The 57671-nt window shown below is 62.9% G+C and carries 46 protein-coding genes and 4 pseudogenes (1 of these 50 running past the window's edge); 26 read left to right on the top strand and 24 right to left on the bottom strand.

The features are described 5' to 3' along the window. The 3 genes from M1B35_RS20585 to M1B35_RS20575 all read right to left on the bottom strand — a co-directional run. Positions 1 to 1290 carry the 5' portion of a RecQ family ATP-dependent DNA helicase gene (locus tag M1B35_RS20585; protein ID WP_268262902.1) on the bottom strand. Its footprint begins 642 nt before the window's first position, so only the first 1290 of its 1932 coding nucleotides appear in the window; its start codon is at positions 1288 to 1290; its stop codon lies beyond the left edge, outside the window. Between the two features lie 152 nt (positions 1291 to 1442). After that, entirely contained in the window at positions 1443 to 2573 is a 1131-nt protein-coding gene (locus M1B35_RS20580; protein WP_268262901.1) for a polysaccharide deacetylase family protein, read from the bottom strand. Positions 2574 to 2641: 68 nt separating this feature from the next. Next, a complete protein-coding gene (locus M1B35_RS20575) occupies positions 2642 to 3583 on the bottom strand; it encodes a tetratricopeptide repeat protein (protein WP_268262900.1) in 942 nt (313 codons plus the stop codon). A 334-nt stretch (positions 3584 to 3917) separates the two neighbouring features. Here M1B35_RS20575 and M1B35_RS20570 point away from each other — a divergent pair, with 334 nt between their 5' ends. Next, positions 3918 to 4271, top strand: coding sequence for a DUF1493 family protein (locus M1B35_RS20570; RefSeq protein WP_268262917.1), 354 nt, complete (start codon positions 3918 to 3920; stop codon positions 4269 to 4271). Positions 4272 to 4539: 268 nt separating this feature from the next. Here the strand turns inward: M1B35_RS20570 and M1B35_RS20565 are convergent, their stop codons facing one another. Then, positions 4540 to 6081, bottom strand: coding sequence for a phosphoenolpyruvate carboxykinase (locus M1B35_RS20565; RefSeq protein WP_123329061.1), 1542 nt, complete (start codon positions 6079 to 6081; stop codon positions 4540 to 4542). A 179-nt stretch (positions 6082 to 6260) separates the two neighbouring features. Further along, complete coding sequence (hslO, locus tag M1B35_RS20560; protein WP_123329059.1) at positions 6261 to 7163, bottom strand: Hsp33 family molecular chaperone HslO; 903 nt, start codon at positions 7161 to 7163, stop codon at positions 6261 to 6263. 101 nt (positions 7164 to 7264) lie between these two features. On the opposite strand from hslO, the gene M1B35_RS20555 reads away from it, so the two are divergent. After that, complete coding sequence (locus M1B35_RS20555; protein WP_268262899.1) at positions 7265 to 8077, top strand: phosphatase PAP2 family protein; 813 nt, start codon at positions 7265 to 7267, stop codon at positions 8075 to 8077. Positions 8078 to 8154: 77 nt separating this feature from the next. Here the strand turns inward: M1B35_RS20555 and M1B35_RS20550 are convergent, their stop codons facing one another. Continuing rightward, a complete protein-coding gene (locus M1B35_RS20550) occupies positions 8155 to 8559 on the bottom strand; it encodes an RNA-binding S4 domain-containing protein (RefSeq protein ID WP_123329056.1) in 405 nt (134 codons plus the stop codon). Between the two features lie 115 nt (positions 8560 to 8674). Between M1B35_RS20550 and rimA the strand changes: the two genes are divergently transcribed. From rimA to rimK, 3 genes are read left to right on the top strand one after another with little or no spacing between them, the layout of a single operon-like run. Continuing rightward, a complete protein-coding gene (rimA, locus tag M1B35_RS20545) occupies positions 8675 to 9454 on the top strand; it encodes a S6 modification regulatory phosphodiesterase RimA (RefSeq protein WP_268262898.1) in 780 nt (259 codons plus the stop codon). 17 nt (positions 9455 to 9471) lie between these two features. Beyond that, positions 9472 to 9954: a retropepsin-like aspartic endopeptidase RimB gene (gene rimB / locus M1B35_RS20540; protein ID WP_123329052.1), complete on the top strand. Its 483-nt coding sequence runs from the start codon at positions 9472 to 9474 to the stop codon at positions 9952 to 9954. Then, on the top strand, positions 9951 to 10856 hold the full coding sequence (gene rimK / locus M1B35_RS20535) for a 30S ribosomal protein S6--L-glutamate ligase (protein WP_106696253.1): 906 nt from the start codon (positions 9951 to 9953) through the stop codon (positions 10854 to 10856). Before rimB ends, rimK begins: the two co-directional genes overlap by 4 nt. A gap of 78 nt (positions 10857 to 10934) precedes the next feature. Here the strand turns inward: rimK and M1B35_RS20530 are convergent, their stop codons facing one another. Further along, positions 10935 to 12248: an ATP-binding protein gene (locus tag M1B35_RS20530; protein ID WP_123329050.1), complete on the bottom strand. Its 1314-nt coding sequence runs from the start codon at positions 12246 to 12248 to the stop codon at positions 10935 to 10937. A gap of 107 nt (positions 12249 to 12355) precedes the next feature. Further along, positions 12356 to 13096, bottom strand: coding sequence for an osmolarity response regulator transcription factor OmpR (ompR, locus tag M1B35_RS20525; RefSeq protein ID WP_123329048.1), 741 nt, complete (start codon positions 13094 to 13096; stop codon positions 12356 to 12358). Positions 13097 to 13454: 358 nt separating this feature from the next. On the opposite strand from ompR, the gene M1B35_RS20520 reads away from it, so the two are divergent. The 7 genes and pseudogenes from M1B35_RS20520 to tauD all read left to right on the top strand — a co-directional run bounded on the left by M1B35_RS20520 (position 13455) and on the right by tauD (position 21746). Next, positions 13455 to 15779, top strand: a complete 2325-nt coding sequence (locus M1B35_RS20520) for a Tex family protein (protein ID WP_268262897.1) — start codon at positions 13455 to 13457, stop codon at positions 15777 to 15779. Further along, positions 15779 to 16162: a PaaI family thioesterase gene (locus M1B35_RS20515; protein WP_123329044.1), complete on the top strand. Its 384-nt coding sequence runs from the start codon at positions 15779 to 15781 to the stop codon at positions 16160 to 16162. The genes M1B35_RS20520 and M1B35_RS20515 overlap by 1 nt, the downstream gene beginning before the upstream one ends. Positions 16163 to 16377: 215 nt before the next feature. Next, the gene (gene gshA, locus M1B35_RS20510; RefSeq protein WP_268262896.1) at positions 16378 to 17961 is read left to right on the top strand and encodes a glutamate--cysteine ligase; all 1584 of its coding nucleotides are present in this window, start codon (positions 16378 to 16380) and stop codon (positions 17959 to 17961) included. A 172-nt stretch (positions 17962 to 18133) separates the two neighbouring features. Beyond that, positions 18134 to 19110 (top strand): annotated as a pseudogene (gene tauA / locus M1B35_RS20505) (taurine ABC transporter substrate-binding protein). A gap of 27 nt (positions 19111 to 19137) precedes the next feature. Continuing rightward, positions 19138 to 19932, top strand: a complete 795-nt coding sequence (gene tauB, locus M1B35_RS20500) for a taurine ABC transporter ATP-binding subunit (RefSeq protein WP_123329038.1) — start codon at positions 19138 to 19140, stop codon at positions 19930 to 19932. Beyond that, positions 19929 to 20768: a taurine ABC transporter permease TauC gene (gene tauC, locus M1B35_RS20495; protein WP_268262895.1), complete on the top strand. Its 840-nt coding sequence runs from the start codon at positions 19929 to 19931 to the stop codon at positions 20766 to 20768. The genes tauB and tauC overlap by 4 nt, the downstream gene beginning before the upstream one ends. 144 nt (positions 20769 to 20912) lie before the next feature. Beyond that, positions 20913 to 21746 carry a taurine dioxygenase gene (gene tauD, locus M1B35_RS20490; RefSeq protein WP_268262894.1) on the top strand — a complete coding sequence of 278 codons (834 nt, stop codon included), beginning with the start codon at positions 20913 to 20915 and terminating at the stop codon, positions 21744 to 21746. Between the two features lie 161 nt (positions 21747 to 21907). Here the strand turns inward: tauD and mgrA are convergent, their stop codons facing one another. From mgrA to M1B35_RS20475, 3 genes and pseudogenes are all read right to left on the bottom strand, one after another. After that, positions 21908 to 22945 carry an L-glyceraldehyde 3-phosphate reductase gene (gene mgrA / locus M1B35_RS20485; protein ID WP_268262893.1) on the bottom strand — a complete coding sequence of 346 codons (1038 nt, stop codon included), beginning with the start codon at positions 22943 to 22945 and terminating at the stop codon, positions 21908 to 21910. A gap of 42 nt (positions 22946 to 22987) precedes the next feature. Continuing rightward, on the bottom strand, positions 22988 to 24313 hold the full coding sequence (locus tag M1B35_RS20480; RefSeq protein WP_268262892.1) for an LLM class flavin-dependent oxidoreductase: 1326 nt from the start codon (positions 24311 to 24313) through the stop codon (positions 22988 to 22990). Between the two features lie 46 nt (positions 24314 to 24359). Continuing rightward, a pseudogene (locus M1B35_RS20475) lies at positions 24360 to 26617 on the bottom strand (TonB-dependent receptor). Between the two features lie 208 nt (positions 26618 to 26825). Here M1B35_RS20475 and M1B35_RS20470 point away from each other — a divergent pair. Next, complete coding sequence (locus M1B35_RS20470; protein WP_268262891.1) at positions 26826 to 27872, top strand: LacI family DNA-binding transcriptional regulator; 1047 nt, start codon at positions 26826 to 26828, stop codon at positions 27870 to 27872. Positions 27873 to 27928: 56 nt separating this feature from the next. On the opposite strand, the gene M1B35_RS20465 is transcribed toward M1B35_RS20470, so the two are convergent. Continuing rightward, positions 27929 to 28819, bottom strand: coding sequence for a LysR family transcriptional regulator (locus M1B35_RS20465; RefSeq protein ID WP_268262890.1), 891 nt, complete (start codon positions 28817 to 28819; stop codon positions 27929 to 27931). Between the two features lie 134 nt (positions 28820 to 28953). Between M1B35_RS20465 and M1B35_RS20460 the strand changes: the two genes are divergently transcribed. After that, complete coding sequence (locus M1B35_RS20460; RefSeq protein ID WP_268262889.1) at positions 28954 to 29694, top strand: SDR family oxidoreductase; 741 nt, start codon at positions 28954 to 28956, stop codon at positions 29692 to 29694. Positions 29695 to 29830: 136 nt separating this feature from the next. Here M1B35_RS20460 and betT read toward each other — a convergent pair whose 3' ends face one another. Further along, positions 29831 to 31795: a choline transporter BetT gene (gene betT / locus M1B35_RS20455; protein ID WP_185039134.1), complete on the bottom strand. Its 1965-nt coding sequence runs from the start codon at positions 31793 to 31795 to the stop codon at positions 29831 to 29833. A 384-nt stretch (positions 31796 to 32179) separates the two neighbouring features. After that, a complete protein-coding gene (gene epsC / locus M1B35_RS20450) occupies positions 32180 to 33106 on the bottom strand; it encodes a serine O-acetyltransferase EpsC (protein ID WP_123329022.1) in 927 nt (308 codons plus the stop codon). Between the two features lie 191 nt (positions 33107 to 33297). On the opposite strand from epsC, the gene M1B35_RS20445 reads away from it, so the two are divergent. From M1B35_RS20445 to M1B35_RS20395, 11 genes are all read left to right on the top strand, one after another. Next, the gene (locus M1B35_RS20445) at positions 33298 to 34293 is read left to right on the top strand and encodes a D-cysteine desulfhydrase (protein WP_268262888.1); all 996 of its coding nucleotides are present in this window, start codon (positions 33298 to 33300) and stop codon (positions 34291 to 34293) included. A gap of 285 nt (positions 34294 to 34578) precedes the next feature. Further along, a complete protein-coding gene (gene tcyJ, locus M1B35_RS20440; RefSeq protein ID WP_123329018.1) occupies positions 34579 to 35376 on the top strand; it encodes a cystine ABC transporter substrate-binding protein in 798 nt (265 codons plus the stop codon). Beyond that, positions 35376 to 36092, top strand: coding sequence for a cystine ABC transporter permease (gene tcyL / locus M1B35_RS20435; protein WP_425273431.1), 717 nt, complete (start codon positions 35376 to 35378; stop codon positions 36090 to 36092). The genes tcyJ and tcyL overlap by 1 nt, the downstream gene beginning before the upstream one ends. A 4-nt stretch (positions 36093 to 36096) precedes the next feature. Further along, complete coding sequence (gene tcyN / locus M1B35_RS20430; RefSeq protein WP_268262887.1) at positions 36097 to 36858, top strand: L-cystine ABC transporter ATP-binding protein TcyN; 762 nt, start codon at positions 36097 to 36099, stop codon at positions 36856 to 36858. A gap of 387 nt (positions 36859 to 37245) precedes the next feature. Further along, positions 37246 to 38487, top strand: coding sequence for an SfnB family sulfur acquisition oxidoreductase (locus M1B35_RS20425; RefSeq protein ID WP_123329014.1), 1242 nt, complete (start codon positions 37246 to 37248; stop codon positions 38485 to 38487). A gap of 24 nt (positions 38488 to 38511) precedes the next feature. Then, positions 38512 to 39705, top strand: coding sequence for an SfnB family sulfur acquisition oxidoreductase (locus M1B35_RS20420; protein ID WP_268262886.1), 1194 nt, complete (start codon positions 38512 to 38514; stop codon positions 39703 to 39705). Beyond that, a complete protein-coding gene (locus tag M1B35_RS20415; protein ID WP_123329010.1) occupies positions 39705 to 41072 on the top strand; it encodes an LLM class flavin-dependent oxidoreductase in 1368 nt (455 codons plus the stop codon). Before M1B35_RS20420 ends, M1B35_RS20415 begins: the two co-directional genes overlap by 1 nt. A gap of 55 nt (positions 41073 to 41127) precedes the next feature. Beyond that, the gene (locus tag M1B35_RS20410; protein ID WP_123329008.1) at positions 41128 to 41937 is read left to right on the top strand and encodes a MetQ/NlpA family ABC transporter substrate-binding protein; all 810 of its coding nucleotides are present in this window, start codon (positions 41128 to 41130) and stop codon (positions 41935 to 41937) included. A gap of 1 nt (position 41938) precedes the next feature. Continuing rightward, positions 41939 to 43063 carry a methionine ABC transporter ATP-binding protein gene (locus tag M1B35_RS20405; RefSeq protein WP_268262885.1) on the top strand — a complete coding sequence of 375 codons (1125 nt, stop codon included), beginning with the start codon at positions 41939 to 41941 and terminating at the stop codon, positions 43061 to 43063. Beyond that, positions 43053 to 43697: a methionine ABC transporter permease gene (locus M1B35_RS20400; RefSeq protein WP_123329004.1), complete on the top strand. Its 645-nt coding sequence runs from the start codon at positions 43053 to 43055 to the stop codon at positions 43695 to 43697. Before M1B35_RS20405 ends, M1B35_RS20400 begins: the two co-directional genes overlap by 11 nt. Before the next feature lie 97 nt (positions 43698 to 43794). Next, a complete protein-coding gene (locus tag M1B35_RS20395; RefSeq protein ID WP_268262884.1) occupies positions 43795 to 44421 on the top strand; it encodes a class I SAM-dependent methyltransferase in 627 nt (208 codons plus the stop codon). Between the two features lie 452 nt (positions 44422 to 44873). On the opposite strand, the pseudogene M1B35_RS20390 reads toward M1B35_RS20395, so the two are convergent. The 3 genes and pseudogenes from M1B35_RS20390 to M1B35_RS20380 all read right to left on the bottom strand — a co-directional run bounded on the left by M1B35_RS20390 (position 44874) and on the right by M1B35_RS20380 (position 50096). After that, positions 44874 to 47938, bottom strand: a pseudogene (locus M1B35_RS20390) (efflux RND transporter permease subunit). After that, a complete protein-coding gene (locus M1B35_RS20385; RefSeq protein ID WP_268262883.1) occupies positions 47938 to 49005 on the bottom strand; it encodes an efflux RND transporter periplasmic adaptor subunit in 1068 nt (355 codons plus the stop codon). The pseudogene M1B35_RS20390 and the gene M1B35_RS20385 overlap by 1 nt, the downstream one beginning before the upstream one ends. After that, the gene (locus M1B35_RS20380; RefSeq protein WP_123328996.1) at positions 49002 to 50096 is read right to left on the bottom strand and encodes an efflux RND transporter periplasmic adaptor subunit; all 1095 of its coding nucleotides are present in this window, start codon (positions 50094 to 50096) and stop codon (positions 49002 to 49004) included. Before M1B35_RS20380 ends, M1B35_RS20385 begins: the two co-directional genes overlap by 4 nt. 169 nt (positions 50097 to 50265) lie before the next feature. On the opposite strand from M1B35_RS20380, the gene M1B35_RS20375 reads away from it, so the two are divergent. After that, positions 50266 to 51441 (top strand): AAA family ATPase, encoded by a 1176-nt coding sequence (locus M1B35_RS20375; RefSeq protein ID WP_268262882.1) that lies wholly within the window; start codon positions 50266 to 50268, stop codon positions 51439 to 51441. Positions 51442 to 51573: 132 nt separating this feature from the next. Here M1B35_RS20375 and M1B35_RS20370 read toward each other — a convergent pair whose 3' ends face one another. The 7 genes and pseudogenes from M1B35_RS20370 to M1B35_RS20340 form a co-directional block, all read right to left on the bottom strand. After that, a complete protein-coding gene (locus tag M1B35_RS20370; protein WP_268262881.1) occupies positions 51574 to 52458 on the bottom strand; it encodes a transporter substrate-binding domain-containing protein in 885 nt (294 codons plus the stop codon). Further along, positions 52455 to 53237: an amino acid ABC transporter ATP-binding protein gene (locus tag M1B35_RS20365; protein ID WP_123328990.1), complete on the bottom strand. Its 783-nt coding sequence runs from the start codon at positions 53235 to 53237 to the stop codon at positions 52455 to 52457. Before M1B35_RS20365 ends, M1B35_RS20370 begins: the two co-directional genes overlap by 4 nt. Continuing rightward, positions 53234 to 53893, bottom strand: a complete 660-nt coding sequence (locus tag M1B35_RS20360; RefSeq protein WP_123328988.1) for an amino acid ABC transporter permease — start codon at positions 53891 to 53893, stop codon at positions 53234 to 53236. The genes M1B35_RS20365 and M1B35_RS20360 overlap by 4 nt, the downstream gene beginning before the upstream one ends. Further along, a complete protein-coding gene (locus M1B35_RS20355) occupies positions 53874 to 54539 on the bottom strand; it encodes an amino acid ABC transporter permease (RefSeq protein WP_268262880.1) in 666 nt (221 codons plus the stop codon). The genes M1B35_RS20360 and M1B35_RS20355 overlap by 20 nt, the downstream gene beginning before the upstream one ends. A 423-nt stretch (positions 54540 to 54962) precedes the next feature. Next, positions 54963 to 55745, bottom strand: a complete 783-nt coding sequence (locus M1B35_RS20350) for a MetQ/NlpA family ABC transporter substrate-binding protein (protein ID WP_123328984.1) — start codon at positions 55743 to 55745, stop codon at positions 54963 to 54965. A gap of 177 nt (positions 55746 to 55922) precedes the next feature. After that, positions 55923 to 56855, bottom strand: a complete 933-nt coding sequence (locus tag M1B35_RS20345; protein ID WP_268262879.1) for a sigma 54-interacting transcriptional regulator — start codon at positions 56853 to 56855, stop codon at positions 55923 to 55925. 57 nt (positions 56856 to 56912) lie between these two features. Further along, a pseudogene (locus M1B35_RS20340) lies at positions 56913 to 57493 on the bottom strand (alpha/beta hydrolase). Positions 57494 to 57671 lie beyond the last annotated feature (178 nt).

Genomic DNA, 57671 nt, shown 5'->3' with positions numbered 1-57671 from the left:
GTCCCGTCGTTCGCCTTCAAAACGGGCGAGCAGAGCGTCAGGCTCCAGCAGAAACTTGAAACGGTACTCGGCGAAGTAGGCATAGCGCGGAGCGATCAGGCCCTGCAGTTCCAACTGCACCAGCAAGGTCTTGAGGGGCAACTGGCGGATATTGCTCTGATCCGCCAAGGGACCGAGGAGGAACTCCCATTGGCCGTCGGGCGCTGCGGCTTGCAGCTCATCGAGCACACAGCGAATCCCCGCCAGTTCGGGGGTGTCGCCGTAAACGAAGTTCTCCAGCACATTCAGGCTGTCGCGGTTGGCCAGCACCAGGCAATCCGAGGGCGCGCCGTCACGTCCGGCACGGCCGATTTCCTGGCTGTAGTTTTCGATGGATTTGGGCAGGTCGAAGTGCACCACGTTGCGGATATCGCTCTTGTCGATGCCCATGCCGAAGGCAATGGTGGCGACGATGCAGTTGCTCTGCCCACCCATGAAGCGGCGCTGGATGGCTTCACGCTGCTCGTGGGGCAAGCCGGCGTGATACGCCTCGGCAGCCAGGCCGTGCTGGCTCAGGTGCTCGGCGATCTGCTCGGCGGTTTTCTGCAGGGTCACGTAGACGATGCTCGGTTGCCCGGCGCGCTCCCCCAGCCACTGCACCAGCCGCCGACGCTTGTCCTGTCCGCGTACAGGTTCCACCAGCAAGTTGAGGTTGGGCCGGTAGAACCCGGTGGTCACCACGTCCGCCGCCGCAATGGAAAACTTGGCCTGCATATCGGCAATCACCTGGGGCGTCGCCGTGGCGGTCAGCAACAAGGCCTGGGGAATATTGAACTGGCGCTGGTAGTCCGGAAGCTTCAGGTAATCGGGGCGAAAGTTATGGCCCCATTCGGATATACAGTGGGCTTCGTCCACCACCAGCAGGGAAATCTGCACCTGCTGCAGGAAGTTGCGAAAGCGCTCGTTCTTCAAGCGCTCCACGGAAATCATCAGGATTTTCAGCTCGCCGGAACGGGCCCGAGCCATGACGTCATTGGCCTCCTCCCGGCTCTGTGCCGAATCGATGCTGGCCGCGGCAATGCCATGGCGTTGCAGAAACGCCAACTGGTCCTGCATCAGCGCCAGCAGCGGCGAAACCACCAACGTCAGGTGCGGCAGTAACAGCGCCGGCAATTGATAGCACAGGGACTTGCCGGAACCGGTGGGAAAGATCGCCGCCGCCGAACGCCCGGCCAGCACCGCGCTGACGGCGGCCTCTTGGCCCGGGCGGAACTGTGGATAACCGAAGACCTGTTCGAGGGTGTTGTGCATAAGCTGTCACTCCTTTGACCGCTGGCCTGCCCTAAAGCCTAGCGGGGCGGGCCGGCGGGTCGAGAAAAGGTCGGGAGGAAAAGGGCTACCGGATGATACAGCGCTGAACCCCGCGCAGTACTCGCGGGGCCATCGGCACCTGACAAGAGCGCCTAGTGAGCCATGCGGCAATCCACCCACTGCACGCCGTTGTCTCGATTGGCCTCGAACAGAGTCGGCAACGCCTTGGCGGCTTTGTCGTGGGTGTCATGAAACAGAATCACCCCGCTGCGCCACAGCAGCATCAGGGTCTGCACCCGCTGGCTCGCGGCGTGGCCATCAATGGCCTTGCTCCAATCCTGGGAGTCGATGTTCCACAACATCACCTCCAGCCCTTGGGCCTTGAAGAACGTCGCACTGTCGCTGCGGCGCTGGCCATAGGGCGGGCGAAACAATGGCTGGTATTCCTCTGGCAGGGTCTTGCTCACCAGGCTCGCCGAGCGGCTGATGGAGCCCTGCCAATCGCGCCAGGAACTGTGGGATTTATGCTCCCAACCGTGCAAGGCAACGCACTGATCGTTGTAAAGATTGGCCATGGCCTCTGCGGAGGATTGCTCCAGGCGTTGCTGAAAAGAGCTCCCCAGGACAAAGAACAGACCGTGCCGGTCCTCGGATCGCAACACCTCCAACAGCCGCTCCGTGGAGCCGCCCCGGGCGCTCGGGCCGTCATCGAAGGTCAGCAGGAACTGCCGGTCCTGCAATTCATCACCGAGTATTTCCCCCTGGCTGAAACGTCGAATTTCACTGCTGACCATCGGAAACAACGCCGCCAACCGCAGTTGCTCCGACAGGTATTGCCGATGGAACACCTCACTCGCTGCGGCCCAGGCGCCATAGCGGGTGGTGCTCTGTGCCGTGAAGCCAGCCACCAGTTGGCGCAGCTCCGGCAAGGTGCGCACCGGCAGGCAGAACACCGAACCTTCGCAGTCCTGGCTGGCCAGTCGGTAGTTGCTCAGCAAGCGCAGCCAAAAAGCGTCGCGTACCTGATTCAGGGAGGCCAGGTCGATCTGCTTGACCCCCAACGTCTGCTTCAAGGCCTGCTCATCCAGGGCCTCACTGGCCAGCAGCGCCTTGCCAAACATCAGGATTTCCCCCCGGGAGGCGGTGTCGAAGGCCTCCGGGCTGTCCAGGGCATTCGGCCAGCCGCTGCGATCAATGGTGGCAAACACCCGCGGCCCCGCCGCCTGCGCCATGCCGCTGATCAGGCAAAGCGCTAGCAACCCAGGGAATACCCGTAACCACATATCAACCTCCTTAAATGCACAACGCGCCAGGACAAGGCGCGTTGTGAATACCATTGCGGCGTGCACCGTCAGCGGTTTTTCATCCGTTCGATGGCGTTGTCATACACCGGATTGAGCTTCTGCTCACGGGCGCGCTGGTACTGCTCCAGGGCCTTGGACCATTGCCCGGCCTCTTCATAGATGCGCCCCATGTCGTAATAGGCACTGGCCCGCACACTGGCCGCGGACGGGCCATGGGCCAGGGCGATGGCTTGGCGATCCGCCTCGAGCGCATCGCCGATACGGCCGTCCTTGTGGGCGGCCAGAGCGAGGTTGCTGTAGGCCTGGGCGTAATGTTCATCCAGCTCGATGGCTTGGCGATAGAGCTGCATCGCCGTAGAGAAGATTCCGGCGCGGTAGGCCGCTTCGCCCTGTTGGTTGAGGGTTTTGGCATTCAACACCGGGGCGGCGCTCTTCACCAACGACTCCACCGCCACCTGATCATCCAGCAACGGGGTCAGCTCATCGAAGACCGCTTCCGGCTCCACCGCCACACTGCTGAACCCATTGATGTCCTGCAACTCGCCGCTGCCGGTCAGGCGGAACACCGTCCACAGATTGCCTTCGCGGTTCTGTGGCACCGAGTAGCTGCGCAACAAGGCCGTACCGCGATAGACCTCGACCTTGGCCTGGCTGCGAGCCAGTTGATAGGAGCTCAGGTTGCTGCTGTGGGTGAAATCATGCACGGCATAGAGATAGCTCTCACCGGCCCGCAGCGGCGCAACGCGCAGGGTTTCAGAGGCGCTCTGGCTATCGCCTTGCCACTGCGCATCAGGGGCTTGCGGGGACGCGAAATACAGGTGATGCCCGGGGTACATCAAGTGGGCATCCAGGTCCTGGTTAGCCGTCGTCCAGCTCAACACCACTCGCAGACTCTCAGCATCATCCGGCGCGGCTTCGCTGGGCAGCGCCTGCGCCGGACACATCACAACCCATAGCCACATCAGCGCAGCCAGGCGAAGAAAACCCATCGCTAATTCCCTTTAAATCGGGGCTGGCCCAGACCATCCGGCGCCCACCCAACCAGCCGCGCACCATACACAGGTTTGCCGGCCAACGCTCGGCCAGCGGGCCGAAAAGTAAGTGAATCAGATGCCCCCTGAGCGGCTGCTCAGCTGATCCGGAAAGGGGCTGCCAACACTCAGGAAAAACCTTATACGAACGGCGAGCGACCTAACAATCATGCTCGAAGCAGCGAGGGCAAGATCGCTGTGATTCGTTGCAGGCGATGCGGCTGAAAGGGCCGCCGATGAATGCCCGAACAAATCGCCGTACACTTTCGCCTCCAGCCTTCCCGCAGCGGACATTCACCATGCACCTGGCTTCCCCGACGACCCGACCATGCGCCAACTGATGCAGTTGCTGCACGAAGAGATCGGCCTGCCCGAACGCAAGGGCATCCGCCTCACCACCGCCATCAACCTCGACCTGGGCTGCGATGGCGCAGACGCCGAGCACTTCATGCTGGCGCTGGAGCAACTGTTTGACATCGACTTCATCGACTACGACGCCTACCGCTACTTCCAACCCGAAGGCTTCGACGTCTTCCTCAAGCGCCGCGCCAAAGGCCGAGGCGACAAACGACCGCTGACCATCGGCATGCTGTACCAGGCGATCAAGACGCGGCGCTGGGAGACGCAGGTGCTGGAGGGGCTGTAGACAGAGCGCCGAAAAGACCCGGACCAGCACGTCAATGTCTTGGACGTGTTTACCAACTCAGGCCCGGATCGCCGGGGCCATGCATAGATGCAAACGACGGTTGGAGCGAGGCATTCGCTCGCCCACTGACTCTGGTACGTGCATGAACCTTAGGTAGCAACGTCCATGTGTTGCCCCCCTTTTGCAAGCACCCTGATTCGCCTCCCCCCTGAATCCCAGGCACAAAAAAGCCGCCCCGAAGGGCGGCTTTTTCATTGCAGGCCGAGGCTTACAGCTTCGGACCAGCAGCCTTGATAGCGTCGCTCACTTCGAACTTCTTGAAGTTCTCGATGAACAGGCCAGCCAGGGCTTTGGCTGCTTCGTCGTACGCCGCTTTGTCAGCCCAGGTGTTGCGTGGGTTGAGCAGTTCGGTGTCGACGCCTGGAACGGCCAATGGCACGTCCAGGTTGATGGTGTCCAGGTGCTCGGTTTCGGCACCGATCAGCGCGCCGCTCTGGATCGCTGCAATCACGCCACGGGTGGTCGGGATGTTGAAGCGTTTGCCGACGCCGTAGCCACCGCCGGTCCAGCCGGTGTTGACCAGGTACACCTTGGAGCCGAAGCCACGGATGCGCTTGATCAGCAGCTCTGCGTATTCGCCAGCCGGACGCGGGAAGAACGGTGCGCCGAAGCAGGTGGAGAAGGTCGACTTGATGCCAGCGCCCGAGCCCATTTCGGTCGAGCCCACCAGAGCGGTGTAGCCAGACAGGAAGTGGTAGGCCGCTTGTTCTTCGCTGAGGATCGACACCGGCGGCAGTACGCCGGTCAGGTCGCAGGTCAGGAAGATCACAGCGTTTGGCTCGCCACCGAGGTTTTTCGGTGCGCGTTTTTCGATCAGCTCACGCGGGTAAGCCGCGCGGCTGTTCTGGGTCAGGCTGTCGTCGGCGTAGTCGGCCTTTTTGTTGGCATCCAGAACGACGTTTTCCAGGACCGCGCCGTGCTGGATGGCTTTCCAGATCACCGGCTCGTTTTTCTCGGACAGGTCGATGCACTTGGCATAGCAACCGCCTTCGATGTTGAACACCACGCCCACGCCCCAGCCGTGTTCGTCGTCACCGATCAGGTAACGGCTTTCGTCAGCCGACAGGGTGGTCTTGCCGGTACCCGACAGGCCGAAGAACAGGGTCACGTCGCCCTCTTCGCCCATGTTGGCAGCGCAGTGCATCGGCAGCACGTCGGCGGCCGGCAGCAGGAAGTTCTGTACCGAGAACAGGGCTTTCTTCATTTCGCCGGCGTAACGCATGCCAGCGATCAGCACTTTTTTGGCCGCGAAGTTGATGATCACGGTGCCATCGGAGTTGGTGCCATCACGCTCTGGCTCGCACACGAAGTTCGGTGCGTTGAGGATCTGCCACTCGTCCTTGCCGCCGGCGTTGTACTGCTCCGGGTTGATGAACAGGCAACGGCCGAACAGGTTGTGCCAGGCGGTTTCGGTGGTCATTTTCACCGGCAGGTAGTGCGCCGGATCGGAACCTACATGCACATGGGAAACAAAACGCTCACGCTCGCCCAGGTAGGCAGCAACGCGGTCCCACAGGGCGTCGAACTTGTCGGCCGGGAACTTGCGGTTGATCGGGCCCCAGGCGATGGCAGCCTGGGTGCTCGGCTCTTCAACGATGAAACGGTCGACTGGCGAGCGGCCGGTACGGTGACCGGTACGAACAACCAGCGCGCCGGTATCGGCAAGCTCGCCTTCACCGCGGCTCAGGGCTTCTTTGACCAGATCATCCACACTCAGATCGGTGTACACGGCGTTATTGGCTTGCGTCATGAGGTTCCCCGTCGGCCATTGGCCGAGTGCTCCAAACGTTTTGTAGTAGAAACTCGCGCACTACTACCGCGAAAAAAGTGCGCCGGATTATGCCAGAAAAGCCCAAAAAGAGTAGGGCCCTCCCGTCAGTACGGCGTAAATCCGGCGTTTGCCAGGTAATTTACCTGCGCTGAACCGTTTTAGTGACGAGTATCTGACGGTGTGTCGACACCCGCTCCCGCAAACAATTGAGCGATATCGGCAGCATCGAACAGGTAGCGTTCGTTGCAGAATTGGCAGTCGATCTCGATGCGGCCACCGTGTTCAACCACCAGTTGCTGGGCATCTTCCAGACCCAAACTGACCAGCGCATTGCCGGAACGTTCGCGTGAGCAGCTGCAACGGAAGCGCAGGCTTTGCACGTCGAACAGGCGCACGGCCTCTTCGTGGTAGAGGCGATGGAGCACGGTTTCGTTGTCCAGGCTCAGCAATTCATCGGCGGTCAGGGTGCTGGCCAAGGCGGTGATGTGCTGCCAGCTGGCGTCGCGTTCTTCCTGGTCGCGCAGGCGATCAGCCGGCAGTTGTTGCAGCAGCAGGCCACGGGCGTGGCGGCCGTCGGCGTAGAGCCAGAAACGGGTGCCGGTCTGCTGGGACATGACGAAATAGTTGGTGAAGCATTCCGACAGGGTGGCGCCGTCCAGGTCGACGATGCCCTGGTAGCGCTGGCCCTGGGTCGGGTCCACGGTCAGGGCCAGGACGCCGTTGGGCATCAGGTCGGCGAGGGTCGCGTCGGGGGTGATCTGCTCGGCGTCGTAACGGGCCAGGCCGCGAATCTCACGTTCGCTGGAGCACTCGATCATCAGCAACGGCACCGGGCCTTCGGAACGCGCCTGGAGGATCAGCAAGCCATCGAACTTCAAGGTGCCCACCAGCAACGACGCGGCCGCCATCAGTTCGCCCAGCAGCTGCGCTACCGGCTCCGGATAGGGGTGTTTGGCGAGGACTTCGGCGTAGCTACGCTCCAACGCCACCAGCTCGCCGCGGGCGTCGCTGTCATCGAAGATGAAACGTTGGGAGTAGTCGGTATCCGGCAAATCAGTCATAGGTCTGGGTATCTGAAGTGATGACAAAAAGGTTACAAAAACCGAAAATTCGCTTTTTTGCACCATGACGGTGCGCTTTTTTCGGCCAATGGAGGCATTTTATGAACAATCCGGGTTTGTTCCAAGCAAGGTGGAACCTCGGCGGCTTGGCTCTGTGCAATTTACTCCCTTTGGCGCTCCTGGGTTTCTGGCTGTGGCCCACCGGCCAGATGCTCTGCACGATGTTCGACGAATGGCTGTTCGGCCTGCTCAATACGCCGCTGGCCAGCCACGCCACCTGGCTGCATATCTGGGCCGTGGCCAGTTTGCGTCCGTTCGACGTGGTGGTCGGGATCATCATGCTGAGCCTGTTGATTCGCGGTGACTGGGTGTTCAAGGCGGTGGATGTGCGACGGGCGTTCTTCGGTTTCCTGTCGATCCTGATCCTGATGCTGATCATCCGTGTGCTGTTTTCCAAGCTGGTCGGCGTCATGGGCTGGCAACACCAAAGCCCGTCGATGGTGATCAAGGGGGCGGTGCACATGAGTGACTATTTCCCGACCTGGGAAAAAGCCTGGGAATTGAAAGACCGCTCCAGCCAGAGCTTTCCGGGCGACCACGCTTCGGTGCTGCTGATCTGGGCCCTGTTCCTCGGTAAATTCAGCCGCAGCCTGGGCCAGTTCCTGGTGATCTGGGGCCTGACCCTGCTGTTCATGATGCCGCGCCTGGTGGCCGGTGCGCATTGGGGCCAGGACGACTACATCGGCGGCGTGCTGCTGGCGGTCTGGGCCCTGGGCTGGGGTTACTACACGCCGTATGCAGCCAGGATGTCGAACGCCCTGCTGTGGCTGACCCACCCGCTGTTCAAGCTGATGACCCGGATGCCGGTGCTCTCGCGTATGAGCGTGGTCCGTTCCAGCAGCCTGCTGCGCTAAAACAGCCCTGTTGGAGCCGGCTTGCCGGCGAAGGCGTCCTCAAGGGCCCATTCGCCGGCAAGCCGGCTCCTACGGTTTCACTCGTGACTGCTGCCGTGAAACTTGAATAGATCACGGCGCTGTTTCTTGCTCGGTTTGCCATCGGTGCTGACCCCCAGAGCGCCAGCCTTGCGCTGGGCCGCCGCGGTTTCACGCTTGGCGATGCTGGCTTCGGTTTCCGCGTAGAGCGTCTGTGCCTCGGGAGCGCCACGACGGACGATGGAAAGGGCCTGGACCACCACGGTACGTTCGTCGAAGCCAGCGCGAATCTGGTATTCATCGCCGATCCGCGGCTCCTTCCCCGGTTTGCAGCGCTCACCGCGATGGTGCACTTTGCCACTCTCGATGGCCGCCTTGGCCAGGGCACGGGTTTTATAGAAGCGTGCCGCCCATAGCCACTTGTCCAGCCGGACCTTGTCGTCTTCTTCCTGTTTCTGCGCCACTGGAATTCCTCTTTCTGAAAAATGTCGCAACTGTACAACCCGAGCGCGGCCCCCGCCAAAAGCTGCGCGTCACCTAAAATACCCCAGGTTCACCCCCTACCAGCGAGGCGTCCTTGTGACTGATTTTCCTACTGCACTGACCTCGCCCAACGCCCGTTGCGAAGGTTGCCAGCAAAGCCAGCCCCTGGGCTTTGATTTTGCCTTCGCCTATCAACCCATTGTCGACCTGCGTGACCAATCGATCTTCGCCCATGAGGCCCTGGTCCGCGGCATCAATGGCGAAGGTGCATTGACCGTGCTGAGCCAGGTGGACGATCACAATCGCTACCGCTTCGACCAGCGTTGCCGCACCCAGGCGATTGCCGGGGCGGTGCAACTGGGGATGCCCCATCATCTGTCGATCAACTTCATGCCCAATGCGGTGTACCGCCCAGAGTTGTGCATTCGCAGCACCCTGGAAGCGGCGCGCACCCACAACTTTCCCCTGGATCGACTGATTTTCGAGACCCTGGAAAGCGAGCACGTAGATAACTATCGCCATTTGACCCATATTCTGCGTGAATACCGCGAATTCGGCTTCAAGACCGCCATCGACGACTTCGGTGCCGGTTATTCGGGGCTGAACCTGCTGGCAGATTTCCAACCCGACTTGATCAAGCTCGACATGGCCCTGATCCGCGATGTGGACCAGGATCGCGTGCGACAGGTGATCGTGCGAGGGATTGTCACAATCTGTGCGGAATTGGGTATTACAGTCATCGCCGAAGGCATCGAAAGCGCCGGCGAACGGGACTTTCTCGCCGACTGCGGAATTTTTCTGATGCAGGGCTACTGGTTCGCCAGGCCTGCATTCAATGCGTTAGCCGAGGTTCCCACCACGGCCTGGAAACGTTAATCACGGGTTACCCAAGTTTGAAGACATTTGACCATTTGACCGTTGTCGGTCTGCGCGAGTGGGTGGCGCTCCCGGATTTGGGAGTAGCCGGCTTGCGCGCCAAGATCGACACCGGCGCCAGCACCTCCAGCCTGCACGCCACCGAGATCGAGCCATTCGAGCGCGACGGGCAGCAATGGGTGCGTTTCAACGCACACCTGGGCAGCGTGGTGCAGTTGCGTCATCGGCGTTGTGAAGCACCGCTGGTGGCGATGAAGACCATCAAGAGTTCCAACGGCCAGGCCCAGGTGCGCTACGTCATCAGCACCACCCTGGCCCTGGGTGATCGGGTATGGCGAGTGCAGTTCACCCTCGCCTGCCGCAAGGCCATGCGCTATCGCCTGCTGCTCGGTTCCAAAGCCCTGATTGACGGCCAGTTGGTGGTCAACCCAGGCATTAAATACGTTCAAGACAAGCCGGTGTTTCCGGTATCCACTACCTCTGCCACAGGTGTTGCATGAAGATCGCTGTGCTGTCGCGTAACCCGCGTCTGTATTCCACTCGTCGTCTGGTTGAAGCCGGCATCGAGCGTGGCCATGAAATGGTAGTGGTCGATACCCTGCGCGCCTATATGAACATCGCCAGCCACAAGCCGCAGATCCACTACCGGGGCAAGCCCCTGGAAGGCTTCGATGCGGTGATTCCGCGCATTGGCGCGTCAGTGACCTTCTACGGCTGCGCGGTGCTGCGCCAGTTCGAAATGATGGGCGTGTTCCCGCTCAACGAATCGGTGGCCATCGCCCGCTCGCGGGACAAGCTGCGCTCCCTGCAATTGCTGTCACGCCGAGGCATCGGCTTGCCGGTGACGGGTTTTGCCCACTCGCCGGACGACATCCCCGACCTGATCGAAATGGTCAACGGCGCGCCGCTGGTGATCAAGGTACTGGAAGGCACCCAAGGCATCGGCGTGGTGCTGTGCGAAACCGCCACGGCGGCGGAATCGGTGATCGAGGCGTTCATGGGCCTGAAGCAGAACATCATGGTCCAGGAGTACATCAAGGAAGCCGGTGGTGCGGACATTCGCTGCTTCGTAGTGGGGGACAAAGTGATCGCCGCCATGAAGCGCCAGGCCAAGCCGGGGGAGTTCCGCTCCAACCTGCATCGCGGCGGCAGCGCCAGCCTGATCAAGATCACCCCGGAAGAACGCATGACCGCGCTGCGAGCGGCCAAGGTCATGGGCCTGAGCGTGGCCGGCGTGGACATCCTGCGTTCCAATCACGGGCCACTGGTGATGGAAGTCAACTCCTCGCCGGGCCTGGAAGGCATCGAGACCACCACCGGTAAAAACGTGGCGGGGATCATCATCGAACACATCGAAAAAAATGGCGGCCCGAACATGACACGGACGAAGGGCAAAGGTTAAGAACAGCGGCAAGTTTCCAGCTTCAAGCGGCAAGTAGAAACGCTGATTCTCACTTGCCGCTTGAAGCTTGCAGCTGCTTTAGTCTGCGTCGCGTGGCAGCAACAATCCCAACGGCAAGCGCACTCGCGCTTCCAGGCCGCCTTCCGGCCGATTACGCAATTCCACGTTGCCGCCATGCATGGCGGCAATGCGCTTGACAATGGCCAGGCCCAGGCCCGTACCCTTGCCACCCCGGGCTCGATCACCGCGGGTGAAGGGGTTGAAGATCGCCTCAAGTTCCGAAGGATCAATCCCTGCGCCACGGTCCAGCACGCTCAGCACCACGTAAGGCGCATTGGTGTCACCCGACACATAGGCCGCCACTTCCACTGCTGTTCCTGCGTGATTGAGGGCGTTGCCGATCAGGTTGTTGAGCAGGCGCTTCATCGACACTCGACGCAGCGGGAACGGCTGGATCGCCTGCAAACGCAGGTGCACGCGCTCCTCATTCTGGTTGTAGGGCGCCGCCACTTCGCGCACTAGGTCGATCAGGTCGACTTCTTCCACCGACTCGTCGCGACCATCGCGGATAAAGGCCAGGAACTGATCGAGGATCGCGTCCATGTCTTCGATGTCACGCACCATGTCGTCGGTCAGGTCGGTGTGTGCGCCCATCAACTCCAGTGACAGGCGCAAGCGGGTCAGGGGCGTGCGCAAGTCGTGAGAGACCCCCGCCAGCATCAACTCGCGCTCGCGCCCTGCCTGTTCCACGTCCTCGGCCATCTGGTTGAAGGCGCGGTACACCTCGGTCATCTCGCTCGGGGTGTCGCTGATGGGCAAGCGTACGCTGCGGCCCTGGCCCAGTTGCCGAGCGGCGTACACCAGACGCTTGAGGGGCTGGTTGAGCTGGCTGACAAAAATCCAGGCCGAGGCTGTGGATAACAGGCCGATGGCCAGGAACCAGCCCAGCACGCTCCAGATTTTCTGCCCGCGCAGCGGGTGCGGGTACAGCGGCACCTTGAGCCAGCCATCCCCCAGGCTCGGCGCCCGTACCCAGAGCGCGGGCGGTGCATGCATGCGCAGGCGGACTTCGGTATCAGCGCCCAGCTCAGCCTGCATCTGCCGCTGATAGATCTCGCTGTAGGGCCAATGCTGTTCACCGGCCGGCACACCGCTGCCCACCACTTTGATCAGGCCTGCGGCTTCGGCGATCTGGTCGCGGTTGGATTCATCGGCAGCCCAATAGGCGCGCAGGGTCAGGGCCACACCGTGGCTGTACTGCCGATCCACCAGAACGTCCTCGTTCATCAACAGATAAACCAGGGTCAGGGCCTTGGAGAACAGCACCACGATCAGCACCAGCCACAGGGTGCGGGAGAAGAAACTCTGGGGGAACCACAGCGGGGTTTTCATAAACAGCCATTACACACTTTGCAGGAGCGAGTCGCGCTCGCAGCGTTGCGGAATGCGAACGCCCGGGTCGTTGACCGGCCCGGGCGTTCGCTCCTACAAATCATCCATCACTTGGTGGCGGTGCCATCCGGCACAAACACATAACCCACGCCCCAAACGGTCTGGATATAACGCGGCTTGGACGGATCGGGTTCGATCATCCGGCGCAGACGGGAAATCTGCACGTCGATGGAACGCTCCAGGGCATCCCATTCACGGCCACGGGCCAGGTTCATCAGCTTGTCGCGGGTCAGCGGCTGGCGGGCATTCATCACCAGGGCCTTGAGCACCGCGAACTCACCGGTGGTGAGCATGTGCACTTCTGCGCCGCGCTTGAGTTCGCGGGTGGCCAGCGACAGCTCGTAGTCGCCGAAGCTCACGCTTTCGTCTTCGCTGCCCGGGGCGCCCGGCACTGGCGCGGACTGGCGACGCAATACGGCTTTGACCCGGGCCATCAGCTCGTCCGGGTTGAAGGGCTTGGCCAGGTAATCGTCGGCGCCCAGTTCCAGGCCCTTGATACGGCTCAGCTCGTCGCCCTTGGCGGTGAGCATGATGATCGGGATCTGGTTGTTGGCGCTGCGCAGGCGGCGGCAGGCGGTCAAACCGTCTTCGCCGGGCAGCATCAGGTCCAGGACCACCAGGTTGAACACTTCACGACCCAGCAGGCGGTCCATTTGTTCAGTGTTCGGAACTGCGCGGGCACGGTAGCCCTTGCTGACGAAAAAACGCTCCAGCAGGCTGCTCAGCCCTGGATCGTCGTCAACAATTAGAATTTTTTCGCCTTCAGCAGGTTGTGCAGTGCTGCTCATTGGATGCTCCTTTTATCTCGGTGCGCATTATGGCGTAGCTGCCGTTATACGCACCGTGTGCATTGTTAGCAGATTTTTCCCCCGTCGCCAGCAAACCCGCCGTCGCCATGAAGGGCGCTATCGCCCCCAACCGCAGAACGCTGGTTATAATGCGCCGCCTTTTGTGTTGGGCAATATCTGATCAGTACGACTTTGGCCGGCTTATTTATTTCCTTCGGCCGGCAGTATTTTTTCGATTTCGCGGGTCAACAGGCTGCCTGTTGATCCAGGTGGCGGCGCTGGCCAGGCCGCTCAACCAGGCTCGCGGGCCTTATCGAACTCCCTGCGAGCCTGCTTTCACATTTTGTCAGGTGGTTTTATGGACAGCATCAACAGCCGCATTGCCGAGGAACTCGGCGTACGCCCACAACAGGTCGAAGCGGCCGTGGCCCTATTGGATGAAGGCTCCACCGTGCCCTTCATCGCCCGCTACCGGAAAGAAGTCACCGGCAGCCTGGATGACACCCAACTGCGTCATCTGGAAGAGCGCCTGCGCTACCTGCGTGAACTCGACGAGCGGCGGATCAGCATCCTCGCCAGCATCGAAGAGCAAGGCAAACTGACCCCCGAGCTGGCCCGCGACATCAAGCTGGCCGACACCAAGACCCGTCTCGAAGACCTCTACCTGCCGTACAAACAGAAGCGCCGCACCAAGGGCCAGATCGCCCTGGAAGCCGGCCTCGGCGAGCTGGCGGACGGCCTGTTCAACGACCCGACCCTGACTCCGGAAGCCGAAGCCGCACGCTTCGTCGACGCCGAAAAAGGCGTGGCCGACGTCAAGGCAGCCCTGGAAGGCGCCAAGTACATCCTCATGGAACGCTTCGCCGAAGACGCCAGCCTGCTGGACAAGCTGCGCAGCTACCTGAAGCAGGAAGCCACCCTGAGTGCCCGGGTGATTGCCGGCAAGGAAGAAGAAGGCGCCAAGTTCCGCGACTACTTCGAACACGACGAACCGCTGAAAAGCATGCCGTCGCACCGGGCCCTGGCGATTTTCCGTGGCCGCAACGAAGGCATCCTCAGCTCCGCGCTGAAAGTCGGTGACGATCTGCCGGGCACCATGCACCCGTGCGAAGGCATGATCGGCCAGCAATTCGGCATCCAGAACCAGAACCGCGCCGCTGACAAATGGCTCGGCGAAGTGGTGCGCTGGACCTGGAAGGTCAAGCTCTACACCCACCTGGAAACCGACCTGCTGGGCGAGTTGCGCGACGGCGCCGAAACCGAGGCGATCAACGTGTTCGCCCACAACCTGCACGACCTGTTGCTGGCCGCGCCAGCTGGCCCGCGTGCCACCCTGGGCCTCGACCCGGGCCTGCGCACCGGCTGCAAGGTGGCCGTGGTCGACTCTACCGGCAAGCTGCTGGACCACGCCACGGTCTACCCCCACGTGCCGCACAACAAGTGGGACCAGACCCTGGCCATCCTGGCCGCCCTGTGCGCCAAGCACGCCGTGGACCTGATCGCCATCGGCAACGGCACCGCCAGCCGGGAAACCGACAAGCTGGCCGCCGAGCTGATCAAAAAATACCCAGCCATGAAAATGACCAAAGTCATGGTCTCCGAGGCCGGCGCTTCGGTGTACTCGGCCTCGGAACTGGCGGCCAAGGAATTCCCGGACCTGGACGTGTCGATCCGTGGCGCGGTCTCCATTGCCCGTCGCCTGCAGGACCCGCTGGCGGAACTGGTGAAGATCGATCCGAAGTCCATCGGTGTCGGCCAGTACCAGCATGACGTGTCCCAGTTGAAACTGGCCCGCGGCCTGGACGCCGTGGTCGAGGATTGCGTGAACGCCGTCGGCGTGGACGTCAACACCGCTTCCGTGGCCCTGCTGGCACGGATCTCCGGCCTCAACGCGACCCTGGCGCAGAACATCGTCAGCCACCGCGATGAAAACGGCGCGTTCAAGACCCGCGCGGCCCTGAAAAAAGTCGCACGCCTGGGCGAAAAAACCTTCGAACAGGCGGCCGGCTTCCTCCGCGTGATGAACGGCGACAACCCGTTGGACGCCTCAGCCGTTCACCCGGAAGCCTATCCGCTGGTGCAACGCATCGCCGCCGAGACCGACCGTGATATCCGTTCGCTGATCGGCGACAGCGGCTTCCTCAAGCGCCTGGACCCGAAAAAATTCACCGACGAAACCTTCGGCCTGCCGACCGTCACCGACATCCTCCAGGAACTGGACAAGCCGGGCCGCGACCCGCGTCCGGAGTTCAAGACCGCCGAGTTCCAGGACGGCGTCGAAGACCTCAAGGACCTGCAACTGGGGATGATCCTCGAAGGCGTGGTGACCAACGTCACCAACTTCGGTGCCTTCGTCGACATCGGCGTGCACCAGGACGGCCTGGTGCACATCTCGGCGCTGTCGGAGAAGTTCATCAAGGACCCGCGTGAAGCGGTCAAGGCCGGCGACGTGGTCAAGGTCAAGGTCATGGAAGTCGATATCCCGCGCAAACGCGTAGGCCTGTCGATGCGCATGGGCGACACCCCCGGCGAGAAAATCGACGGTGCCCGTGGCTCCCGCCCAGGCTCGGCGCCACGCCAGTCGCAGAACACCGCGCCGCGCAAGGAAACCACCGCCGCTGCCCCGAGCAACAATGCCATGGCCTCGCTGTTCGCCAACGCCAAACAGTTGAAGAAACGCTGATGGAAATCCCCGCCGGCTTGACCGAAAGCGCCTTCAGCCAGTTGCTCGGCTGCCGTTTGCAACGCCTGGAAACCGGCGAAGCGGACGTCGCCCTGGAGCTGACCCCGCAGTTGCGCAATCGCGGGCAGAAGCTCCACGGCGGGGCGATTTTCAGCCTGGTGGACATCGCCATGGGCCTGGCTTGCTCCAGCTCCCATGGCTTCGACCAACACAGCGCCACCATCGAGTGCAAGATCAACTACATCCGCGCCGTGTCCGAGGGCGACGTGCTGTGTCGCGCCCGGGTCATCCACCCCGGCCGCCGCACCTTGGTGGTCGAGGCGGACGTGGTACAAGGCGACAAACTGGTCGCAAAAGCGCAAGGCACCTTCGCAGTCCTATAGCTCCCCGTCATGAATTTGGGTTAATTTCGACGCTGCGAAAGCGGCGTCGGCATTTTCCTGCCTGCGCCACGGCCAGATTCAGGGATGCATGTTGGCATTTGCGAATGAGTCGGCATGACTCCCAAACCAGGCGAAAACGCCAGTTTTAACTTCACCCTTGTAGACCGTCCTGCCCACCCCCATATTGGGGCGACTGACGCGTGAAGGAATCCAACTTGAGCGAACTTCTCAACCGCCGCCTGGCCTTGCTTGGCGAGCGCGCTAACCTCTCCCTGCTCGAGCAGTGCCTGCACGGCATCGAACGTGAATGCCTGCGTGTGACCGGCGAAGGCCGCCTGGCACAGACTCCGCACCCGGAAGAACTGGGTTCCGCGCTGACCAACGAACAGATCACCACCGACTATTCCGAGTCGCTGCTGGAGTTCATCACTCCGGCCCTGCCCGACCCGGCAGACACCCTCAGCAGCCTCGACAAGATCCACCGTTTTGCCTACAGCAAGCTCGGCAACGAGTACCTGTGGAGCCCATCGATGCCGTGCCCGTTGCCGGCCGAGGAAGACATCCCGATTGCCTATTACGGCACTTCCAACATCGGGCAGCTCAAGTACGTGTACCGCAAGGGCCTGGCCCTGCGCTACGGCAAGACCATGCAGTGCATTGCCGGGATTCACTACAACTTCTCCCTGCCGGAAAAGCTTTGGCCCCTGCTCAAGGAAGCCGAGGGTTTTGTCGGCAGCGACCGCGACTACCAGTCCTCGTCCTACATCGCACTGATCCGTAACTTCCGCCGTTACAGCTGGTTACTGATGTACCTGTTCGGCGCCTCGCCGGCCCTGGACGCAGGCTTCCTGCGTGGTCGCTCGCACCAGTTGGAACAGCTGGACGCCGAGACCCTGTACCTGCCCTACGCCACCAGCCTGCGCATGAGCGACCTGGGTTACCAGAGCAACGCCCAGGCTGGCCTGACCCCTTGCTACAACAACCTGAGCAGCTACACCGACAGCCTGCGCCAGGCCGTGGCCACGCCGTATGCGCCGTACGTGGAAGTCGGCACCCACAAGGATGGCGAGTGGGTGCAACTCAACACCAACATCCTGCAGATCGAAAACGAGTACTACTCCAACATCCGCCCGAAACGCGTGACCTACACCGGCGAGCGGCCGATCCAGGCGCTGATGGCCCGGGGCATTCAGTACGTTGAAGTGCGTTGCCTGGACATCAACCCGTTCCTGCCCATGGGCATCGACCTGCAAGAGGCGCGCTTCCTCGATGCGTTCTTGCTGTATTGCGCGCTCAACGACAGCCCGCAACTGGAGCACACCGAGTGCGGCAACGCCACCTCGAACTTCCTCAGCGTGGTCAAGGAAGGCCGGCGCCCGGGCCTGCAATTGCAGCGCAAGGGCCAACCAGTGGACTTGAAGCAATGGGCTGGTGAACTGCTGGAGCAGATCGCCCCACTGGCGGCCCTGCTCGACCACAGCCACGGTGGCGATGCCCACAGCAAAGCGTTGGACGCCCAGCTGGCCAAGGTCAAGGACCCGTCCCTAACCCCTTCCGCCCAAGTGCTGGCGGCCATGGCCGAGCACAAGGAAAGCTTCACCCAGTTCTCCCTGCGTCAAAGCCAGGCCCACGCCGAGTTTTTCCGCAGCCCCGGGCTGAACAAGGAAGAGCAAGCGGCGTTCGAGGAAGCAGCGCGTAAATCCCTGGCCCAGCAGACCGAGCTGGAACAGAACGAAGTCGGGGATTTCGACGTCTTTGTCGGCTCCTACCAAGCCAGCATCCTGGCTATCAGTAACTGAGAATCGCCAGCCAGACGGCTCCTGCACCTTCCCGTAGGAGCCAACTGGCCGACGAACAGCGCCGACGCATTTCCCCTCATAAGCTAATGCAAAAAAGTTATTTATTTCTGCATTCTTAGATCATTTAGTCTCCTCTCACGCCGATCTCCGGCCGCCCATGAGGAGCTACCCGATGAAACTGCACTTCCCCCTTCGCCTCCTGGCGGCCGCGTCCCTGGCTGCAGCGAGCTTCTTTGCCCAGGCGGCCGACGTCACCGTCGCCTACCAGACCACCGTCGATCCAGCCAAGGTCGCCCAGGCCGACGCGCCTACGAAAAAGCCACCCAGGCCAAGATCGATTGGCGCAAATTCGACAATGGCGCCGACATCATCGCCGCCATCGCTTCCGGCGACGTGCAGATCGGTTACTTGGGTTCCAGCCCGCTGACCGCGGCAATCACCCGCAAGGTGCCGGTGGAAACCTTCCTTATCGCCACCCAGATCGGTGCAGCCGAAGCCCTGGTGGCCCGCGAGGGTTCGGGGATCAAGACCCCGCAAGACCTGATTGGCAAGAAAGTCGCTGTGCCGTTCGTGTCCACCGGTCACTACAGCCTGCTGGCCGCCCTCAAGCACTGGAACATCGACCCGTCGAAAGTGCAGATCCTCAACCTGGCACCACCGGCGATCATTGCGGCCTGGAAACGCGGTGACATCGACGCCACTTACGTATGGGACCCGGCCCTGGGCGTAGCCAAGGAAAACGGCAAAGTGCTGATCACTTCCGGCGAACTGGCCAAGTTCGGCGCGCCGACCTTTGACGCCTGGATTGTGCGCAAAGACTTCGCCGAGAAGCACCCAGACATCGTCAAGGCCTTCGCCAAGGTCACCCTGGACGCCTACGCCGACTACCGCAAAGACCCGCAAGCCTGGCTGGCCAACCAGGGCAACGTCGACAAGCTGGTGAAACTCTCCGGCGCCAAGGCCAGTGACATCCCCCTGCTGCTGCAAGGCAACGTCTACCCGCTGGCGGCCGATCAAGTCATCACCCTCGGCGCGCCGACCACCAAGGCCATCACCGACACCGCCGTGTTCCTCAAGGAGCAAGGCAAAGTTGAAGCCGTGCTGCCGGACTACGCCCCCTTCGTCAGCGCCAAGTTCATCACCAACTGACGCCCACCCACAAAGGAGATAGCCGTCATGGCGTTGCTACAACTGGAGCGCATCAGCGCACAGTACCCCGGTGCCGCCGAGCCGGTGCTGGCGGATATTTCCCTGGACCTGGGGCCCCAGCAATTGCTGGTGGCCCTTGGGCCTTCCGGCAGCGGCAAGACCTCGCTGCTGAACCTGATTGCCGGTTTTGTCGAACCCAGCGCCGGGCGCATCACCCTCGACGGCGTGCCGGTCAAAGGTCCCAGCGCCGAGCGTGGCGTGGTGTTCCAGGACGATGCGCTGCTGCCCTGGCAGGACGTGCTGGGTAACGTCGCCTTTGGCCTGGAACTGGCCGGCGTGGCCCGCGAACAACGTGAAGCCCGCGCCCGGGACATGCTCTCGCTGGTGGACCTGAACGGCTTCGACAAGCGCCGGATCTGGCAATTGTCCGGTGGCCAGAAACAGCGTGTAGGCCTGGCCCGCGCCTTGGCCGCCGACCCACGGGTGCTGCTGATGGACGAACCCTTCGGCGCCCTCGATGCCTTCACCCGGGAACAGATGCAGGAACTGCTGCTGCAGGTCTGGCGTCGCACCGACAAGCCGGTGTTCCTGATTACCCACGATATTGAAGAAGCCGTATTCCTCGCCACCGACCTGATTCTGCTGGCCCCCAATCCAGGGCAGATCGTCGAGCGCCTGAGCCTGGATTTCGGCCAGCGCTACGCCGCCGGCGAATCGGCCCGGGCCATCAAGTCCGACCCACGCTTTATCGAAACCCGCGAACACGTGCTGGCTCGAGTGTTTTCCCAACGCAGCGCCGTCCAGCGCCAGGAGCAGGCATGAGCAGCTACGAGATTCCGGCGACCGGCACCCAGCCCGCCACACCCAAAGCCGCAGCGCCTGTGCGCCGTAGCCTGAGCACCCGCTGGATCAGCCTGCTGACCCTGGTCACCTTGCTCGCCCTGTGGTGGGCAGTGACCGCCAGCGGCTGGATCGAGCCCCTGTTCCTGCCGCCGCCTGCTGCTGTCCTGCAAAAAGGCTGGCTGCTGGCGACCAGCGGCTACATGGATTCCACCCTCTGGCAGCACCTTGCGGCGAGCCTGCAACGCATCGGCCTGGCCCTGGGCTTTGCCGTGCTGACGGCGATTCCGGTGGGCATCGCCATCGGCGCCAACCGCATCGCCCGGGGCATCCTCGACCCGCTGATCGAGTTTTACCGGCCGATCCCGCCCCTGGCCTACCTGCCGCTGATCGTCATCTGGTGCGGCATTGGCGAGCTGTCCAAGGTGCTGCTGATCTACTTGGCGATTTTCGCCCCGATTGCCATTGCCACCGCCACCGGCGTGCGCACCGTGGACCCGGCCAAACTGCGCGCCGCACAGTCCCTGGGCGCGACCAAGGCGCAACTGATCCGCCACGTGATCCTGCCCAGCGCCTTGCCGGACATCCTCACCGGCGTGCGCATCGGCCTGGGCGTGGGCTGGTCGACCCTGGTGGCCGCCGAGCTGATTGCCGCCACCAGCGGCCTGGGCTTCATGGTGCAGTCCGCGGCCCAGTTCCTGGTAACCGACGTGGTGGTCCTGGGGATCCTGGTGATCGCCCTGATCGCCTTTGCCATGGAGATGGGCTTGCGCGCCCTGCAGCGCAAGCTGGTGCCCTGGCACGGCCAATCCCACTGACCAAGACAGCCCTCTGTATCCCTGTGTAGGAGCTGGCTCGCCAGCGAAGAGGCCCGCAAGCCTCATACCCAGCGCTCGGCCGCCTTCGCCAGCAAGCGGAACGCCGCCCGGCCGCGCCTACCCACAACGAATTCGAGAATGACCATGAGCCTGACCATTACCCCTTTAAGTTCTGCACTGGGTGCCCAGATCCGCGGCGTCGACATCAGCCAGCCGTTGAATGCGGAGCAACGCGATGCCATCGAGCAGGCGCTGCTCAAGCACCAGGTGCTGTTCTTCCGCGAACAGCCCATTACGCCCCAGCAACAGGCGCGCTTTGCGGCGAATTTCGGTGACCTGCACATCCACCCGATCTACCCCAATGTGCCGGAACAGCCGGAAGTGCTGATCCTCGACACCGCCGAAACCGACGTGCGCGACAACGCCATCTGGCACACCGACGTGACCTTCCTGCCGACCCCGGCCCTAGGCGCGGTGCTCAGTGCCAAGCAACTGCCGGAGTTCGGCGGCGACACCTTGTGGGCCAGCGGCATCGCCGCCTATGAAGCGCTGTCGGAGCCTATGAAAGCCCTGCTCAAGGGCCTGACCGCCACCCACGACTTCACCAAGTCCTTCCCCCTAGAGCGCTTCGGCAGCACCCCCGAAGACCTGGCCCGCTGGGAAGAAACCCGACGCAAGAACCCGCCGCTGTCGCACCCGGTGATTCGTACCCACCCGGTGAGCGGGCGCTTGTCGCTGTTCGTCAACGATGGCTTCACCACCCGCATCAACGAACTCTCCGACAGCGAAAGCGAGGCCATCCTCAAACTGCTGTTCGCCCACGCCACCCGCCCGGAGTTCACCATTCGCTGGCGCTGGCAGGAAAACGACGTGGCCTTCTGGGACAACCGCGTGACCCAGCACTACGCCGTCGACGACTACCGCCCACAACGCCGGGTCATGCACCGTGCAACCGTACTCGGCGACGTGCCGTTCTAAGGCCGAACCCACGACGCCGCCCTGGCCACGCGTCATATCAAAGACTTCGAGGAGCCCAGCGGCAGCCTGATCAATCCCTGGCAACCGCTGGAGATTTGAACCATTCGCCGGCAACCCCGCCCCTGCAGGAGCCGGCTTGCCGGCGATGACGCCCTAGCGCCTTACTCCGCCGTCGATGGTTTTTCCCACAAGTTGATCCCGCCTTCCTGGGCAAAGCGATCGATTTCCGTCAGCTCTTCGGCACTGAAGCTGAGGTTGTTCAGGGCTCCGACGTTTTCGATGATTTGCTCCGGCCGGCTGGCGCCGATCAGTGCCGAGGTCACACGAGGGTCCCGCAGGGTCCAGGCCAGGGCCAGTTGCGCCAGGCTCTGGCCACGGCGCTTGGCAATCTCGTTGAGGGCGCGGACGTGGGCAATATTGGCCTCGGACAAATGCGCCGCCTGCAGCGAACCGCCCCCCGGACGGTTGACCCGCGCGTCTTGCGGAATGCCATTGAGGTATTTGTCCGTCAGCAGGCCCTGGGCCAACGGCGTGAAGGCGATCACCCCGGTACCCAGCTCCTCGGTGGTGTCCAGCAGGTCTTTTTCCACCCAGCGGTTGAGCAGGTTGTAGGCCGGCTGGTGAATCAACAACGGCACCTTCCAATCCTTGAGCAACGCGGCGATCTCGCGGGTTTTCACCCCGGAGTAGGAAGAGATGCCGATGTACAGCGCCTTGCCTTGCTGCACAGCGGTAGCCAGGGCGCTGGCCGTTTCTTCCAGCGGGGTGTCCGGGTCGAAGCGGTGGGAATAGAAGATATCCACGTAGTCGAGGCCCAGGCGCTGCAGGCTCTGGTCGAGGCTGGCCAAGACGTATTTGCGCGAACCGCCGCCCTGGCCATAGGGGCCGGGCCACATGTCCCAGCCGGCCTTGCTGGAGATAATCAGCTCATCGCGGTAGTGCTTGAAGTCTTCACGCAGCAAGCGACCGAAGTTGATCTCGGCGCTGCCGTAGGGCGGGCCGTAGTTGTTGGCCAAGTCGAAGTGGTTGATGCCCAGGTCGAACGCGGTGCGCAACAGCGAGCGCTGGGTATCGATCGGCGTGCTGTCGCCGAAGTTGTGCCACAGGCCCAGGGACAATGCCGGCAGCACCAGGCCGCTGCGTCCGACGCGGCGGTAGGGAATGGAGTCGTAGCGGTTTTCGGCAGCCAAGTAAGTCATCGAATCCTCTCTCGTTTACGCTCAAAAAATAGGTGAAGCGAATCAGGCAAAGCGATGTTTCGGCCGCGCCAACCCGAGGTTCTCGCGCAGCGTCTTGCCTTCGTACTCTGTTCTGAACAACCCGCGACGTTGCAGTTCCGGAACCACGCCCTGGGCAAAATCCTCCAAGCCGCCAGGCAGATGGGGCACCAGCACGTTGAAGCCGTCGGCCGCGCCTTGCTCGAACCAGGCCTGCAACTCGTCGGCGATCTGGCTCGGCGTGCCGATCAGGCTGTAATGCCCGCGCCCGCCGGCAATCTTGCGCCCTAGTTCGGCCAGGCTCAGGTTGTCCTTGCCCGCCAGCTCGGTCAGGAGTTTCTGCCGGCTTTGCTGGCCGCTTTCAGTCAGTGGCAACTCAGGCAAAGGCCCGTCCAGCGGGTACTGCGACAAGTCGAAGTTGCCCAGCATACGCCCCAACAAGGCCACGCCCACTTCAGGCTCGATCAGTTGCTGGAAGGACTCGAATTTTTCCCGGGCCTGGCTTTCGGTCTGCCCTACCACCACGAACACCCCGGGCATGATCTTCAAGGAATCGGCGCTGCGTCCGTACCGGCCCAGGCGCCCTTTGAGGTCGGCATAGAAGGCTTGGGCACTGGCCAGTGACGCCTGGGCAGTGAACACCACCTCGGCGGTTTGCGCCGCCAGCTCGCGCCCGGCTTCCGATGAGCCGGCCTGGACGATCACCGGGTGCCCCTGGGGTGGCCGAGCCACATTCAACGGCCCCTTGACCCGAAAGTGCTCGCCCTGGTGATTCAGCACATGCAGCTTGGCCGGGTCGTAGTACTGGCCGCTGGCTTTGTCGCGGACAAAGGCGTCGTCCTGCCAGCTGTCCCAGAGTCCAGTGACCACCTCGTGGAACTCCTTGGCCCGGCTGTAGCGCTCGGCGTGGCCAAGGTGCTGGTCCCGGCCGAAATTCTGCGCTTCAGCAGCGTTATCGGAAGTCACCAGGTTCCACCCGGCCCGGCCACCGGACAGATGGTCCAGGGACGCGAATTTACGTGCTACATGGTACGGTACGTTATAGCTCGTAGTGGCGGTGGCAATCAGCCCAATATGGGCCGTAACCGCACTGAGGGCAGCGAGCAGCGTCAGGGGTTCAAAGTGATCAGAACGGGCCATTCGACTGGCGATCTCGCTGCTATCTGCAGCGATACTGTCGGCAACGAACAGGGTATCGAACTTCGCTGCCTCGGCGATCAACGCCAGCTGTTTGTACGCTTCAAAGTCTAGTCCAGCATCAGCCGGTACGTACGGGTGGCGCCAGGCGGCAACATGATGCCCAGTGGCCATTAAAAAGGCGCCGAGCTTGAGCTGTCTTGGGCGAGTCATAAGCACTTTCCTTTACGAATCATTGAGGGTTGTTGCACGCAACGGCTCAAAAATCCTTACGCAGCTGCACACCGAAATAACGTTCGTCGTCCCGTGGCACGGCGCGGTAGATGTAATTGCCACCACTGGCCAGCAAAGGCGAATAGGACTTGTCGGCGAGGTTCTTGCCCAGCAGCGCTACGCGCCAACCCTGGTTGTAATCGGCCAGGGCGATGCTGGCGTTCCAGATGCCATAGGCGCCCTGCTTGGTGTCGAGGTTCTGGCTGATGTCGTACTGCACTTCGCTCTGCCAGCTGTAATCGGTGCCCAGCTCGATATCCAGGCCGTTATCCAGTGGAATGCTGTAGTCGGCACGCACGTAACTCTTCCAGTCCGGGCTGAACGGCAGCGGCTTGCCATTGACGTTGCAGGTGGCCGCCGCGCCCGCCGGGCAGGCGAATTCGTCGATGCGCGCACGGGTATAGGCCAAGGCACCGGAAAGCTTGAGTTGCTGGGTGGCCTGCAGGGCGTAATCCAGCTCGACACCTTCGGTACTGACGCTGCCGGCATTGATCAGGCGGGTCACCACCTGACCGGCCACGGTGTCGAAGAAGTTGGCCTGGTAGTTGTCGTAATCGCTGTGGAACACCGCCAGGTTGGTGGTCAGGCGATTGTTCCAGCTGGTGGCCTTGATCCCGGCCTCCCAGGTGCTGGAGGTTTCCGGCTTCAGCGCGTCGGTGTCCCGCGGCTGCATGTTGAAGAACACGTTGTAGGCCGGGCCTTTATAGCCGCGGGAATAAGTCAGGTAAGTGGTGACCGCGTCGCTCAGGTCGTACTGCACGCCCAGGCGGCCGGACCAGCCATCCTCATCCACCGAACCGGAGCTGCTGGTACCGGGCTGGATGCCGGCCACCTGCACGGCCGAGGTGGAAACCCGACGGTGGTCGTATTTCAGGTCGTCGTGGGTCCAGCGCAGGCCGGCGATAGCGCGAAAGTCCGAGGTGAAGTTCAGGGTGCTTTCACCAAACACCGCGTAGCTGTCGTTGGTGGTGCTGTAGTCGGCGATGCCCCGGTTGGTGCTGGTGGTCGTGGTGAGGGTGCGCTGATAGGTCTCCTCATCCTTGCCGTGCATGTAAAACAGGCCACCGACGTATTCCAGGAACTCGCCCTTGGGCGACGCCAGGCGCAGCTCCTGAGAGTACTGGTTGTAATCCAGCTCACCTTTGTCCGCTGTGCTCGGGAAGGCCGCGGTGATGGTGCCGAGGCGGTCGCCATCCTGGTATTGGGTGTTGTTCCAGCCACGCCAGGCGGTGATCGACGTCAGGGTGTAGTCGCCCAGGTTCCAATCCAGTTGGCCCGACAGTCCCTTATTGACGTCCTCCACATGGGAGCGGGTATCGGTGTTGATATCCCGGTTGTCGCTGCTCGGTCGCACCGGGTTCAAGGCATTGGCAAAGGCCGGGGTCAGGGCCTTGCTGACCACGCCGTTGGGCGCGTCGTCGTGGGCCTGCATGTAGTCCGCTGCCAGGGTGAACGTGAGGTCGTCGCTGGGGGTGAACTCCAGCTTGCCGCGCACGCCTTTGCGGTTGTAGCCGTTGACCTCCTGGCCGTTGTGCTGGTTGTCGACGTTACCGTCATAGCTGCCGAACAGCGTGGTCACGGAGCCCTTGAGGGTGTCGGGAATCAGGCTGCCGCCAATGCCGAAGCGGGTGCGACTTTCATTGCCACTGTAATAGGACTGGTCGATGTAGCCGTGGGTCTCGGCGCTGGGCGCCTTGGTCACGATATTCAGCACACCGGCCGAGGAGTTCTTACCGAACAGGGTGCCCTGGGGCCCCGCAGCACCTCGATGCGCTCCAGGTCCAACAGGTCCAGGGTGGCCTGGCCCGGGCGGCCATAAACCACGCCGTCGATCACCGTGGCCACTGTCGGCTCGACGCCCGGCGAGGTGGAAATGGTGCCCACGCCGCGAATGAACAGCGAGGTGTCTTTGTTGGAAGCACCGGTTCGAAAGTTCAGCGACGGCACCTGTTGCACGATGCTCGCCACGCCGTTGCGGTTGTCCCGCTCCAGTTGCTCGCCGTCCACCACCGAGACCGCTACCGGCACCTTCTGCAGCGACTCTTCGCGGCGGGTGGCGGTGACCGTGACTGACTTCAGGGTCGGTTCCTGGTCTTGCGCGGTGGCGCTGCTGTCGGCGGCAAACGCCCCCGGGACCAGCAACGCGGCCAACCCTGCCAACAGCCAGCCCAGGTGCTGCCGACGAGCACCGGCGGCGCGGATCGAACGCGCCAGTTTCTGCTGTTCCCCAAAAATCTTCTGCATGCTGCACCTGCTCGAAATAAGCCCTGAACCGCCGCCGATCTACGCCGGCCGCGCCTTGAAAATCTGTCGTGGGCATTCGCTCGAGCGAGTAGCAGACATCGCGCTTTGTTAGCGCTAACATCGCCAGTATCGACAAGCCGTACATAGACCGTCCAATACTGAAAAATTACTTTTATATGCCTTTTTGTTCGTTAAAAGGATCAGGCTTTTGACTGCTGAAAAAATCCCCGGGCGCAAACGCCGCGGCGCCGGACGCGTGACCCTGAACACCGTCGCCAAGCAAGCAGGTGTTTCGGCGATCACCGTGTCGCGCTATTTCAACCAGCCCGACAGCGTCTCCCCGGAGCGACGGGAACGCATCGCCGAGGTGGTGGCGCAACTGGGTTATGTGCCGAACCTGGTGGCCGGTGGGTTGGCGTCAGCCCGGGGCAAAATCGTTGCCATGGTGATCCCCAACATCTCCGGGCCGATCTTCGCCAACACCATCCAAGGCTTCAGTGACACCCTCAGTCGCCACGGCTATCAGCTGTTGCTGGCCTCCAGCTATTTCGATGTGCAGCAGGAAGAAAGCGCCGTGCGTGCCTTCCTCGGCTGGTCGCCGGCGGCCCTGGTGCTGACCAGCCATTTCCATAGCCCAGCGACGGAAAAGATGATCGCCGAGGCGGACATCCCGGTGATCGAAACCTGGGATTACCAACCCCACCGGGAGCCCGTGCAGATCGGTTTTTCCCATTACGAGGTGGGCGTCACCGCCGCCCGCTACCTGCACGGCAAGGGTTATCGGCGCATCGCCTTTGTGCAAAACAGCGCCCCCGGCGACTTCAGCGCCCTGGAGCGGCGAGACGGTTACGCGGCAACAGCCCGCGAACTGGGGCTGGAGCCCTGGGTATTCGCCCCGGATGCGGATCGGGCGCCGTTCGAGGCCGGCAGACAGGCGATGGAGGCCCTGATGAACGCCACACCGCGCCCCGACGCCATCATCTTCGCCAACGATAACCTGGCGGCCGGCGGCTCCCTGGCCGGGCAAAGAGCCGGCTTGAACATCCCCGAAGACTGCGCAGTGCTGGGCTTTGGCGACTACCCCTTCGCCGAGATGCTGTTGCCGAGCCTGAGCACCATCAAGCCGCCGGCCCTGGAGATCGGCGTGCTGGCAGCAACCCGAGTACTGGAGAGCCTCGGGGTGCTGCCGGTGGAGGACGAGGTGCAGCGCTTGAACCTGCTGCAGTGCCAGCTGATCGAGCGTGAGAGCGCTTGAAGGCTGGCTTACAGGCGCTTGGGGGGAGGCTTCAGGCCGACAGCTCTCGCAACGCCTCAGCGGGCCTCGGTGAAGACTTCACTCAGCCAGTCGACAAACACCCGTACTCGCGGCGACATCTGTCGGTTGTGGGGGTAAAGCACTGAGACAGGCATGGGCGGCGGCGCGGTATCGGTGAGAATTTCCTGCAACTGGCCCTGGGCAATCTGCTGCGCCACGCCGTAGTGGGGGCATTGGATAATGCCCAGCCCGGCCACGGCGGAGGCCTTGTAGATCTCCGCGCCGAAGACCGTCAGCGCGCCGTCGATGGGCACTTCCTGCAACTCGCCATTGACCATGAACTGGAAGGGGAACAGCGCGGCCGTGGTCCGCGAAACGTAGTTCACCGCACGGTGCTCGCTGAGCTCGGCCAGGCTTTTGGGTTCACCAAAGCGCCGCAGGTAATCCGGGCTGGCGCACGTGACTTGGCGCAGGTTGGCGACCCGACGCCCGATCAGCGACGAATCCCCCAGCGTCCCGGCCCGCAGTACGCAGTCCACGCCTTCGGCGATCAGGTCGACAAAACGATCCGCCTCGCTGATGGACAACTCGATCTGTGGATAACGCGCCATGAACGTCGGCAAGGCGGGGATCACGAAGTACTTGGCCAGGGTGCCGTGCAGATCCACCCGCAGCCGGCCTTTGGGCGCCACGCTGCGAAACGCCAACTCGGCCTCTTCCAGCTCTGCCAGCAACTGCACACACCGCAGGTAATAGGCCTCGCCATCCAATGTGGGCCGCACCCGACGGGTACTGCGTTCCAGCAGGCGAGTGCCGAGCCAGGCTTCAAACTGGTTGAGGCTGTGGGTCAGGGTGGCCCGGGGCAGGTTCAGGTCGTCGGCGGCCTGGGTGAAGCTGCTGCGCTCGTAGATCCGCACAAAGATCTTCATCGCTTTGACTTGATCCACGTAAGGCTCCTGGCGCTGGATTGTTGGCGATTTTTGAACAGTGAGGGCAACTCTGGGGCATTTATCGATTTGGGTAAACAGGTGAATCTGCATCCACCCTAAGCCCAGCACCTCCCTCGAAAAGGAAACCCTCCATGACCCAACAGACCTGCAAAGTCGCCATCGTCACCGGCGCGTCCCGCGGCATCGGCGCAGTGATTGCCAAGCAACTGGCCAGCGACGGTTTCGCCGTGGTCATCAACTACGCCAGCAGCGCCACCGAAGCCTCCAGGCTGGTGGTGGAACTGCGCCAGGCAGGGCACCAAGCCATAGCGATCAAGGCCGACGTGGCCAACGCCGCCGACGTGCGCCGGCTGTTCGATGAAACCGAAGCCCAACTGGGCAAGGTCGATGTGCTGATCAACAACGCCGGCATCCTCAAGGTCCTGCCCCTGGCCCAACACAGTGACGAGCTGTTCGAGCAGACCTTCGCCATCAACACCCGCGGTACTTTCAACACCCTGCGCGAAGCCGCCACTCGCCTGAATGACGGCGGGCGCATCGTCAACTTTTCCAGCAGCACCGTCGGCCTCAACCTGCCGGGTTATGCGGTGTACATCGCCAGCAAGGCGGCGGTGGAATCCTTGACCCAGGTGTTCGCCAAGGAACTGCGCGGACGCCAGATCACGGTCAACGCCGTGGCACCGGGACCGGTGGCAACCGAGTTGTTTATGCAGGGGAAAAGTGAGGAGCAGGTCCAGGGCTTTGCCAAGATGCCGCCCCTGGAACGCCTGGGGCAGCCGGAAGACATCGCACAGATCATCGGCTTTCTGGTAAGCCCGGCCGCAGGCTGGGTCAACGGGCAAATCCTGCGGGCCAATGGCGGGCTGGTGTAACGCCCGCACACGATAAAAATCACCCTTGCAGGAGCCGGCTTGCCGGCGATCAGGCCACCCAACTTGGCGGCCGCCATCGCTGGCAGCCAGCGCCTGCAGCGAACATCGTTTTGTGGGGCAGGTCCTTGTTCGAGCCTTAACGCACCAGATGCAAAAACTGCATGTGGCGTTCGTACTGGTCGAGGATGTCGTTGATGATCTGCTCCTTGGTGTAGCCCATCAGGTCGTAATCCTGACTGCCCTCGGCCAGGTGCACCTCGGCCCGGTAATAGCGGCGGTTGCGCAGCTCTTTCGGGCCCATGCCGCCACGGGCGAAGGACGGGGTGAAGTAGCCGCGCATCTGCACCTGGTAGATGAACGGATGCTGGTCACCGTGGCCGATCTCCAGGCTGACGTTGTCGTTGGCCGGGTCCGGCTGAGTGACCACGTTCAAGCCCTTCTCGACGAACACAGCCGTCACTTCCTCAATGGCCGGGCGCACCGTCTGGTCGAGGAAGCGATACACCTCATCCCGGGACGGGAAATGCACCGCCTGGCTCAAGCGCTGACGCCAGCCGCCCTTGCCTCGCCGTGACGACGCCGACACTGGCGCCAGGGAATGCAGCTGGGCAATGCGCTTCTGCGATTCCAGGTAGAAGGCCTTGTGCAGCCCCCACATCATCAGCAGCAAGATCATCGAGAACGGCAGCGAGGTCAGCACCACCGCGGACTTCAGCGAGTCGATGCTGCCAGCAAACAGCAAGGCACTGGTGACCAGCGCAGTCATCGCGCCCCAGAACACCCGCAGCCATTTCGGCCCATCTTCATCGGCATTGCCGCCACGGGCCGACAGGGTCGAAAGCACCACGGTGCCGGAATCCGCCGAGGTGACGAAGAACACAAAGCTGATGAACACCGTGACCGCGATCACCGTCTTGCCCCACGGGTAGGTTTCCAGCAGCAGGTACAGGGTCATCGAGGGGTCGTTGAGGGCGCTCATGCCCAGCGCGCTCATGCCGTGGTTGAGCACCTGGTCGATGGCGCTGTTACCGAAAATCGACATCCAGGCCAAGGTGAAACCCAGGGGAATCAGCAGCACGCCGAAGACGAACTCACGGATGGTCCGGCCACGGGAAATACGCGCGATAAACAGCCCGACAAAGGGCGACCACGCGATCCACCAGGCCCAATAGAACACCGTCCAGCCGCCCAGCCAGTCACTGGGTTTGTCATAGGCGTAGACGTCGAAACTCTTGACCGGCAGCGCCCCCAGATAGTCCCCAAGGTTCTGGATCAGGGTGTTGAGCAGGTGCTGGGTGGGCCCAGCGAACAACACGAACAGCAGCAGCGCCACCGCCAGCAGCATGTTGATGTCGGACATGACCCGCACGCCCTTGTCGACCCCGGACACCGCCACCAGGATCGCCGCGCCCATCATCAAGGTGATCAGGCCCACCTGAATCCATTGGGTGTGGGCGATGCCGAACAGGTAGTCCAGCCCGGAGTTCAAGTGCAGCACGCCAAAGCCCATGTCGGCGCCCAGGCCGAACACCGTGGCGATGATGCCGAAGCCGTCCACCGCATAGCCGATGGGGCCGTTGATGCGCTTGCCGATCAGTGGGTAGAGCGCCGAGCGCAAGGCCAGGGGCAGGTTATGCCGGTAGGCGAAATAGGCCAGGGCCATGCCGACGAAGGCGAATACGCCCCAACCGTGCAGACCCCAGTGCAGGAACAGCAGCTGCATGGCCTGGCGCGCCGACTCCGCCGTGCCCGCCTCGCCTTGTGGCGGCTGCAACATGTGGGTCAGGGGTTCGGAGACACAGAAGAAGAACAGGGTGATGCTGATCCCGGCGGCAAACAGCATGCCGGCCCAGGACAGGTAGCTGAACTCGGGTTCGTCGTGGTCGGCACCGAGCTTGATCTTGCCGTAGCCGGACAAGGCGGTGACCACCACGAAGACCAGGTACAGGGTCATCGCCAACATGTAGTACCAGCCGACCGTATTGGCCGCCCAGTTTTGCGCTGCCAGCAACCAAGCACCGGCTTGTTCCGGCATGGAAATAACCACCAGGCCGAAGATCAGGATAAAGCTCGCGGCGAAGTAGAACACCGGAGGGTTCATGCGGACCAGGCCGCTAGCGGGGGTAGACGATGCACTCATGAACGGTGCACCTCGAGGGGGTAAAACATGGCTGAAAGACACGGACTCAGCAAAGGCAAGCCTCCTGTTGTGAGCGGGCGGCGAACCACCGGTTTAACTTGAACAAGCGTTCAATTTAAACATGGATGGGGGTTCAGGACTAATCGCAGGGCTCAGCGGTACTGTGCGTACGCTAGCTCAAGGAAGGGTATGACGTAGCCCTGCGAAAATCGTTCAGCCAAAAAACGCCCCTGGGCGCCCCACAAACACCACCCCCCGTAGGAGCCGGCTTGCCGGCGATTGGGCCTCAAGTCTTGCACAGCCCTTGCGACCGCCATCGCTGGCCAGCCAGCGCCTACAGGCCGGTTATTTTTGTGTGCCGTCGTCGTGCTGCAGGTTGGCCTGGGTCAGGTTGCAGCCGGCCGGTACGCTGCGGGTCAGCCAGACGTTGCCGCCAATGGTCGAGCCCTGGCCGATGGTGATGCGCCCGAGAATGGTCGCGCCGGCGTAGATCACCACGTCGTCCTCGACGATCGGATGCCGAGGGTGGCCCTTCTGCAATTGCCCGTCCTCATCCGCCGGGAAGCGCTTGGCGCCCAGGGTCACGGCCTGGTAGATGCGCACGCGCTCACCGATGATCGCGGTCTCGCCAATGACCACGCCCGTGCCGTGATCGATAAAGAAGCTGCGGCCGATCTGCGCGCCCGGGTGAATGTCGATGCCCGTGGCCGAGTGAGCGATTTCCGAACTGATCCGTGCCAGCAACGGCAGGCCGGCGCGATACAGGTGGTGGGCCAGGCGGTGGTGAATCACCGCAAGGATCCCCGGGTAGCAGAGCAGCACCTCATCCACGCTGCGCGCCGCCGGGTCGCCGTGGTAGGCCGCCAGCACGTCGGTGTCCAACAACACCCGTAAACCAGGCAGGGCCAGGGCGAAATCCTGGATCAGGCGAATGGCCGTGGCATCCACCTCGGCATCGGACTGGCCACTCTGCCGGGCCGCGTAACGCAACTCCAGGCGGGTCTGGGCAAGCAAGGCGTTGAGGGCCACATCCAGGGTATGGCCGACATAGAAGTCTTCGCTTTCCTCACGCAAGTCCACCGGCCCCAGGCGCATGGGAAACAGCGCCCCGCACAGGGCTTCGAGGATCTCGGCCATCGCCGCCCGCGACGGCAACTCCCGGCCGCCCTGCTCACCGCTGACCCGGCCGTTGCGGGTACGCCACTGGTCACGGGCATCACGCAGTTGGCCAACGATGGTCTGCAATTGCCAATGGCTGGAACGCTCGCTCACGATAAGACTCCTTACTCAAGCGGCCGGACGATCGGGCCGCGGAAACGGCCCTCACTTTACGGTATGCGCCGGAGGCCGAATTAAGAACTAATTGTGCTGGCTTAAGCACTTTTCGGCATAAGGCAACAACGGTTGCCCGGGCAAATATCGCTGCCTATAGTCCATCCACTTCTACTAACCCGTGCGGCCCCATGATCAAACAACAGCTCGACCGTTTTAATCGCCTGGACCTTCTCGGTCACGCCACCGCCCTGGAAAAACTCGAACGCCTGTCGGCCTGGCTGGGCCGCGATGTCTACGTCAAGCGCGACGACACCACCCCACTGGCCATGGGCGGCAACAAGCTGCGCAAACTCGAATACCTGGCCGCCGATGCCCTGGCCCAGGGCGCCGACACCCTGATCACCGCCGGTGCCCTCCAGTCCAACCACGTGCGCCAGACGGCCGCCCTGGCCGCCAAGCTCGGCTTGGGTTGCGTGGCCCTGCTGGAAAACCCCATCGGCACCGACGACGCCAATTACCTGGGCAACGGCAACCGCCTGTTGCTCGACCTGTTCGACGCCAAGGTCGAACTGGTGGACAACCTGGACAACGCCGACGAGCAATTGCAGGCCCTCGCCGCGCGCCTGCGCAGCAACGGCAAAAAGCCCTACCTGGTGCCCATTGGCGGCTCCAACGCCCTCGGCGCCCTGGGTTATGTACGCGCCGGCCTGGAGCTGGCCCAGCAAATCGAAGACAGCGGCCTGACCTTCGCCGCCGTGGTCCTGGCGTCAGGCAGCGCCGGCACCCACAGCGGCCTGGCCCTGGCCCTGAGTGAAGCCCTGCCCGAGCTGCCAGTGATCGGCGTCACCGTGTCACGCAGCGACGAAGCCCAGCGGCCCAAGGTCGAAGGCTTGGCCGAGCGCACCGCCGAGCTGCTGGGCATGCGGTTGCCGGAGCATTTCAAGATCGAACTGTGGGACGAATACTTCGCCCCGCGCTACGGCGAGCCGAATGCCGGCACCCTCGCAGCGATCAAGCTGGTGGCCAGCCAGGAAGGGCTGCTGCTGGACCCGGTCTACACTGGCAAAGCCATGGCCGGCTTGCTCGACGGCATCGGTCGCCAGCGTTTCGACGACGGCCCGATCATCTTCCTGCACACCGGTGGCGCACCGGCGCTGTTTGCTTATCCGGAGGCTTTTGCCTAAGCGGTGGGGAGCCTGGGTCTTGTAGGGGGGCTTGGGGCGTTATCGCTGGCGAGTCAGCCCCTACAGAACGTGCCATTGCAGGGGAATAATTGATAAAAAAGGAATAACAAAGTGAATTTATATTATTTTTAAACCTATGCGTGGCGCTTTATAGTCGCGCCGCAGGCTCATTTGTCGCGAGACGCACAGCGCCGATTTAGGGCAGGATATTGCGTTCGCTCCCGCTCACCGATTGACCTGCATCTCCCACCCGCAACTCCCATAAAAAACCCACAGGGGCTTGTCATGAATTTTTCCGTTCTACGTCGCAATCTGCTTATCGGCACACTGGGATTGGCACTGGGTGCCGGGATGCTGGGGCAGGCGGTTGCCGGTGAGCAGCTGCAAAAAATCAAAACCGCTGGCGTGATCAACATCGGCCTGGAAGGCACCTACCCGCCCTTCAGCTATGTCGATGAAAACGGCAAGCTGGCCGGCTTCGAAGTGGAGTTCTCCGAAGCCCTAGCACAGAAGCTCGGGGTCAAGGTCAAACTGCAGCCGACCAAATGGGACGGCATTCTCGCAGCCCTCGAATCCAAGCGTCTGGACGCCGTCGTCAACCAGGTGACCATCTCTGAAGAGCGCAAGAAGAAGTACGACTTCTCCACGCCTTACACCGTTTCCGGCATCCAGGCCCTGACCCAGAAAAAGGACGAAGGCAAGTTCAAGACCGCGGCCGACCTGGGTGGCCACAAGGTCGGTGTCGGCCTGGGCACCAACTACGAACAATGGCTCAAAGAGAACGTGCCAACAGCGGTGATCAAGACCTACGACGATGATCCGACCAAGTATCAGGACCTGCGCGTCGGCCGTATCGAGGCGATTCTGGTGGACCGTCTGGCGGCCCTGGAACTGATCAAGAAAACCAAGGACACCCTGGTGGTTTCCGGCGAACCGTTCTCCCGCCAGGAAGCCGGTATAGCCCTGCGCAAAGGCGAGCCGGAACTGCTGGCTGCGGTGAACAAGGCCATCGACGAACTGCGCGCTGACGGCACCTTGAAGAAGCTTTCGGAAAAATACTTCGCCGCTGACGTCACTCAATAATGGAGGCAAGTGTTCAGTTCGGACTGCACTTTCCGCAGTTGAGCCAGCAACTGGCCGAGACCGTCCAGTTGCTGGTGGAATCCGCGCCCTTCCTTCTCAAGGGCGCGTACTACACGGTAGTCCTCAGCCTGGGCGGCATGTTCTTCGGCCTGTTGCTGGGCTTTGGCCTGGCCCTGATGCGCTTGTCGCGCTTCAAGCTGTTGAGCTGGATCGCCCGGGTCTACGTGTCGTTCTTTCGCGGCACGCCGCTGCTGGTGCAGCTGTTCGTGATCTATTACGGCCTGCCGCAACTGGGGATTGAAATCGATCCCCTGCCCTCGGCGCTGATCGGCTTCTCGCTGAACATGGCCGCCTACGCGTGCGAGATCCTGCGGGCCGCCATCAGCTCCATCGAACGCGGCCAATGGGAAGCCGCGGCCAGCATCGGCATGACCCGGGCCCAGACCCTGCGCCGGGCGATCCTGCCACAAGCCATGCGCACCGCCCTGCCACCGCTGGGCAACAGTTTTATTTCCCTGGTCAAGGACACCGCCCTGGCCGCTACGATCCAGGTCCCGGAGCTGTTCCGCCAGGCCCAATTGATCACCGCCCGCACCTTTGAAGTGTTCACCATGTATCTGGCCGCCGCCCTGATTTACTGGATTCTGGCCAGCCTGCTGGCGCACCTGCAGAACCGGCTGGAAGAACGGGTCAATCGGCACGACCAGGAGTCTTGAAAGCATGATTGAGGTTGAAAAACTGACGAAGCAGTTCAAGGGTCAGACGGTGCTCAACGGCATCGACCTCAAGGTCGAAGCCGGGGAAGTGGTGGCCATCATCGGCCCCAGCGGATCGGGCAAGACCACCTTCCTGCGTTGCCTGAATTTTCTCGAAGAACCCAGCAGCGGGCGGATCAAGGTCGGCGACATCGCCATCGATGGCAGTCGCCCCTTGAGCCAGCAGCAGGGCCTGATCCGCCAATTGCGGCGCCAGGTGGGCTTCGTCTTCCAGAACTTCAATCTGTTCCCCCATCGCACCGCGTTGGAGAACGTCATTGAAGGCCCGCTGGTGGTGAAGAAGACCCCGCGCCACCTGGCGCAAGCCCTGGGCCGCAGCTTGCTGGCCAAGGTCGGCCTGGCCGGCAAGGAAGACGCCTACCCACGGCGCCTGTCAGGAGGTCAGCAACAACGGGTGGCGATCGCTCGGGCCCTGGCCATGGAACCGGAAGTGATCCTCTTCGACGAACCGACCTCGGCTCTCGACCCGGAACTGGTGGGTGAAGTACTGGCGACCATCCGCGGCCTGGCCGAGGAAAAGCGCACCATGATCATCGTCACCCACGAGATGGGCTTTGCCCGCGACGTGGCCAACCGAGTGATCTTCTTCGACAAGGGCGTGATCGTCGAACAAGGCGAAGCCAAGGCCCTGTTCGCCAACCCCAAGGAAGAGCGCACCCGGCAGTTCCTCAGCAAATTCATCAGTGCCAGCCACACCCCGGCCTGATCCCCTGAACAGCGGGACGCAGAGCGTCCCTGACGGGGTTGCCACGCAGAGCGCGGGAACCAGAACCGCATATCCCCCACACACCCTCGTTCCCACGCTCTGCGTGGGAACGCATCCCACGACGCTCTGCGTCCAGCCCTGACCCGCTCGGCCAAGACAGAAGCGCTTCAGGCTCCGATTCAACCCTTCTATTCATATTCCTAAAAGTTAGTTTATTTAATTTTTATACACGTTTAGGGTATATGAACCGGACCACCGGACATTCTTGATTCTGATTTCGCCGCACTCTCGCGGCCTATCCAAAAGAGATGAGGTAGGTATGGTCCGGAACACAATCACCCCAGTGCAGATCGCCAGGGCATTGCGTGTAGCCAAGGAGTGGCGCTGATGTCCAGCTTGACCGACGCACAGGTCCAGAGCGACCTGGATATCGCCCCGCTGTTGTTGCCCGCCCAAGTGCTGCACAACGACGCCCAGGCCCTGCAAGCCGCCCATGAATTGGCCGCCGTGGCCCGCCAGCAAGCAGCCCGCCGTGATCGCCAGCGCAAGTTGCCTTGGGCCGAGATCGAGCAGTTCACCCGCAGCGGCCTCGGCAGCATCGCCATCCCCCGTGAATACGGCGGCCCCCAGGTGTCGTTCGTGACCCTGGCAGAGGTGTTCGCCATTATTTCCGCCGCCGACCCGGCCCTGGGACAAATCCCCCAGAACCAGTTCGGCGTGATCAACCTGATTCTCGGCAGCGGCACCGAGCGGCAGAAAAAACAACTGCTGCAAAGCGTGCTGGACGGCTGGCGGATTGGTAACGCCGGCCCCGAACGCGGCACCAAGCACACCCTGGAACTCAAGGCACGCATCACCGCGGACGGCGATGGCTACGTCATCAATGGCCAGAAGTTCTACTCCACCGGCGCCCTGTTCGCCCATTGGGTGGCGGTCAAGGCGCTCAACGATGACGGCAAGCAAGTGCTGGCCTTCGTCCGCCGCGGCACGCCGGGCCTGCGCATTGTCGACGACTGGTCGGGCTTCGGTCAGCGCACCACCGCCAGTGGCACCATCTTGCTCAACAACGTGCGGGTCGAGGCCGAGCTGGTCCTGGATAACTGGCGGATCAACGAATCGCCGAACACCCAGGGTGCGGTGTCGCAGTTGATCCAGGCGGCCATCGACGCCGGCATCGCCCGCGCGGCCATCGACGACGCCATTGAATTCGTTCGCGAACGTTCGCGGCCCTGGGTCGATGCCCAGGTCGAGCGGGCCAGCGACGACCTGTATGTGATCGCCGACATCGGCAAGCTGAAGATCGAGTTGCACGCCGCCGAAGCCCTGCTGCGCAAGGCCGGCCAGGTGCTGGACCAGGTCAGCGCCGCGCCGCTCACCGCCGAGTCCGCGGCCCGTGCTTCGATTGCCGTGGCCCACGCCAAGATCCTCACCACCGAAATTTCCCTGCTGGCCAGCGAGAAGCTGTTCGAGCTGGCGGGCAGCCGTGCCACGCTTGAAGAATTCAACCTTGACCGCCACTGGCGCAACGCCCGGGTGCACACCCTGCACGACCCGGTGCGCTGGAAGTACCACGCAGTGGGCGCTTATCACCTCAATGGCACGCTGCCGGCTCGTCACTCCTGGATTTAACCGACCAGACCTCTGGAGAAACACATGACTTTTTCTCACCACGTCGCGGTCATCACCAGCGATGAGCAAGCCCTGATCGTCGCTACCGACCTCGCTGAAGACTTCAAGCGCGACAGTGCCCTGCGCGACCGCGAGCGCCGCCTGCCGCACCCAGAACTGGAGGCGTTCTCCCGCTCCGGCCTGTGGGGCATCAGCGTGCCGAAGGAATACGGTGGCGCCGGTGTGTCCAACGTCACCCTGGCCAAGGTCATTGCCTTGATCGCCCAGGCCGATGGCTCCCTCGGGCAGATTCCGCAAAACCATTTCTACGCCCTGGAAGTGCTGCGGGTGAACGGCAGCCCTGAGCAGAAACAACGCCTGTACGCCGAGGTCCTGGCCGGCCAGCGCTTCGGCAATGCCCTGGCCGAACTGGGCACCAAAACCGCCAACGACCGCACCACCCGCCTGACCCGGGACGGCGACGGCTACCGCATCAACGGACGCAAGTTCTACTCCACCGGTGCCCTCTACGCCCAGCGCATTCCCACCTCGGTGGTGGATGAACAGGGCGTGCAGCAACTGGCGTTTGTCCCGGCCGACAGCCAGGGCCTGGAAGTGCTCGACGACTGGAGCGGCTTTGGCCAGCGCACCACCGGCAGCGGTTCGGTGGTGTTCGACAACGTCTACGTAGCCGCCGCCGATGTGGTGCCGTTCCAGAGCGCCTTCGAGCGCCCGACCACCGTCGGCCCGCTGGCGCAGATCCTCCACGCCGCCATCGATGCGGGTATCGCCCGCGCCGCCTATGAAGACGCTCTGCATTTCGTGCGTACCAAGACCCGGCCGTGGATCGACTCCGGCAACGACAAAGCCACGGACGACCCGCTGACCCTGAAAAGCTTCGGCCACCTGAGCGTTCGCCTGCACGCCACCGAGGCGCTGCTGGAACGCGCCGGGGAACTGCTCGACAGCGCCCAGGCCGCGACCAACGCCGACAGCGTGGCCGCCGCCTCGATCGCCGTGGCGGAAACCCGAGCCATCAGCACCGAGATTTCCCTGGCCGCCGGCACCACCCTGTTCGAGCTGGCCGGCAGCCAGGCGACCCTGGCCGAGCACGGCCTCGACCGCCACTGGCGCAACGCCCGGGTGCACACCCTGCACGACCCGGTGCGCTGGAAGTACCACGCGGTGGGTAACTACTACCTCAATCAGCAGAACCCGCCGCTGCGGGGGACGATCTGATGGCTGCGCTTGAAACCGGCAAGAAAAAGATCCTGCTCAATGCCTTCAACATGAACTGCATCGGGCACATCAACCACGGCCTGTGGACCCATCCACGGGACAACTCGACCCAGTACAAGACCATCGAGTACTGGACCGAGCTCGCCCAACTGTTGGAGCGCGGGTTGTTCGACGGGCTGTTTATCGCCGACATCGTCGGGGTCTACGACGTCTACCAGAACTCGGTGGACGTGCCCCTCAAGGAGGCCATCCAACTGCCGGTCAACGACCCGCTGCTGCTGGTCTCGGCGATGGCCGCGGTGACCAAGAACCTCGGCTTCGGCCTGACCGCCAACCTGACCTACGAGGCGCCGTATCTGTTCGCCCGGCGCCTGTCCACCCTCGACCACCTGAGCCGTGGCCGGGTCGGCTGGAACATCGTCACCGGCTACCTGGACAGCGCCGCCAAGGCCATGGGCCTGCAGCAACAGATCGAACACGACCGCCGCTACGACCAGGCCGATGAGTACCTGGAGGTGCTGTACAAACTCTGGGAAGGCAGCTGGGAAAACGACGCCGTGGTCAATGATCGCGAGCAGCGCATCTATGCCCAGCCCGACAAGGTGCACAAGGTCGAGCACCAGGGCGAGTTCTACCAGGTCAGCGGCTATCACCTGTGCGAGCCCTCGCCACAACGCACCCCAGTGCTGTTCCAGGCCGGCAGTTCGGATCGCGGTTTGCTGTTCGCCGGGCGTCACGCTGAGTGCGTGTTTATCAGCGGGCAGAACAAGGCGTCGACCAAGGTCCAGGTGGACAAGGTCCGCGCCAGCGCTGTGGCCGCCGGGCGCAAGGCCGAGGACGTCAAGGTGTTCATGGGCCTCAACGTCATCGTCGCGCCCACCGAGGAAGCGGCCTGGGCCAAGCAGGCCGAGTACCGCAGCCATGCCAGCGCCGAAGCCGGCGTGGCGCATTTCTCGGCCTCCACCGGGATCGACTTTGCCCAGTACGAAATCGACGAACCGATCCAGTACGTGAAAAGCAACGCCATCCAGTCGGCCACCAAGAACCTGCAGAACAACGACTGGACCCGGCGCAAATTACTCGACCAGCACGCCCTCGGCGGCCGCTACATCACCGTGGTCGGTTCACCGACCCAGGTGGCCGACGAGCTGGAATCCTGGATCGCCGAAACCGGCCTGGACGGCTTCAACCTGACCCGCATCGTCACCCCGGAAAGCTATGTGGATTTCATCGACCTGGTGATCCCGGAATTGCAGCGGCGCGGTTCCTACAAAACCGCGTACGACAGCGGCACCCTGCGCGAGAAGCTGTTCCAGCACGACGCGCAACTGCCCGAACAACACACTGGCGCGGCCTATCGCCGCTGAGCGCCTCGCCGGTAAGCCGATGCCTACCCCCTAGCCCCGACTGGACCCGAACATCATGAAAAACACCCGCCTGAGCCACCCGATCAAAGCCCTGGTCCTCGCCCTCGGCCTGTTCAGCGGCGCCGTATTCGCCGCGGACAAACCCCTGAAAGTCGGCACCACCGCCGCCTTCGCCATTCCCCTGGAAGCCGCCGTCGCCGAAGCCGATAAACAAGGCCTGAAAGTCGAGCTGGTGGAGTTCACCGACTGGATCGCGCCCAACGTCAGCCTGGCCGCCGGCGACATCGACGTGAATTACTTCCAGCACATCCCGTTCCTGGAAAATGCCAAGGCGGCTGCCGGCTTCGACCTGGTGCCTTTCGCCCCGGGCATCATCAACAACGTCGGCCTCTACTCGAAGAAATACAAAAGCTTCGCCGAGCTGCCTGAAGGCGCCAGCGTGGCCATCGCCAACGACCCGATCAACAGCGGGCGCGGCCTGCAACTGCTGGCCAAGGCCGGCTTGATTACCCTCAAGCCTGGCGTGGGCTACAAGGCTACCGAAGACGACATCGTCAGCAACCCGAAGAAGATCAAGATCCTCCAGGTCGAAGCCGTGCAACTGGTCCGTGCCTATGACGACGCCGACCTGGTTCAGGGCTACCCGGCCTATATCCGCCTGGCCAAGACCTTCGATGCCGAGTCGGCCCTGCTGTTCGACGGTCTCGACCACAAGGAATACGTGATCCAGTTCGTGATCCAGCCGAAGACCAAGACCGACCCGCGGCTGATCAAGTTCGTCGACATCTACCAGCATTCGCCGGCAGTGCGCGCCGCCCTGGATAAAGCCCACGGCAAGCTCTACCAAGCCGGCTGGGAAGGCTGATATGAGCGTCGCCAGCCTCCAGCGCCCACGGCCGGAACCTGCGCCCCAGAGCGCGGTTCAGGCCCAACTGCACCCCGAGCTGAACCGTGCCCACGTGCGGTTTATCGGCCTGACCAAGACCTACCAGGGCCAGCAAGGCCCGGTGCACGCCCTGCACGGCATCGACCTGGCGATCCAGCACGGTGAAGTGTTCGGCATCATCGGCCGCAGCGGCGCCGGCAAGTCGTCGCTGATCCGCACCATCAACCGCCTGGAGCAACCCTCCAGCGGCCGGGTGCTGATCGACCAGGTGGACATCGGCGACTTCGACGAAGACCGCCTGGTGGAGCTGCGCCGACGCATTGGCATGATCTTCCAGCACTTCAACCTGATGTCGGCCAAGACCGTGTGGCAGAACGTCGAGCTGCCGCTGAAGGTGGCCGGCGTGCCCAAGGAACAGCGTGAGCGCAAGGTCCGCGAGCTGCTGGAACTGGTGGGCCTGCAAGACAAGCACAAGGCCTACCCGGCGCAGCTTTCCGGCGGGCAGAAACAACGGGTGGGGATCGCCCGGGCCCTGGTCCACGACCCGGCGATTCTGCTGTGCGACGAAGCCACCTCGGCTCTGGACCCGGAGACCACCCAGTCGATTCTCGGCCTGCTCAAAGAGATCAATCAGCGCCTGGGCCTGACCATCATCCTGATCACCCACGAGATGGCGGTGATCCGTGATATCTGCGACCGGGTGGTGGTCCTGGAACATGGGCACGTGGTCGAGCAGGGGCCGGTCTGGGAAGTCTTCGGCAACCCGCAGCACGAGGTCAGCAAAACGTTGCTGGCGCCGCTGCAACACAGCCTGCCCGAGGAGCTACAAAGCCGCCTGCAGGAGCAATCGCCGTCCGCGGACGCGGCCCTGGTGCTGCGCCTGCAGTTCACCGGCAGCCAACGCGAAGAGCCGGACCTGGCCGCGCTGTTCAACGCCCTCGGCGGCAAGGTGCGCTTGCTCCAAGGCGGCGTGGAACGGATCCAGGGCCACGCCCTGGGGCAATTGCTGCTGGCAGTGACGGCTTCGCCGCTGGACGCCGAGGCGCTGCGTCAGCGTGCCAGCCAGTGGGCACAACAGGTGGAGGTGCTGGGTTATGTGGTTTGATCGTTTGCTGCAAGGGGTCATCGACACCTTCCTGATGGTCGGCGTGTCGTCGCTGATTGCCCTGCTGGCGGGGATTCCCCTGGCGGTGATCCTGGTCACCAGCGGCAAGGGCGGGATCTACGAGGCACCGACCCTGAACCGGGCCCTGGGGGCCTTTGTGAACCTGTTTCGCTCGATCCCGTTCCTGATCCTGATGGTGGCGCTGATTCCCTTTACCCGGCTGATTGTCGGTACCACCTATGGCGTCTGGGCCGCTGTGGTGCCCCTGACCATTGCCGCAACGCCGTTCTTTGCGCGAATTGCCGAAGTCAGCCTGCGGGAAGTCGACCACGGTTTGATCGAGGCCGCCCAAGCCATGGGCTGCCGACGCTGGCATATCGTTTGGCATGTGCTGTTGCCCGAAGCCTTGCCGGGCATTGTCGGTGGTTTCACCATCACCCTGGTGACCATGATCAACTCCTCGGCCATGGCCGGCGCCATTGGTGCGGGCGGCCTGGGCGACATCGCCTATCGCTACGGCTACCAGCGTTTCGATAGCCAGATCATGCTCACGGTGATCGTGCTGCTGGTGATTCTGGTGGCCGCCATCCAGCTCGGCGGCGATCGCCTGGCGCGGGTGCTGAACAAGCGTTGAGGAGCGCGGCGCGGGTTGCCGCGCCGTCGCGATCCAGCCCTCAGGGCGGCCATCTGGGGGTATATTGGGCACCATTCTCCAGCCAGCGCAGCCCGCCATGAAACTCGCCCCCGACGACCTCGCCAGCATCACCGCCACCACCCTCGGCCATTACAACCAAGTGGCCGACGGTTTCCGCGAAGGCACCCGCGACCACGACGTCAGCCAGAACATCGACGCGCTGCTGCGACATCTCCAGGGTTCGGCCCCGTTCAACGTGCTGGATTTTGGCTGCGGCCCCGGGCGCGACCTGCAAACCTTCACCCGCCTGGGGCATGTTGCCGTGGGCCTCGACGGCTCCGAGCGCTTTGCCCAGATGGCCCGGGAAGACAGCGGTTGCGAGGTTTGGCAGCAGGACTTCCTCAAGCTTGATCTGCCGGATGAGCGCTTCGACGGCATCTTCGCCAATGCGGTGCTATTCCATATTCCTCGCCAGGAACTGCCCCGGGTGCTCAAGCAACTGCACAGCACATTGAAACCCGGTGGCGTGCTGTTCAGCTCCAACCCCCGGGGCGACAACCAGGAAGGCTGGAACGGCCCACGCTACGGCGCCTATCACGACCTTGCGGCCTGGCAGGCGCTGCTCGCGGAGGCCGGGTTTGTCGAGTTGGAACATTACTACCGCCCCGCCGGCCTGCCCCGGGAACAACAACCATGGCTGGCCAGCGTTTGGCGCAAGGCCTGATTTGTAGGAGCCGGCTTGCCGACGGTGGCGGTTTCGGATCGGGCGCTCGTCTGGCGGGCCTCATCGCTGGCAAGCCAGCTCCTACAGAAAAACAAATGCCCAACCGTTGTAGGAGCCGGCTTGCCGGCGATGGCGGTTTCGAATGGGGCGCTCGTCTTGTGGGCCCCATCGCTGGCAAGCCAGCTCCTACAGAAAAACAAATGCCCAACCGTTGTAGGAGCCGGCTTGCCGGCGATGGCGGTTTCGGACAGGGCGCTCGTCTGGCGGGCCTCATCGCTGGCAAGCCAGCTCCTACAGAAAAACAAATGCCCAACCGTTGTAGGAGCCGGCTTGCCGGCGATGGCGGTTGCGGATCGGGCGCTCGTCTGGCGGGCCTCATCGCTGGCAAGCCAGCGCCTACAGAAAAACAAATGCCCAACCGTTGTAGGAGCCGGCTTGCCGGCGATGGCGGTTTACGAGGTTTTTTGGGTGGGCTCCTTGATTTTGTACCAGGCCACGTACAGCGCCGGGAGGAACAGCAGGGTCAGCAGGGTGGCGACGATGATCCCGCCGATCATGGCGTAGGCCATCGGCCCCCAGAACACTTCCCGGGCAATCGGGATCATCCCCAGGCTGGCCGCTGCGGCGGTCAGCAGGATTGGTCGGCGACGGTGTTCCGTGGCTTGCACCACCGCGTCCCAGGGCGAATAGCCGTCTCGTTCGAAGGCGTCGATCTGGGTCACCAGGATCACCGAGTTGCGGATGATGATGCCGATCAGCGCCAGAATCCCGAGGATCGCCACAAAGCCCATGGGCGTGCCGGTGGGCACCAGCGCCAGGACCACGCCGATCAACCCCAGGGGGCCACGCTGGCCACCAGGAACAGCTTCTGCACGCTGTGCAACTGGATCATCAGGAAGGTGGCCATTAGGAACAGCATCAATGGCACCACCTTGGCAATCGGTCCCTGGGCCTTGCCGCTTTCTTCCACGGTGCCGCCCGTGGCCACCGAATAACCGGCCGGCAACTGCGAAGCGAACTGCTCGATCGCCGGCTTCAACTGCTTGACCAGGTCCGTGGGCTGGATCTCATCGCGCACCGCAGCCTTGATGGTGATGGTCGGCTTGCGGTCCCGCCGCCAGACCAGTGGCTGCTCCAGTTCGTACCGCACCGTGGCAAACGCCAGCAGCGGAATCGAGGTGCCGCTGGGGGTGACGATCTGCAGGTTCTGCAAGGTTTCCGGGCTGCCGCGCTCGCTGTCGTCGGCGCGCCCGACCACGTTCACCAGGTAAATATCGTCGTCCACCTGGGTCACGGTGGAGCCGCTGACGATGCCGTTCATCAGCTTCGACACGTCCTCGGAGGACAGGCCCAACTGCCGCGCCTTGTCCTGGGCGATGTCGATGCGCAGGACTTTGCCGGGCTCGTTCCAGTCGTAGATGATCTCGCCGATGTGCGGGTTGCGGTCCAGCTCGGTGGCCAGGTCGATGGCGTGCTTGCGCACCAGGTCGATGTCCTTGCCGCTGACCCGGTACTGGATCGGCCGCCCCACGGGGGGGCCCATTTCCAGGGCCTGGACGTAACTGCCGATGCCGACGAAGTCCTCGCGCAAGCGCTGCTGTAAACGTTGGGTCAGGGCCGTGCGCTGCTCCAGGCCTTTGCTGACGATCACCAGCTGGGCGTAATAGGGGTTCTGCAGTTGCTGATCCAGGGGCAGGTAGAAACGGATCGCACCCTCACCGATGTAGGTGCTCCAGCGCTCGATGTCCGGATCGTCCTTGAGGGTCGCCTCCAGGCGGTCCACCGCCAGACGGGTCTCGTTGATCGAGGCATTCTGCGGCAGGTTGAGGTCGACGAGGATTTCCGGGCGGTCCGAGGACGGAAAAAACTGGTTCTGCACAAAGCCCATGCAGAACACCGAGGCCGCGAACAACAGCACGGTGATGCCGATGGCCCACCAGCGGTTGCGCATGGCCCACAGCAAGCCGCCATTGAATGCCCGGCCCACCCGGCCCGGCTCTTCGGAATGGGGTTTCACCTTGGCACTGAGGATGTGAATGCCGATCACCGGAGCGAACAGCACCGCCACCACCCAGGACACCAGCATCGCCACGGCAATCACCGCGAACAGGGTGAAGGTGTATTCGCCGGCCGAGCTGGCGTTGAGGCCGATCGGCACAAATCCGGCCACGGTCACCAGGGTTCCGGTGAGCATGGGGAAGGCCGTGGAGGTGTAGGCGAAGGTCGCCGCTTGCTCCTTGCTCTCGCCCATTTCCAGGCGCGTGACCATCATCTCCACGGTGATCATGGCGTCGTCCACCAAGAGCCCAAGGGCGATGATCAGGGCGCCCAGGGAAATGCGCTGCATGGTGATGCCGCTGTACTCCATGAACACAAACACCATGGCCAGCACCAACGGGATCGAGCAGGCCACCACCAGGCCGGCCCGCACGCCGAGGCTGATAAAACTCACCACCAGCACGATGATCACCGCCTCGAACAACGCGCTGGTGAAGCCGCCGACGGCCTCTTCCACCACCTCGGCCTGGTCCGACACCTTGTGCACGCCAACGCCCACCGGCAGGTCGGCGGTCAGCTCATCCATGCGCGCATGCAGGGCCTTGCCGAAGTCCTGGATATTGCCGCCCTTCTTCATGGCAATCGCCAGGCCGATGGCCGGCTGGCCGTTGAAGCGGAACAGCGGCGTCGAAGGGTCGACGTAACCGCGGCTGATTTCGGCAATGTCCGCCAGGCGATAGAAGCGGTCATTGAGCCGCAGGTTGACCGTGGCCAGGTCCTTCTCGGAGGCGAATTGCCCCGAGGTGCGCACGGAAATCCGCTCCGGCCCGGCTTCGATCACCCCGGCCGGGGTCACGGCGTTCTGCGATTGCAGGCTTTGCACCACTTGGCGCTGGTCGATGCCCAAGGCGGCGAGCTTGCGGGTCGAGAAGTTGAGGTAAATCACCTCGTCCTGCTCGCCGACCATCTCCACCTTGCCCAGGTTCGGCACCTCGCGAATCTCCGCCCGCACCTGCTCCACGTAGTCGCGCAGCTGGCGCATGCTCAGGCCGTCAGCGGTAAAGGCGTACACCGAACCGAACACGTCACCGAACTCATCGTTGAAGGCCGGCCCCTGCAGGCCCTGGGGAAAGCTGCCGCGGATATCGTCGATCTTCTTGCGCACCTGGTACCAGATCTCGGGGATGTCCTTGGCACTGGTGGTGTCGCGCAGGTAGACGAACACCGTCGACTCGCCGGGGCGGGTGTAGCTTTTCACGTAGTCGAGGGAGTCCAGTTCCTCGAGCTTTTTCTCGATGCGGTCGGTGACCTGCTTCAGGGTTTCTTCCTGAGTCGCACCGGGCCAGCGGGTCTGGATCACCATGGTCTTGATGGTGAAGGACGGGTCTTCTTCACGCCCCAGGTTCATGTAGGAGAACACGCCCATCAGCAGGGCGACGAACATCAAATACCAGACGAACGACTGATGTTTGATGGCCCACTCGGACAGGTTGAAGCTTCCTTTGCTGGCGGGCGTCATCACTGGCTGTCCTCGTCGATTTTGACTTTCTGTCCCGGTTTGAGGCTGTTGACGCCGGCACTGACGATGCGCTCGCCGGGCGTGGCGCCCTGGCTGATCAGGGCCGAATCGGCGTCGCGGCTGAGCACCGTGACGTCACGCGGGGCCACCGTCTGTTGCTGAGTGTCGATCACCCAGATGCGCGCCTTGCCGTCCACCTCCTGCAGGGCCGACAGGGGCAGCCGAGTGCGCGGTTCGATGGCTGAACTGAGGGTCACGCTGATGGCCGTGCCCAGGCGAAAGGCGTCCGGGGTGTCGAGCAGGGTCAGGCGCGCACGCCGGGTGCGGGTGGCGCTCTGGGCCTGGGGCTCGATCTCGCGCACTGTGGCGCGGGTGCTGATGCTCGGGTCCAACTGGGCCGCCACGGTGAACAGCACACCCTCCGGCAACTGGTCCACCAGGCTGGCCGGCAGGTCGATCACCGCTTCCTTGATGTCCGGCCGGGCCAGGGTCACCACCTGCTGGCCGGCGGTCACCACCTGCCCGGCCTCGGCATTCCAGGCGGTGACCACGCCGCCGTGGTCACTGCGCAATTCACTGTAATTGAGCTGGTCCCGGGCCTGGCTGACCGAGGCCTTGGCCTGGTCGAGGGAGGCGCCGGTGGTCTTCAAGTCAGTCAGGGCGATGTCCAGTTGGGCCTGGGCACCGACCCCGCGATCGAACAACTCCTGCTGGCGCCGGGCATTGGCCTGGGCGTTGATCCACTGCGCCTCGACCCGAGCCAGGTCGCCCTCGGCGGCGCGCAACTGGTTCTGCTGGTCGGTGGGGTCCAGGGTCGCCAGCAAGGCGCCCGGCTCGACTTGGGCGCCGACGTCCACATTGCGGTTGGCGATCCGCCCTGGCACGCGGAAGCCCAGGTTGGTTTCGTAGCGGGCCTGGATGTTCCCGGCAAAGCGCCCGAGGCTTTCCTCGGCTTCAGCCTTGACCTCCAGCGACAGCACCGGCCGCACCGGTTCCACGGCCGGCTCTTGCTTGGAGCAGCCGGCCAGCACGGCCACGGCGCACAGCAGCAGCGACAGGCGCTTCATGGCTTGGCTCCCTGGGTGCGGGCATCGTCGGCCACTTCGACCAACATGCCCGGGTGCAACAGTTGCCCACCGGCCACCACGACTTTCTCGCCGCCCTTGAGGCCGTCACCAATGATCACCTTGCCGGTCAGGTAGCGTGCCACCGTGACCTTGTGCAGCGCGGCCTTGCCGTCCTCGCCCACCAGCCACACCGCCGGGTCGCGCAGGTCCTTGGTCAGGGCCGACCAGGGCAGCTCGACGCTGGCCTTGCCCGGCACGCTGGCGGTGGCGCTGACCACCGAACCCAGGTCCATGCCCGGCGGCAGGTCGTGCAGGGCCACCTTGACCTGCACCGTGCCGCTCTCGGCCGACACCACAGGGGTGATTTCCCGCACCGTGCCGGTGGCCTTGATCGACGGGTTGTCCAGCAGGCTGACGCTGATGGTGGCGTCCTTGGGCGGGTCCACCAACAGCGATTCATACACGTTGAACACCGCGTCACGCTCGCCATCGCGGGCCAGGCTGAAGATCGGCACGGTGGCCTGCACCACCTGGCCGACTTCGGCCTGGCGCGCGGTAATCACCCCTGGAGCCTCAGCGACCAGGGCCGTGTAGCTCAGTTGTTCCTTGGCATTGGCCAGTTGCGCCTGGGCGGCGGTCAGGGCGCTCTGGCTGCTGCGCAGGGCCGCCTGGGCCGAATCGTATTCACTGCGGCTGGTGTAGCCCTTGGGCAACAGCTTTTGCTGGCGCACAAAGGCCGCGCTGGTCTGCTTGACCCGGGCCTGCTCGGCGAACACCGAGGCGGCGGCGGAATCGACGTTGGTCTGCAAGTCCTTGGGGTCGAGGCGGGCCAATACTTGCTGGGCGGAGACACGCTGGCCGACGTCCACCGAGCGCTGGATGATCTTGCCGCCCACGCGAAACGATAGCTCGGTCTGGACCCGCGCCTGGACGTCCCCGGTCAAGGTCACCGAGGGCGCGAAGTCGGTGGTGCTCACCGCTTGCACCCGAACCCGGGGCCGCTCTTTTTCCGTCGGTTTTTCTGCGCCGCAGCCGCCGAGCAGCGCCAACAGGCTCAGACCCACTGTCCACTTTGAAATAAGCGCAGCCATGCAGGCTCCTTTGCGTGAAGCTGTCGTGCCAAGTGAGGTTACGACTCTGAGCTTAGAACAGGGTTCAACCGCTGCACGAAGGCTTTTGGAGATTGCCGCGAAGCCCCCTGCGCGCCCCTGAAAGCGGCAGATTCAGGCACACTGCCCACCCTAGAAAAGGAGACCCGGGATGCTCAAGACCCTGGCGGTGGCCAATTACCGTTCGATCAACAAACTGGTGATTGGCCTGGAGCGGCTGAACCTGATCACCGGCCCCAACGGCAGCGGCAAGTCGAACCTGTACCGCGCCTTGCGCCTGCTGGCAGAGACGGCCCAGGGCGGCGTGGTCAACGCCCTGGCCCGGGAAGGCGGCCTGCAATCGACCTTCTGGGCCGGCCCGGAGAGCATCAGCCGACGCATGCGCAACGGCGAGGTGGCCATTGAGGGCGGCGGCCCGCGCAAGAAGGTCACCCGGTTGCGCCTGGGCTTTGCCGCCGAGGATTTCAGCTACGCCATTTCCCTGGGCCTGCCGGACCCACCACCGCCCATGAACCTCTCGGCCTTTGCCCTGGACCCGGAAATCAAGAAGGAATGCATCTGGGCCGGCCCGCTGTATCGCCCGGCCAGCCTGCTGGTGGGCCGCGCCGGGCCGATGATCCGTACCCGTGAGGGGCGCGACTGGGAGGTGATTGCGCAACACACCGCGACCTTCGACAGCCTGTTCGACCAGGTTGGCAGCCTGCGTTCGTCGCCCGAAGTCCTGCTGCTGCGGGAGAACATCCGTGGCTGGCGTTTTTATGATCACTTTCGCAGCGATGCCGAGGCCCCGGCGCGCCAGCCGCAACTGGGCACCCGCACGCCGGTGCTGCATCACGACGGCCGCGACCTGGCGGCGGCGCTACAGACCATTCTGGAAATCGGTGACCCCGAAGCGCTGCACGGTGCCATCAGCGACGCCTTCCCCGGCGCACGCCTGGAGATCGCCCGCCTGCAGGGCGGCCGTTTCGCCATTGAGTTCTATCAGGAAGGGTTGCTGCGACCGTTGTCGGCAGCGGAGTTGTCGGACGGCACCTTGCGCTACCTGCTGCTGGTGGCGGCCTTGCTGACCCCACGGCCGCCGACGCTGATGGTGCTCAACGAACCGGAAACCAGCCTGCACCCGGACCTGTTGCCGGCCTTGGCGCGGCTGATCAGCCGCGCCTCGACCCAGTGCCAGGTGTGGGTGGTGTCCCATGCCAGCCGCCTGATCGCGGCCTTGCAGCAAGACCCCGCGTGCAACTCCATCGTGCTGGAGAAGACCCTCGGCCAGACCGAATTGGTCGGCCAAGGGATGCTCGATGAGCCAGCGTGGCATTGGCCGGATTGAAGCGTCCCCGCCGGCCCCGATTGCCATGCCCCCCGTAGGAGCCAGCTTGCTGGCGAAAAGGCCCTCAAGCCCCGCACCGCCCTCACGGACGCCTTCGCTGGCAAGCCAGCTCCTACGCGGAGGGAGAAGGGGTCAGCCCTGCCACTTGCCGCCTTCGACAATCACGCTCTCGGGCTTGGTGTCGTCGCTCAGCTCTTTACGCACGTACTGGTCATACAGCTTGAGCAAGTACTGCTCTTCGCCCAGCTTGGCCAGTTCGGCGTTGACCCAGTCACGCAGCTCGATATTGCCCTTCTTCACCGCCGGTGCGATGGGCGCCTCGTCCCCGAGTTTCTGCTCCAGCACGCGGTAACCCGGGTTTTGCTTGGCCCAGCTGAACAGCACCAGGTTGTCTTGGGCGTAGGCATCGCCACGACCGTTGGCCAGGGCTTGCAGGGACTCGGAGTTTTTCTCGAACTTCAGCAGTTTCCAGTCCGGGTGGTTCTTGGTCAGCCAGACATCCGCCGTGGTGCCAGTGGTGACGATGGTGGTGCGGCTCGCCAGGTCATCCAGGCTCTTCACTTCGCTGGCGTTGGGCACCAGGGCCTGCACTGCGACCTTGAGGTTGGGGTTGGTGAATTCCACCGCTTCCTTGCGCTCCGGGGTCACGGTCATGTTGGCCAGGATCAGGTCGACCTTGTCGCTTTGCAGGAACGGAATACGGCTGGCCGGTTCTACGGCGACGAACTCCACCTTGTTCTCGTCGCCCAGCAGGTCCTTGGCGAAGCGGCGGCCGATATCGGTATCAAAACCCACGTAGCGCCCGGTTTCATCGACGAAACCGAACGGCGGCTTGTCGGTGAATACCCCGACAATCAACTTGTCCCGGGCCTTGATCTTGTCCAGGTAGCCGGCCGCCGGGGCGGCACTGGCGCTGGAGGCTGCCGGCTTGGGCGCCTCGGCGGTTTTATCGCAGCCGGCCAGCAGGGCCAGGCCGAACAGGGGGAGTAGTAACAGCGAAGACTTGGCAGTTTTCATGAGGGTTGCAGTTCCTGTGTAGGTGCTTTTCTAGGCAGTGCTTCAACGAAGGAGAACTTCTCCAGGAACTGCTGCGCGCGTGCGGTTTGCGGGTTCGTAAAGAAAGCCTCGGGGGTGTTTTGCTCAAGGATGCGTCCGGCGTCCATAAAAACGATGCGGTCGGCCACAGCCCGGGCGAAGGCCATTTCATGGGTCACGATCAACAGGGTCATGCCGTCCCGGGCCAGGCCCTGGATCACTTGCAGTACCTCCTTGACCATTTCCGGGTCCAGCGCTGCGGTGACCTCGTCGAACAGCATCACCTCGGGGTTCATGCACAGCGAGCGGACGATGGCGATGCGTTGCTGCTGGCCGCCGGACAGCTGGCGCGGGAATGCGTCGCGCTTGTCGCTCAGGCCCACCCGTTCCAGCAGGGCTTCGGCCTGGGCTTGGGCTTCGGCGCGCTGACGCTTCTGCACCTTGAGCGGGCCGAGCAGCAGGTTGGCGAGCACGCTCATGTGAGGGAACAGGTGGTAGCTCTGGAACACCATGCCGATCTGCTGACGTACCTGGCGCCAGTCGGTGTGCTTGTCCAGCAGCTCGCGTCCGGCGAAGCGCAACTGGCCGCTGTGGGCCGCCTCCAGGCCGTTGAGGCAACGCAGCAAGGTGCTTTTGCCGCAGCCGCTGGGGCCGAGGATGACAATCACCTCGCCCGACGCCACGCTCAGGTCGACCTCGTTGAGCACCTGGTGCTCGGCGAAGAATTTGTTGAAACCCTTGAACTCGATCAATGCGCTCATGCTTGCGTCCAGCGGCGCTCCAGCACGCGGGAAGCGGCCGACAGCGGGTAGCAGATAAAGAAGAAAAACAGGAACAGCACGCCGTAGATCAGCACCGATTCATAGGTGCGCTCGATGATCTGCTGGCCCACTTTGATCACGTCCACCACGCCGATCAGCACCGCCAGGGAGCTAGTCTTGATGATCCGCGTGTAGACGTTGATGGTCGGCGGCGTCATGCGCCGCAACGCCTGGGGCAGCAGCACATAGGCGTACAACTGAGCGCCGGACAGGGCGATGGACAACCCCGCCTCGCGCTGACCCCGGGGCAGGGAATGCAGGGCCCCGCGCACCACCTCTCCGACCTCGCTGGCGCCCCACAACGACAGCACCAGCACCGCGCACCAGAAGCTCGGAATGCTGATGCCGAAGAAGATCGGAAAGCCGAAAAACAGCAGGTACAGCCAGACCAGCACCGGGATCGCCCGGAACAGCTCCAGGTAAACCCGCAGCAGTGCATTCAGCCAGCGCCGCTCCAGGGTACGCAGCACGCCGTAGAGCACGCCGCCCACGGTGCTGAAGGCAATGCTGAGAAAAGAGATGGACAAGGTTTGTGCCGCGCCCTTGCCCAGTTGCGGCAAGGACACCAAGAGCAACTCAAGACCCGAACTGGCCATGCTGGAGCCTCCTTTCCAAACGGCTGAGCAACAGCGACAGGGGCAGGAACAGCAACACGCAGATCAGCGTCAGCACGGCGAGCATTTCGTAAGTCTTGTAGTACAGGGCGATGTAGCTCTTGGTGGTGTAGAGAATCTCCGGCACGGCCACCGCCGACACCACGGTGGTTTCCTTGAGCAGGAAAATGAAGTTGGCGAACAGCGACGGCAGGCTGAGGATCCCGGCCTGGGGCAGGATCACGTAGCGCAGCAACTGCCAGTGCGACAGGCCGATGGAGCGGCCCGATTCCAGCTGCGTCTGGGGCACGGCTTCGACACCGGCGCGCAACACCTCGGTGAGGTAGGCGCCGCCAAGAAAGGTCATGGTGATGATCGCCGCGGCAAACCCGGAAACCTTGACCCCCAACGCCGGCAAGGCGAAGTAGACGAAGAACAGTTGGATCAGCAACGGCGTGTTGCGGGCCAGCTCTACATAGAGGCCGACCAGGCGTTGCAGGTAAGGGGTGCGGAAAACCAGGATCGAGGCGTTGATCAGGGCCACCAGCAGGGACGTGCCGATGGCGATCAGCCCGACCTGCAGGGTCACGCCCACGGCTTTGAGAAACGCCGGCAGGGTGCTGAGGATAAAGGCGTAGTCGAAGGTCATTGAAAGTCCTGACGCCGCTGGGGTACAGCGGCGGTGGTGCGGTCCATTGGGCAGTGGGTAACCACCCGGCAAGCACAGACTTTAAAGGTATAAAAAGCAGAATTTAAATACCGTTAAAGCATATTGATATCACCCAAAAACCTAACCCTCGGATTTGCCGGGATGGCGCCGAGCGACTACTTTTTCTGCCGGGGCAGGCGGGATGTCTTGCCCCCGGGACACTCACAGGGATGATCGGCCAATGACTCAAACAAAGACGGCGCAACCTCTCGATGCTCAGGACCTGGTGAAGTGGCTGACGGCCTTGTGCCGGGCCCTCCAGCCCCCCGCCAAGCCTGTTTCCAGGCAATAAAAAACGCCGACGCTGTAACAGCCGTCGGCGTTTAAACCTTGAAGGGGTTTTACCTGTACAAGCGTAGTCGATCAGAACGCTGGCAATACTGCGCCGCTGTATTTCTTCTCGATGAAGGCTTTGACTTCAGGGCTGGTCAGGGCCTTGGCCAGCTTCTGGATTGCTGCGCTGTCCTTGTTGTCCGGACGGGCCACCAGGAAGTTCACGTACGGCGAATCCGCACCTTCGATCACCAGCGCATCCTTGGCCGGGTTCAGGCCGGCTTCCAGGGCGTAGTTGGTGTTGATCATGTCCAGGTCGACCTGGTCCAGCACACGCGGCAGCATGGCCGATTCAAGCTCTTTGAACTTGAAGTTGTGCGGGTTCTTGGCGATGTCTTTCGGCGTCGCCAGGGCGTTTTTCGGGTCCTTGAGTTCGATCAGGCCCGCCTTCTGCAGCAGGATCAGGGCACGGCCGCTGTTGCTGCCTTCGTTAGGAATGGCAATGGTCGCGCCGTCTTTGAGCTCAGCCAGGGACTTGACCTTCTTCGAGTAGCCGCCGAAGGGTTCGACGTGTACGCCGATCACAGTCACCAGGTTAGTGCCTTTGCCTTCGTTGAAGCTTTTCAGGTACGGCAGGGTCTGGAAGTAGTTGGCATCCAGACGCTTCTGGTCAACCTGGACGTTGGGCTGGACGTAGTCGGTGAAGACTTTGATTTCCAGGTCCACGCCTTCTTTGGCCAGGGTCGGCTTGATCAACTCGAGGATCTCAGCGTGGGGCACCGGCGTTGCGGCGACTACCAGCTTCTCGCCAGCCTGGGCCAGGCCCGCGGTCAGGGCTGCCGCCAGTGCGGTGAACAACAGAACCTTTTTCATGCAGTGTCCTTAATGTGTCGTGAACGACGGCTTCAATGAGAGTGCCAGTGAAGTGCTATCGCTGGCGTGGAGCGGAAGATACCGAGATTTTTTATTCCCGAACAATATCTTTTATTCACCTTCATATTCCATTTTGCTCATCTTCCACCCCCGTAGGAGCGGCCTCACCCTGTCATCTCAGGACAGGTCGATACCCTGCAACAATTGCTTCAGGCCTTGGCGCTCTGCCGCCGAACCACTCTCGGCCACTTGCCGCAGCAGCTGTTGAATCTGCTCCAAGGGCGCGGGCGCTTGGGGCAGGTTGAGGTGCTCCGGGAGGATTTCATCGCCACTGCTGACCAGCAAAGCGAAGTGAATGACGTTCTCCAACTCCCGGGTATTGCCCGGCCAGCTGTGGCCCTCCAGCAAGCGCTGGGCCGCTTCGCTGATCAGGGGCACCGGCAGGTCCAGGCGCTGGCTGTAGATCCCCAGGAAGTACTCCGCCAGGGATTCGATATCGCCAACCCGCTCGCGCAATGCCGGCAACTCCAATTGGCCCTCGCTCAAATAGTGATACAGCCGCTCGTGAAACTTGCCCGCCGCCACCGCCTGGGCCAGGTCGATGCTGGTGGCCGCCACCAGGCGCACGTCCACCGGGCTCGGTTGATGAGCGCCGACGCGGGTCACTTCGTGGTTTTCCAGGGCCGCCAGCAGCTTGGTCTGGATCGGCAGCGGCAGGTCGCCGATCTCGTCCAGGTACAGGGTGCCGCCGTTGGCCGAGCCGAACCAGCCGGCACGGCTGCTGGCCGATCCGCTGAAACTGCCGCCGGCATAACCGAACAATTCGGCATCGGCATAGGTCGGGCTGATGGCGCCGCAGTTCACCGAAACGAACAGGCCGCCACGGTCGCTGGCGCGGTGGATATGCCGCGCCAGCAGCTCTTTGCCGCTGCCGGTTTCACCCCGGATCAACACCGCCAGGGAGCGCGGTGCCAATTGCTCCAGCTCCTGGCGCAACTGCCGTGAACGTGGATCGACGAACACCAGGGCCTTGGCACGAATGCTCAGGGGGCTCTTGTCGGCGTCAGGAAAGGTCAGCAGTGGCTGGCCGAAAGACTCTTGCAAACTCATGGCAGGCTCCCGCCCCAAAGCGCCAGAAGACGGGGGCGTTAAACAAATAGGAAAAAATCAGGCGCGGCGCAGGGCGTGGTGCTCCATGCGGTTTTGCAGGCGATAGAGGTAAGCAAAGCCCTGCTCCCAGCGCTGGTGTCCGGACTTGACGTTGATATGCCCGGCACCGGAGAGGATCCCCGCTTCGGCGCCCCAGTTACGGGCCAACTCCAGGGCACGCGGCGCACTCACGGCGCTGTCGTTGTCGGAGCTGACCACTTGGCTGGGGAACGGCAGCAGGTCAGTGGGGATGGGCGCAAAATTGCGCAGGGCAGGCACGCAGGCAGGACGTTCGACGTCGCCGGGGCCACCAGCAGCGCGCCACGCACCTGGCGCAGGGCGCTGACCGGCGCATGGGCCGCCCAGTGCGCCACAGTGATGCAGCCCAGGCTGTGGGCGATGAGGATCACTGGCGTGCTGTCCGCGGCAATGGCTTCAGCCAGGGCGGCCACCCAGTCTTCACGACGAGGCGTCAGCCAATCGGCCTGTTCCACCCGTGCGCTGTTGGGCAGGCTGTTTTGCCAGTGGGACTGCCAATGATCTTCTGGCGATCCTTGCCAGCCCGGCACAATCAGGTAACGAATGGATTCATTGCGCATGGGAAACTCTCCTGCTGCGTGTCTGTTCCTGATCGAGTATAGGGACGGGATTTATATTCGTTAAGGAATAAGAAGCTATTTATTAAGACTCTAAAAGAATATACGACCCTTACCCACAACCGCCGTAGGAGCCGGCTTGCCGGCGATCAGGTCACCCAGCCTTGCACCGCCCTGGAGG

Origin of the sequence: Pseudomonas morbosilactucae, assembly GCF_023241665.1 — a bacterium.
In the GTDB taxonomy this organism is placed as follows: Bacteria; Pseudomonadota; Gammaproteobacteria; order Pseudomonadales; family Pseudomonadaceae; genus Aquipseudomonas; species Aquipseudomonas morbosilactucae.
Note: the sequence above shows the minus strand (reverse complement) of the source record. Positions and strands in the feature narration are given on the sequence as shown.

What these genes read in the sequence shown, in the direction of transcription:
- M1B35_RS20580 (WP_268262901.1), bottom strand. Translation starts at nt 2,573, where the DNA reads ATGTGGTTACGGGTATTCCCTGGGTTGCTAGCGCTTTGCCTGATCAGC.
- M1B35_RS20575 (WP_268262900.1), bottom strand. Translation starts at nt 3,583, where the DNA reads ATGGGTTTTCTTCGCCTGGCTGCGCTGATGTGGCTATGGGTTGTGATG.
- M1B35_RS20565 (WP_123329061.1), bottom strand. Translation starts at nt 6,081, where the DNA reads ATGACGCAAGCCAATAACGCCGTGTACACCGATCTGAGTGTGGATGAT.
- hslO (WP_123329059.1), bottom strand. Translation starts at nt 7,163, where the DNA reads ATGACTGATTTGCCGGATACCGACTACTCCCAACGTTTCATCTTCGAT.
- M1B35_RS20555 (WP_268262899.1), top strand. Translation starts at nt 7,265, where the DNA reads ATGAACAATCCGGGTTTGTTCCAAGCAAGGTGGAACCTCGGCGGCTTG.
- rimK (WP_106696253.1), top strand. Translation starts at nt 9,951, where the DNA reads ATGAAGATCGCTGTGCTGTCGCGTAACCCGCGTCTGTATTCCACTCGT.
- M1B35_RS20530 (WP_123329050.1), bottom strand. Translation starts at nt 12,248, where the DNA reads ATGAAAACCCCGCTGTGGTTCCCCCAGAGTTTCTTCTCCCGCACCCTG.
- ompR (WP_123329048.1), bottom strand. Translation starts at nt 13,096, where the DNA reads ATGAGCAGCACTGCACAACCTGCTGAAGGCGAAAAAATTCTAATTGTT.
- M1B35_RS20520 (WP_268262897.1), top strand. Translation starts at nt 13,455, where the DNA reads ATGGACAGCATCAACAGCCGCATTGCCGAGGAACTCGGCGTACGCCCA.
- M1B35_RS20515 (WP_123329044.1), top strand. Translation starts at nt 15,779, where the DNA reads ATGGAAATCCCCGCCGGCTTGACCGAAAGCGCCTTCAGCCAGTTGCTC.
- tauB (WP_123329038.1), top strand. Translation starts at nt 19,138, where the DNA reads ATGGCGTTGCTACAACTGGAGCGCATCAGCGCACAGTACCCCGGTGCC.
- tauC (WP_268262895.1), top strand. Translation starts at nt 19,929, where the DNA reads ATGAGCAGCTACGAGATTCCGGCGACCGGCACCCAGCCCGCCACACCC.
- tauD (WP_268262894.1), top strand. Translation starts at nt 20,913, where the DNA reads ATGAGCCTGACCATTACCCCTTTAAGTTCTGCACTGGGTGCCCAGATC.
- mgrA (WP_268262893.1), bottom strand. Translation starts at nt 22,945, where the DNA reads ATGACTTACTTGGCTGCCGAAAACCGCTACGACTCCATTCCCTACCGC.
- M1B35_RS20480 (WP_268262892.1), bottom strand. Translation starts at nt 24,313, where the DNA reads ATGACTCGCCCAAGACAGCTCAAGCTCGGCGCCTTTTTAATGGCCACT.
- M1B35_RS20460 (WP_268262889.1), top strand. Translation starts at nt 28,954, where the DNA reads ATGACCCAACAGACCTGCAAAGTCGCCATCGTCACCGGCGCGTCCCGC.
- betT (WP_185039134.1), bottom strand. Translation starts at nt 31,795, where the DNA reads ATGAACCCTCCGGTGTTCTACTTCGCCGCGAGCTTTATCCTGATCTTC.
- M1B35_RS20445 (WP_268262888.1), top strand. Translation starts at nt 33,298, where the DNA reads ATGATCAAACAACAGCTCGACCGTTTTAATCGCCTGGACCTTCTCGGT.
- tcyJ (WP_123329018.1), top strand. Translation starts at nt 34,579, where the DNA reads ATGAATTTTTCCGTTCTACGTCGCAATCTGCTTATCGGCACACTGGGA.
- tcyL (WP_425273431.1), top strand. Translation starts at nt 35,376, where the DNA reads ATGGAGGCAAGTGTTCAGTTCGGACTGCACTTTCCGCAGTTGAGCCAG.
- tcyN (WP_268262887.1), top strand. Translation starts at nt 36,097, where the DNA reads ATGATTGAGGTTGAAAAACTGACGAAGCAGTTCAAGGGTCAGACGGTG.
- M1B35_RS20425 (WP_123329014.1), top strand. Translation starts at nt 37,246, where the DNA reads ATGTCCAGCTTGACCGACGCACAGGTCCAGAGCGACCTGGATATCGCC.
- M1B35_RS20420 (WP_268262886.1), top strand. Translation starts at nt 38,512, where the DNA reads ATGACTTTTTCTCACCACGTCGCGGTCATCACCAGCGATGAGCAAGCC.
- M1B35_RS20415 (WP_123329010.1), top strand. Translation starts at nt 39,705, where the DNA reads ATGGCTGCGCTTGAAACCGGCAAGAAAAAGATCCTGCTCAATGCCTTC.
- M1B35_RS20410 (WP_123329008.1), top strand. Translation starts at nt 41,128, where the DNA reads ATGAAAAACACCCGCCTGAGCCACCCGATCAAAGCCCTGGTCCTCGCC.
- M1B35_RS20405 (WP_268262885.1), top strand. Translation starts at nt 41,939, where the DNA reads ATGAGCGTCGCCAGCCTCCAGCGCCCACGGCCGGAACCTGCGCCCCAG.
- M1B35_RS20400 (WP_123329004.1), top strand. Translation starts at nt 43,053, where the DNA reads ATGTGGTTTGATCGTTTGCTGCAAGGGGTCATCGACACCTTCCTGATG.
- M1B35_RS20395 (WP_268262884.1), top strand. Translation starts at nt 43,795, where the DNA reads ATGAAACTCGCCCCCGACGACCTCGCCAGCATCACCGCCACCACCCTC.
- M1B35_RS20385 (WP_268262883.1), bottom strand. Translation starts at nt 49,005, where the DNA reads ATGAAGCGCCTGTCGCTGCTGCTGTGCGCCGTGGCCGTGCTGGCCGGC.
- M1B35_RS20380 (WP_123328996.1), bottom strand. Translation starts at nt 50,096, where the DNA reads ATGGCTGCGCTTATTTCAAAGTGGACAGTGGGTCTGAGCCTGTTGGCG.
- M1B35_RS20375 (WP_268262882.1), top strand. Translation starts at nt 50,266, where the DNA reads ATGCTCAAGACCCTGGCGGTGGCCAATTACCGTTCGATCAACAAACTG.
- M1B35_RS20370 (WP_268262881.1), bottom strand. Translation starts at nt 52,458, where the DNA reads ATGAAAACTGCCAAGTCTTCGCTGTTACTACTCCCCCTGTTCGGCCTG.
- M1B35_RS20365 (WP_123328990.1), bottom strand. Translation starts at nt 53,237, where the DNA reads ATGAGCGCATTGATCGAGTTCAAGGGTTTCAACAAATTCTTCGCCGAG.
- M1B35_RS20360 (WP_123328988.1), bottom strand. Translation starts at nt 53,893, where the DNA reads ATGGCCAGTTCGGGTCTTGAGTTGCTCTTGGTGTCCTTGCCGCAACTG.
- M1B35_RS20355 (WP_268262880.1), bottom strand. Translation starts at nt 54,539, where the DNA reads ATGACCTTCGACTACGCCTTTATCCTCAGCACCCTGCCGGCGTTTCTC.
- M1B35_RS20350 (WP_123328984.1), bottom strand. Translation starts at nt 55,745, where the DNA reads ATGAAAAAGGTTCTGTTGTTCACCGCACTGGCGGCAGCCCTGACCGCG.
- M1B35_RS20345 (WP_268262879.1), bottom strand. Translation starts at nt 56,855, where the DNA reads ATGAGTTTGCAAGAGTCTTTCGGCCAGCCACTGCTGACCTTTCCTGAC.